At 68.0% G+C, this 53,138-nt stretch carries 45 protein-coding genes and 9 pseudogenes (1 of these 54 only partly in view); 23 read left to right on the top strand and 31 right to left on the bottom strand.

Annotated elements, in window-relative coordinates; all coding sequences use genetic code 11:
- The first annotated feature begins 1,782 nt into the window (after window positions 1–1,782).
- Complete coding sequence (locus tag ACFTXQ_RS07465) at window positions 1,783–2,097, top strand: hypothetical protein (RefSeq protein ID WP_382636740.1); 315 nt, start codon at window positions 1,783–1,785, stop codon at window positions 2,095–2,097.
- A 396-nt stretch (window positions 2,098–2,493) separates the two neighbouring features.
- Here ACFTXQ_RS07465 and ACFTXQ_RS07460 read toward each other — a convergent pair whose 3' ends face one another.
- The gene (locus ACFTXQ_RS07460) at window positions 2,494–3,081 is read right to left on the bottom strand and encodes a hypothetical protein (protein WP_382636739.1); all 588 of its coding nucleotides are present in this window, start codon (window positions 3,079–3,081) and stop codon (window positions 2,494–2,496) included.
- 440 nt (window positions 3,082–3,521) lie between these two features.
- Entirely contained in the window at window positions 3,522–3,923 is a 402-nt protein-coding gene (locus ACFTXQ_RS07455; RefSeq protein ID WP_382636737.1) for a hypothetical protein, read from the bottom strand.
- Between the two features lie 293 nt (window positions 3,924–4,216).
- Between ACFTXQ_RS07455 and ACFTXQ_RS07450 the strand changes: the two are divergent.
- A pseudogene (locus tag ACFTXQ_RS07450) lies at window positions 4,217–5,323 on the top strand (multiprotein-bridging factor 1 family protein).
- Between the two features lie 57 nt (window positions 5,324–5,380).
- Here ACFTXQ_RS07450 and ACFTXQ_RS07445 read toward each other — a convergent pair.
- From ACFTXQ_RS07445 to ACFTXQ_RS07435, 3 genes are all read right to left on the bottom strand, one after another.
- Window positions 5,381–5,503, bottom strand: coding sequence for a hypothetical protein (locus ACFTXQ_RS07445; protein ID WP_382636735.1), 123 nt, complete (start codon window positions 5,501–5,503; stop codon window positions 5,381–5,383).
- A gap of 74 nt (window positions 5,504–5,577) precedes the next feature.
- The gene (locus ACFTXQ_RS07440; RefSeq protein WP_382636734.1) at window positions 5,578–5,991 is read right to left on the bottom strand and encodes a DUF6415 family natural product biosynthesis protein; all 414 of its coding nucleotides are present in this window, start codon (window positions 5,989–5,991) and stop codon (window positions 5,578–5,580) included.
- A gap of 140 nt (window positions 5,992–6,131) precedes the next feature.
- On the bottom strand, window positions 6,132–6,605 hold the full coding sequence (locus ACFTXQ_RS07435; RefSeq protein ID WP_382636733.1) for a PH domain-containing protein: 474 nt from the start codon (window positions 6,603–6,605) through the stop codon (window positions 6,132–6,134).
- 824 nt (window positions 6,606–7,429) lie between these two features.
- Between ACFTXQ_RS07435 and ACFTXQ_RS07430 the strand changes: the two genes are divergently transcribed.
- On the top strand, window positions 7,430–8,137 hold the full coding sequence (locus ACFTXQ_RS07430; protein ID WP_382636731.1) for a hypothetical protein: 708 nt from the start codon (window positions 7,430–7,432) through the stop codon (window positions 8,135–8,137).
- Between the two features lie 1,681 nt (window positions 8,138–9,818).
- Here the strand turns inward: ACFTXQ_RS07430 and ACFTXQ_RS07425 are convergent.
- The 4 genes and pseudogenes from ACFTXQ_RS07425 to ACFTXQ_RS07410 all read right to left on the bottom strand — a co-directional run bounded on the left by ACFTXQ_RS07425 (window position 9,819) and on the right by ACFTXQ_RS07410 (window position 12,797).
- The gene (locus ACFTXQ_RS07425; RefSeq protein ID WP_382636730.1) at window positions 9,819–10,295 is read right to left on the bottom strand and encodes a CbrC family protein; all 477 of its coding nucleotides are present in this window, start codon (window positions 10,293–10,295) and stop codon (window positions 9,819–9,821) included.
- Between the two features lie 267 nt (window positions 10,296–10,562).
- Entirely contained in the window at window positions 10,563–11,168 is a 606-nt protein-coding gene (locus ACFTXQ_RS07420; protein ID WP_382636729.1) for a hypothetical protein, read from the bottom strand.
- Window positions 11,169–11,424: 256 nt separating this feature from the next.
- A pseudogene (gene tpg / locus ACFTXQ_RS07415) lies at window positions 11,425–11,984 on the bottom strand (telomere-protecting terminal protein Tpg).
- 411 nt (window positions 11,985–12,395) lie between these two features.
- Window positions 12,396–12,797: a hypothetical protein gene (locus tag ACFTXQ_RS07410; protein ID WP_382636727.1), complete on the bottom strand. Its 402-nt coding sequence runs from the start codon at window positions 12,795–12,797 to the stop codon at window positions 12,396–12,398.
- Window positions 12,798–13,545: 748 nt separating this feature from the next.
- Here ACFTXQ_RS07410 and ACFTXQ_RS07405 point away from each other — a divergent pair.
- From ACFTXQ_RS07405 to ACFTXQ_RS07395, 3 genes are all read left to right on the top strand, one after another.
- On the top strand, window positions 13,546–13,995 hold the full coding sequence (locus tag ACFTXQ_RS07405; protein WP_382636726.1) for a hypothetical protein: 450 nt from the start codon (window positions 13,546–13,548) through the stop codon (window positions 13,993–13,995).
- A 224-nt stretch (window positions 13,996–14,219) separates the two neighbouring features.
- Complete coding sequence (locus tag ACFTXQ_RS07400; protein WP_382636724.1) at window positions 14,220–14,429, top strand: hypothetical protein; 210 nt, start codon at window positions 14,220–14,222, stop codon at window positions 14,427–14,429.
- A 1,382-nt stretch (window positions 14,430–15,811) separates the two neighbouring features.
- The gene (locus ACFTXQ_RS07395) at window positions 15,812–17,014 is read left to right on the top strand and encodes an ATP-binding protein (protein WP_382636723.1); all 1,203 of its coding nucleotides are present in this window, start codon (window positions 15,812–15,814) and stop codon (window positions 17,012–17,014) included.
- Between the two features lie 1,243 nt (window positions 17,015–18,257).
- On the opposite strand, the gene ACFTXQ_RS07390 is transcribed toward ACFTXQ_RS07395, so the two are convergent.
- Window positions 18,258–18,968 carry a transferase gene (locus ACFTXQ_RS07390; RefSeq protein ID WP_382636721.1) on the bottom strand — a complete coding sequence of 237 codons (711 nt, stop codon included), beginning with the start codon at window positions 18,966–18,968 and terminating at the stop codon, window positions 18,258–18,260.
- An 83-nt stretch (window positions 18,969–19,051) separates the two neighbouring features.
- Between ACFTXQ_RS07390 and ACFTXQ_RS07385 the strand changes: the two are divergent.
- Window positions 19,052–19,929, top strand: a pseudogene (locus tag ACFTXQ_RS07385) (glycosyltransferase family 2 protein).
- Window positions 19,930–19,985: 56 nt separating this feature from the next.
- A pseudogene (locus ACFTXQ_RS07380) lies at window positions 19,986–20,842 on the top strand (IS5 family transposase).
- A 16-nt stretch (window positions 20,843–20,858) separates the two neighbouring features.
- Here the strand turns inward: ACFTXQ_RS07380 and ACFTXQ_RS07375 are convergent.
- The 3 genes from ACFTXQ_RS07375 to ACFTXQ_RS07365 form a co-directional block, all read right to left on the bottom strand.
- Window positions 20,859–21,371 carry a hypothetical protein gene (locus ACFTXQ_RS07375; RefSeq protein ID WP_382636720.1) on the bottom strand — a complete coding sequence of 171 codons (513 nt, stop codon included), beginning with the start codon at window positions 21,369–21,371 and terminating at the stop codon, window positions 20,859–20,861.
- Between the two features lie 106 nt (window positions 21,372–21,477).
- The gene (locus ACFTXQ_RS07370; protein ID WP_382636719.1) at window positions 21,478–23,454 is read right to left on the bottom strand and encodes a histone-like nucleoid-structuring protein Lsr2; all 1,977 of its coding nucleotides are present in this window, start codon (window positions 23,452–23,454) and stop codon (window positions 21,478–21,480) included.
- 241 nt (window positions 23,455–23,695) lie between these two features.
- Window positions 23,696–24,214 carry a hypothetical protein gene (locus ACFTXQ_RS07365; protein WP_382636717.1) on the bottom strand — a complete coding sequence of 173 codons (519 nt, stop codon included), beginning with the start codon at window positions 24,212–24,214 and terminating at the stop codon, window positions 23,696–23,698.
- 169 nt (window positions 24,215–24,383) lie between these two features.
- Here ACFTXQ_RS07365 and istA point away from each other — a divergent pair, with 169 nt between their 5' ends.
- Both istA and istB read left to right on the top strand, forming a co-directional pair.
- A complete protein-coding gene (gene istA, locus ACFTXQ_RS07360) occupies window positions 24,384–25,784 on the top strand; it encodes an IS21 family transposase (RefSeq protein ID WP_382636770.1) in 1,401 nt (466 codons plus the stop codon).
- Complete coding sequence (istB, locus tag ACFTXQ_RS07355; protein WP_382636715.1) at window positions 25,781–26,551, top strand: IS21-like element helper ATPase IstB; 771 nt, start codon at window positions 25,781–25,783, stop codon at window positions 26,549–26,551. Before istA ends, istB begins: the two co-directional genes overlap by 4 nt.
- Window positions 26,552–26,594: 43 nt before the next feature.
- On the opposite strand, the gene ACFTXQ_RS07350 is transcribed toward istB, so the two are convergent.
- From ACFTXQ_RS07350 to ACFTXQ_RS07315, 8 genes and pseudogenes are all read right to left on the bottom strand, one after another.
- Window positions 26,595–27,086, bottom strand: a complete 492-nt coding sequence (locus ACFTXQ_RS07350; protein WP_382636714.1) for a hypothetical protein — start codon at window positions 27,084–27,086, stop codon at window positions 26,595–26,597.
- A 106-nt stretch (window positions 27,087–27,192) separates the two neighbouring features.
- Window positions 27,193–27,621, bottom strand: a complete 429-nt coding sequence (locus tag ACFTXQ_RS07345; RefSeq protein WP_382636712.1) for a transposase — start codon at window positions 27,619–27,621, stop codon at window positions 27,193–27,195.
- Window positions 27,622–28,084: 463 nt separating this feature from the next.
- Window positions 28,085–28,826 (bottom strand): annotated as a pseudogene (locus ACFTXQ_RS07340) (alpha/beta hydrolase).
- A 313-nt stretch (window positions 28,827–29,139) separates the two neighbouring features.
- Entirely contained in the window at window positions 29,140–29,559 is a 420-nt protein-coding gene (locus ACFTXQ_RS07335; protein ID WP_382636710.1) for a hypothetical protein, read from the bottom strand.
- Between the two features lie 9 nt (window positions 29,560–29,568).
- The gene (locus ACFTXQ_RS07330) at window positions 29,569–30,351 is read right to left on the bottom strand and encodes a transposase (protein WP_382636708.1); all 783 of its coding nucleotides are present in this window, start codon (window positions 30,349–30,351) and stop codon (window positions 29,569–29,571) included.
- Entirely contained in the window at window positions 30,284–31,138 is an 855-nt protein-coding gene (locus tag ACFTXQ_RS07325; RefSeq protein ID WP_382636707.1) for an ISL3 family transposase, read from the bottom strand. Before ACFTXQ_RS07325 ends, ACFTXQ_RS07330 begins: the two co-directional genes overlap by 68 nt.
- A gap of 283 nt (window positions 31,139–31,421) precedes the next feature.
- Window positions 31,422–32,193: pseudogene (locus tag ACFTXQ_RS07320) on the bottom strand (transposase family protein).
- Between the two features lie 40 nt (window positions 32,194–32,233).
- Window positions 32,234–33,084 (bottom strand): annotated as a pseudogene (locus tag ACFTXQ_RS07315) (IS5 family transposase).
- A 125-nt stretch (window positions 33,085–33,209) separates the two neighbouring features.
- On the opposite strand from ACFTXQ_RS07315, the pseudogene ACFTXQ_RS07310 reads away from it, so the two are divergent.
- A pseudogene (locus ACFTXQ_RS07310) lies at window positions 33,210–33,539 on the top strand (hypothetical protein); the annotation flags it as partial.
- Between the two features lie 219 nt (window positions 33,540–33,758).
- Complete coding sequence (locus tag ACFTXQ_RS07305) at window positions 33,759–34,250, top strand: helix-turn-helix domain containing protein (protein WP_382636705.1); 492 nt, start codon at window positions 33,759–33,761, stop codon at window positions 34,248–34,250.
- A 292-nt stretch (window positions 34,251–34,542) separates the two neighbouring features.
- Here ACFTXQ_RS07305 and ACFTXQ_RS07300 read toward each other — a convergent pair whose 3' ends face one another.
- Window positions 34,543–34,959, bottom strand: a complete 417-nt coding sequence (locus ACFTXQ_RS07300) for a hypothetical protein (RefSeq protein WP_382636703.1) — start codon at window positions 34,957–34,959, stop codon at window positions 34,543–34,545.
- 289 nt (window positions 34,960–35,248) lie between these two features.
- Between ACFTXQ_RS07300 and ACFTXQ_RS07295 the strand changes: the two genes are divergently transcribed.
- The 3 genes from ACFTXQ_RS07295 (at window position 35,249) to ACFTXQ_RS07285 (ending at window position 38,094) form a co-directional block, all read left to right on the top strand.
- Entirely contained in the window at window positions 35,249–35,548 is a 300-nt protein-coding gene (locus ACFTXQ_RS07295; protein ID WP_382636701.1) for a hypothetical protein, read from the top strand.
- Between the two features lie 312 nt (window positions 35,549–35,860).
- On the top strand, window positions 35,861–36,301 hold the full coding sequence (locus tag ACFTXQ_RS07290; RefSeq protein WP_382636700.1) for a hypothetical protein: 441 nt from the start codon (window positions 35,861–35,863) through the stop codon (window positions 36,299–36,301).
- 1,055 nt (window positions 36,302–37,356) lie between these two features.
- Complete coding sequence (locus ACFTXQ_RS07285; protein ID WP_382636699.1) at window positions 37,357–38,094, top strand: dienelactone hydrolase family protein; 738 nt, start codon at window positions 37,357–37,359, stop codon at window positions 38,092–38,094.
- 646 nt (window positions 38,095–38,740) lie between these two features.
- Here ACFTXQ_RS07285 and ACFTXQ_RS07280 read toward each other — a convergent pair.
- The 3 genes from ACFTXQ_RS07280 to ACFTXQ_RS07270 form a co-directional block, all read right to left on the bottom strand.
- A complete protein-coding gene (locus tag ACFTXQ_RS07280) occupies window positions 38,741–39,262 on the bottom strand; it encodes a DUF3995 domain-containing protein (RefSeq protein ID WP_382636768.1) in 522 nt (173 codons plus the stop codon).
- A 212-nt stretch (window positions 39,263–39,474) separates the two neighbouring features.
- Window positions 39,475–39,807 carry a hypothetical protein gene (locus tag ACFTXQ_RS07275; RefSeq protein WP_382636698.1) on the bottom strand — a complete coding sequence of 111 codons (333 nt, stop codon included), beginning with the start codon at window positions 39,805–39,807 and terminating at the stop codon, window positions 39,475–39,477.
- Window positions 39,808–40,867: 1,060 nt separating this feature from the next.
- Window positions 40,868–41,026 carry a hypothetical protein gene (locus tag ACFTXQ_RS07270; RefSeq protein WP_382636696.1) on the bottom strand — a complete coding sequence of 53 codons (159 nt, stop codon included), beginning with the start codon at window positions 41,024–41,026 and terminating at the stop codon, window positions 40,868–40,870.
- A gap of 1,423 nt (window positions 41,027–42,449) precedes the next feature.
- Here ACFTXQ_RS07270 and ACFTXQ_RS07265 point away from each other — a divergent pair.
- From ACFTXQ_RS07265 to ACFTXQ_RS07245, 5 genes and pseudogenes are all read left to right on the top strand, one after another.
- Window positions 42,450–42,728, top strand: coding sequence for a hypothetical protein (locus ACFTXQ_RS07265; protein ID WP_382636694.1), 279 nt, complete (start codon window positions 42,450–42,452; stop codon window positions 42,726–42,728).
- Window positions 42,688–42,930, top strand: a pseudogene (locus tag ACFTXQ_RS07260) (hypothetical protein); the annotation flags it as partial. The gene ACFTXQ_RS07265 and the pseudogene ACFTXQ_RS07260, both read left to right, overlap by 41 nt.
- A gap of 522 nt (window positions 42,931–43,452) precedes the next feature.
- Window positions 43,453–44,700 carry a sensor histidine kinase gene (locus ACFTXQ_RS07255; protein WP_382636693.1) on the top strand — a complete coding sequence of 416 codons (1,248 nt, stop codon included), beginning with the start codon at window positions 43,453–43,455 and terminating at the stop codon, window positions 44,698–44,700.
- A complete protein-coding gene (locus tag ACFTXQ_RS07250) occupies window positions 44,688–45,341 on the top strand; it encodes a response regulator (protein ID WP_382636691.1) in 654 nt (217 codons plus the stop codon). Before ACFTXQ_RS07255 ends, ACFTXQ_RS07250 begins: the two co-directional genes overlap by 13 nt.
- Before the next feature lie 885 nt (window positions 45,342–46,226).
- A complete protein-coding gene (locus ACFTXQ_RS07245; protein ID WP_382636689.1) occupies window positions 46,227–47,015 on the top strand; it encodes a DUF3626 domain-containing protein in 789 nt (262 codons plus the stop codon).
- A 396-nt stretch (window positions 47,016–47,411) separates the two neighbouring features.
- Here the strand turns inward: ACFTXQ_RS07245 and ACFTXQ_RS07240 are convergent, their stop codons facing one another.
- The 4 genes from ACFTXQ_RS07240 to ACFTXQ_RS07225 form a co-directional block, all read right to left on the bottom strand.
- Window positions 47,412–48,116: a hypothetical protein gene (locus ACFTXQ_RS07240; protein ID WP_382636688.1), complete on the bottom strand. Its 705-nt coding sequence runs from the start codon at window positions 48,114–48,116 to the stop codon at window positions 47,412–47,414.
- Between the two features lie 870 nt (window positions 48,117–48,986).
- The gene (locus ACFTXQ_RS07235) at window positions 48,987–49,112 is read right to left on the bottom strand and encodes a hypothetical protein (protein ID WP_382636687.1); all 126 of its coding nucleotides are present in this window, start codon (window positions 49,110–49,112) and stop codon (window positions 48,987–48,989) included.
- Between the two features lie 45 nt (window positions 49,113–49,157).
- Complete coding sequence (locus tag ACFTXQ_RS07230) at window positions 49,158–49,280, bottom strand: hypothetical protein (RefSeq protein ID WP_382636685.1); 123 nt, start codon at window positions 49,278–49,280, stop codon at window positions 49,158–49,160.
- Complete coding sequence (locus ACFTXQ_RS07225; protein WP_382636683.1) at window positions 49,261–49,533, bottom strand: hypothetical protein; 273 nt, start codon at window positions 49,531–49,533, stop codon at window positions 49,261–49,263. The genes ACFTXQ_RS07230 and ACFTXQ_RS07225 overlap by 20 nt, the downstream gene beginning before the upstream one ends.
- A 279-nt stretch (window positions 49,534–49,812) precedes the next feature.
- Here ACFTXQ_RS07225 and ACFTXQ_RS07220 point away from each other — a divergent pair, with 279 nt between their 5' ends.
- From ACFTXQ_RS07220 to ACFTXQ_RS07210, 3 genes are all read left to right on the top strand, one after another.
- Window positions 49,813–50,415: an HD domain-containing protein gene (locus tag ACFTXQ_RS07220; RefSeq protein ID WP_382636681.1), complete on the top strand. Its 603-nt coding sequence runs from the start codon at window positions 49,813–49,815 to the stop codon at window positions 50,413–50,415.
- Between the two features lie 316 nt (window positions 50,416–50,731).
- On the top strand, window positions 50,732–51,097 hold the full coding sequence (locus ACFTXQ_RS07215) for a peptidase inhibitor (protein WP_382636679.1): 366 nt from the start codon (window positions 50,732–50,734) through the stop codon (window positions 51,095–51,097).
- Window positions 51,098–51,259: 162 nt separating this feature from the next.
- Window positions 51,260–51,598 carry a hypothetical protein gene (locus ACFTXQ_RS07210; RefSeq protein WP_382636677.1) on the top strand — a complete coding sequence of 113 codons (339 nt, stop codon included), beginning with the start codon at window positions 51,260–51,262 and terminating at the stop codon, window positions 51,596–51,598.
- Window positions 51,599–51,996: 398 nt separating this feature from the next.
- Here ACFTXQ_RS07210 and ACFTXQ_RS07205 read toward each other — a convergent pair whose 3' ends face one another.
- Together ACFTXQ_RS07205 and ACFTXQ_RS07200 are read right to left on the bottom strand one after the other, a co-directional pair.
- Complete coding sequence (locus tag ACFTXQ_RS07205; RefSeq protein ID WP_382636766.1) at window positions 51,997–52,491, bottom strand: DinB family protein; 495 nt, start codon at window positions 52,489–52,491, stop codon at window positions 51,997–51,999.
- 39 nt (window positions 52,492–52,530) lie between these two features.
- Window positions 52,531–53,138 carry the 3' portion of a PP2C family protein-serine/threonine phosphatase gene (locus ACFTXQ_RS07200; RefSeq protein WP_382636764.1) on the bottom strand. 646 nt of this gene lie beyond the right edge of the window, so 608 of the gene's 1,254 nt are visible here — the last part of the coding sequence; its start codon lies off the right edge, out of view; the stop codon is at window positions 52,531–52,533.

Genomic DNA, 53,138 nt, shown 5'->3' with positions numbered 1-53,138 from the left:
CCCACAGCGCTGCGCGCTGTGCCAACGAACCGCCTCGCTTCGCTCGACGGAGCTGCGCTTCGCGCAGCCATGGTCGGCCCTGCCGGGCCGGGGTCCTGCGCTTCGCTCCGGACGGGTTCGGGTTCCGCTTCGCTCCACCCGAACGGCCCGCTTCGCGGGCCTGAGTGACCCCGTTTCACGGGGTCCGGGCCTTCGGCCCGTTGAGTGTCCGCTTCGCTCCCACCCCAGGCCCTTCCGGCTTTGCCTCCAGAGCCAGCCCGCTCCGCGGGCGGCCAGCAGCAGTGAGGGCTCGGGCTTGCCTTTACCTCTCCGCGGCCGTAGCCCCGCTATCGCGGGCAGTCACCACAAGGGCGGTCAGGCAGGACGAGTCTGTTCAGCTCGGCCCCTCGGGGCCCTGTCTCTTCAGTGCGGCCGTCAGGTGCCGCATGGACTTGGGAGCACACCCAATCAGCACCACGGAGTCGCCATCGCGGCACTCGGCCACCTGCCAGCCCCACTGGACCAACCGGGAATCCGTGCGCTCTCTTGGCCGGACACGAACCACTTCCAACCGATCCACCGGGATCGGGCTTCGATGGAGCTCCGCGAACTCCGTCGGCGTGACATGAAGCGTGCAACGCGAGGCCCACAGGAAGACCAAAGACGCACTCCGACAGTACGGACGCTCGCCCAGAACACAGGCAGTGAAGCTCACCTCCGCCCCCGCCGCGAAGCCCCCGGCTTCCCTCTTAGCTCTCCGACGCTCATGACCCCACGTCAGCAGACCTCCAACACCGAACTCCAGCAGCACACCCAGCACAGCCCGCCCCCTCAGTCCAGTCTCTTCACCCGCAATCGAAACAGACGAAACGCAACACCACACTCCTCCCCGAGGAGGAGTACGGAACCGAGGCAACCTCACCTGGGTCCAGCAGCGAACAACAACGGCCGGGCCAGCAGTCCACGTGGCCGCAGGCCCTGTGGGATCCGCCGTGAACCATCACCAAAGGGCTGCGGGCGTTGACTGATTCAAAATGGAGCTCGGCTTGGTACGGGAATGGATGGCAGGGTGCGCTCATACGCCGACAGTGTCGCGGACCAGTGAGACTGCGCGCTGAGGCGTGTCAGCTGCCCAGCGATTGCCCGTACGCGCCAAATGGACTCCGGCGCCTGCGGGTTCGGCGGGACCGCGAGAATGGGCGGATGAACGAACGTCGTGCCCTGGGCACCGGCCCGCGCCCCGGTCAGCGTCAGCTCGGCATAGGCACGGACACAGCCCCGTACTGACCTCACGTCACCGGCCCCGGCCGGCTGGCTGGCTGTCTTCTTGAGGCGGCCCGGCGGTACTGCCCCCGAAAACCGGGCACCGGGCCTCACCCACGCACGCCATATCGGCACAGGCTGCACCCGCCCCTAACCCCACCTGAACAGATCCTCGGCGGCGGTCAACGCGGGTAAATGATCCAAGAGTGGTGGCACTTCCGGCACTTGCAGTGCAGAGCAGACCCCCCTTCCCCACGCTTGATGGCAATGTCGGAACTTCCGCAAGATGAACAGTTCATGGGAACCATTCTCCCTGGTCAGCACACTCGACAAGCACCTGTGCGACCTGTCAGGGCAGCCAGCGGCCACACAAGCCTGCCTGAGCGGCCATCAGAGACTCTTGCGAAAGGGGGGGCCGCAAGGCGCTCACAGGGGCTAGAACGGGGATGCTGCGGGCTGCTGATGGTCAGCCGAGGGCCAGTGGTTGCGGTGATGATGACGCCGCTGATACTTGTTCCTCCCTGCCCATAACGCCGCCGGATGCTCACAACGACAACGACGGCCGGCGGGCGAGCAAACGAGCAAGGGGGGGTTGGGATGCGCCTCACGGCGAGCGTGCGCCAGCAGCTGCTGGATCAAAACGACGGGTTCAAGACCACGACTAAATACAGCGGCAAAAACCACACCGAATATACCGAGTACACGATCTCGGACGGAAAATTGCATATTCGCAAGTCGGGCAAGTCGTCATGGGCAGACAGTCGCTACTCAGATAGTTACGTGGCCGACAACGACCAAACCCACAGGTTCCTGTACGAATATCAGGGAATGTTGAACACCGACGGAATTAAGTAGCTAGAACCCGGCGACCTCCCGGCGCTGCCACATCCCGAGACCGCAGGCGCCGCCCTTAGCGCCGATCAGGGCGTAGCGCGGCCGGGGGCGTGGGTGGCTGCGGGGCTCGCAGGGAGCCGTGCAGCGGCTGCATAGCCCGCCTCGGGCCTGCCCGGCCCGAGGCGGGCTTCTCTTCCTTTGCCCCGCAGGGGCGGGCCCCGGCGCGAAGCGCCTTCAAAGGGGCCCGGGAGCGAAGCGACCTGCCCAAAGGGCAGCTCTCTTTGCCCGCCCGTGCCCGAAGGACACATAGGGGGCGGGCCAGCCCGCAGGGCTGTCCATTAACCCGGCATTAGTCACACAAGAGGGGCGGCACATGGCCGCCCCTCAGTTCACCTATCCGGCCTATCGGCCCGCCTCTCACAGCTCCCACCCCGGGGCCACACCGCCCGTCAGCACGGCGGCCGTGTCACCCCACTTGCAACCAGCGCTCGCGCACGACGCCCAACCGCGACTGGCCAGGACCACCCCGCCCCCGCACACCGGACACGTGTGCTCCGGCGCAGGCCGGACCCTCCATCCATAGCGCGCGGCCAACTCCTCGGCCGAGTACCCGAAACAGGTCCGGGTAACGTCGTCGAGCGTCGCGGCGGGATTCTCCAGCGTGGTCAGAACCGCGCACACCGCGAGCGCCACCGCCCGCGCCTGCCCCTCGGACAGGACCAGGCCCTTCAGGACCAGGTCCGCGCCCCGGTCCACCGCCGCGAAGGCACCATCCAGGCCGTACGCGACCGCCTCAGGCTCGGTCACGGTGTATCCGAGCAGACCGTCCCGGGAGACAATCCAAGCCTCCTCAGGGTCCAGCTCAAGGTCCCGCACATCGAGCAGGTGCCCACACGCCAGACACCGGAACAGACGGTCCGGCTGCGCACGGTACGAGGACGGGGCATCGGCCGGACACTGCGAGCAGCAGATCAGCGTCACGTGGGCGGGCATGGTCATGGTCATGGGGCGGCCTTCCGCTAGGGCTTCTGGGGCGTTGCCCAGGAGGCCGCGCGGTGCCCCGCGCTTTTTGGCCCGGTGCGCGCCGAAGGCGCAGGGCCACAAACTTTTTGCCGGAAAAGGCGCCGCAGGCTGCCCGGCAAAAAGCGGTCCGCGTCAGCGGACCGAAATTGCCGGTGAACGCGCCGAAGGCGCCCGGCAATTTCGCCCGCAGGGCCCGCCAGGGCCCGGAGGGCGGCGCGGGGCACCGTGTGGCACCCTGGGCCACGCCCCAGAAAAAAGGCCCGAACCCGCACCAAAAGACTTCGCTGCGCCTCGTCCCACACGGAAATGCGGGCCGCCATTGAGGCGGCCCGCGCGGGGAGTTCGTCAGCACTGTCGGGCCGGGCGAGGCATCGGTTCGGGCTGCGCCCACTTACAGAACCCTGCCGAACCAAGGGCCGGGGTCAGCGCACCGCGTGCAGGCGGTAGACGCGTACCGTCCCTTCCGCGGCGCACACCGCGCCGCCCCGCAGGATCATCGTCCGGGTGGCACCGTGCCGGTAGCGCAGGTCCACGATGTCGACGAGGCGGCCGCCCGCCGGGATCTGGTCGCCGACCCGCAGTTCGGTCGGCGGGCAGTCCACCGCCCTGCGCCCCGGCGGGACCCGCACGGCTTCCGGCTCCCGCGCAACGGGCCGCTTGCCCGCCGGCTCACAGGCCACGGTGCGCGCGATCCACTGGAACCCGCCCGCGTCCGCGAGGCGCACCACGAGCGGGGAGGGGTAGATGCCGACCACTTCGCCGCGCGCCTGCCGTTCCCCGTCGAACACCGCCTCGCCGACGTGGAACCGGCGGCGGCCGGTCACCGATGCCCCGCGCTCGCGCAGCGCCGCATGAGCACCTGCATGTCGGTGACGACCGTCCCGCGCAGCGGGCCTCTCGCCGTATCGCGGCGCTGCGCGTAGTCCTGGCATTGCGCGCAGTCGGGCGGGGCTGTCAGGAGGGCCGAGGGGGAACAGCTTCAGGGCTGCTCGGCGGGCGTGGGTGTGGTCGGTGGTTGCTGCCATGGGGCACCCCGTTTGCGGGTCGGGCGGGTGTCTATACCTTCGGCCCGTCAAATGCCGCCGGGCAGGGGCGAGTCCAGGGGCAGAATTGATGCATGGACGTCGGGGAGTTGATCCGCGAGTTGCGCACCGCGCACGGTTGGTCCCAGGCCCGCCTCGCCGACGAGGTCAACCGTGCCGAGGGGACGGCCCTGACGCGTGAGTACGTGGCCCGGTGGGAGCGCGGGAGATGCGCGCCGCGGGGGTTCTGTCTCGCGGCGCTCTCCCGGGTGCTCGACGTCCCGCTGTCCGTGCTGGAGGACCCCATGCTGCGACGTGAGTTCCTGACCGATGTGGCCGGTACGGCCATAGCCCCCGGTGGTCGCCTCCGACCTCCTCGCGAAAGGGTTCGCCGCCCGGCTGTCCGGCGGGCCGTCTGCGGAGGCGTGGGAGGCCAAGATGACGGCGTACGGGACGGACTACATGTCCATGGGCGCGGCCGACATCCAGCGCCGCGTCTCCGGCGAACCCGTCCTCGTACAGCAGCAGCTCGACCAGCCACGCCTGTGGTCAGTGGCAGCGCGGCTGATGACCCTGTACGCCAAGACATTTCCGGGATCCGACGGGGCCGGCGCCGTGCGCTGGTACCGGATGGCGGCGAGCGCGGCCGATGAGTCCGGGGATCCGGCCGCCCGGGTGTGGGTGCGGGGCCGGGCCGCCGCCATCGCCCTCGGGTACGAGGGGGCCTCCCTCGGGGTTGCCGACGTCCTCGCCGACCAGGCCCTGGCCCTCGACGAGCAGCCGTCCCTCGGGCTGCTCAACGCGATCTACGGCAAAGCCCACGCCGCGGCCCTCCGCGGCGACCGGGCCACCGCGTTCGCGCTCGACGACCGGGGGCGGCGGGTCTTCGACTCAGCCGGCTCGTACGAGCAGACCTCGGACTACGCGGTCCCGTGGTGGCGGCTGAACGTCTTCCGGTCCCTGCTCCTCGCCCGCCTCGGCGAGGAGAAAGCCGCCATCGGCGCGCAGGACCAGGCCCTCGCCGAGCTCCCCGCGAGTCTGCCGCGCTTCGCCACCCACCTGGAGCTCCACCGTGGGCTGATGCTGGCCCGGTCCGGCGACAGGGCGGGGGTGTCGCGCACGCCACCGCCGCGATGGACGCTCTGCCGCCCGAAAAGCACAGCCTGACCCTGCGCATGCTCGTCAACGAGATCCGGACCTGACCAACAGCCCCCGGCACACCCGAGGGTGCGCCGGGTCCACTCGTATCCGATGAGCCCCTACGCGCTCGCCACCCTGCCGCGCGTGAGCTGCGCGCAGCGCAGGCCGCCGCCCGCGTGCCAGTCCAGCACCGGGGCGACGTCGTCCCCGAGCTCGGGGCACCCGGGCAGTACCCGGAACATGCAGGTTGAGCCTGAAGAGTGTTCAAAAACCCACTCTGGTTCGGTCAGGCGGCGTGCACCCTTTCTGCGCCCGCCTACGCGAGGACGGATTCATCCGCCGGGGGGGGGATGGCCGGTGCCCGGTCCCGGACACAGCGAAGCGGGGCCGCCACCAGTCGGTGGCCAGGGTGAGGCCGGCCAGGGCCATGCGGCGTAGCTGTATCCGGGTGCCTATGTAGTCGCCGGGCACTTCCACGTCGAGGAGACGCGGACCGTTGCGACGGGCTCGGTGATCGTTTCCCGCCGGAGCGCTCCAGGATGGTGGCCAGGAGCTGCATGAGGTGGCCGCGCATCCGTAGGGCGAGGCCCTGTATCTCTTCCTCGTCCGGCACGTAGCCCGGGGCGAGGACGCGGTCGAGGTCGTCGAAGCGGCTGTTTGGAACCTGAGTCCGGCTGGAGCGCCTCAAGGGCGCGTAAGACGGTCCTCTCGCGGGCGTGGGCGGGTTCACCGGTCATCGCGCTCCCTCCGGGTGATCGACGTCGCGCAGGACGGTGCACCAGATGGAGGTGCCGTCCTTGGCGGCGGCTGCCCGCCCGGAGCCGGGCCGCCTCGCGGGCCGCCGACCACCGTGCATCCGACGGGGTGCAGTCACACGCAGCTGGGGCAGTCGGTGACGTGGCTGGCATGCACGACCTTGATCAGGGCGAAGTCTGCCTCGACCACTCGACTGGAGTACGAGGCGAGGGCGCCGAGTCCTACCCGCTCACCGTTCTTGAGGACCAGTCCTGGAGCCTGCGCCGGGGCCAGGCCGGGGCCGCCTCCGGTGCTGACCTCGCCGATCGCACACCACGGAACGACTTTCGATCGTCCCAGGCCGCGTTCGGTGAGACCCGTGGAGTCGATCCTCACTCCCATGACACAGCTGCGGAACACGATCCAGAGACCACCCGCGCCAATGACGGGATAAAGCACCAGGCCAAAAGGATCTTCGGCGACTGAACCACTGATCAGCGTCCCAGCGGCCAACAGCGCAAACACACACCCCACCATGAACAGGACTACCTGCTGCCCCGGCCTGTTGAGGATCCGGGTGGGTAACGGGCTTGTTGACGTGGGCTCCATGACCACGACCCTAAGCCGCAGCCGTACACCGCGTAGCTCAGATCGCCGGATCAGCGATGGAGCCCACCGACGTGTGGCTGTGCAGGTGGGTTTCGGCTCTGGTCCAGTTCTTGGGCTCTGTCGGAAATTTGGGGTATTTGGGCGCATCTGTCGTGGGCGACGGAAACCGTTGCCCCCAGGCGGCGGCGTGGTGGGCAACGCGTTCTTCGACCCAGGTCCGCGCCCATTGGTATGGCAGCCTCCCGGTAGGAGCGCGGCCAGCACAGGTGTTGTTACCGGCCGGGTCCATTCCGGCCAGTGCACCGCCCAGTACGTTGCCGCTCGTCGTCCGGCCGGGAGCAGACGGCCCACGGCCGCTGCGGCTTCCCCCGGCAGCCCGGGAGCGGATGCTGCCACGTCGGCGCCATGGCGCATGGCTGCGCGGGCAGCGCCGTACCGATGGGCGATGTGGGCTGTGGCGTAGCGCGGAAATCCGAGGAGTTCGTCGGAGCCGCCACCGGACAGCAGCACGTCCACGCCGCGCGCCGGAGACACCCAGCGTGAGTGCCTTGGTCGTTGACCTGAGGGCAGGGCGAGCGCTTGGTGGTGGAGGCCGTCCACGCCTGCGGACAAACGCGCGCTGAGTCGAGTCGGCGTGACGGCGCAGCTCTCACCCGACAGCCGCCCAGCCCCGCAAGTCGTATGTGCGGCCTGAAGGGTCGCCAGCCACACACGAGCTCCTGTGCGAAGACCGAAGTCCGTGTACGTACAAAGGAGCGGCAGTAGGGTAAGCAGGGCACACGCTGGCGGTTGGTGAACACGTCAACAGAGGGAGCGCAGAGACCGTGAACAGCCTGTACACCCCGGCAGCCGATACCGAGCAGCGCCCGGGATGGTCTTGGCTCGATGAGTACCTGTGGGCCTCCTGCGACATCATCGCTGACTTGGCCGAAGGGCGGCTTGAACAACGTCCGCTCGTCGCCACGATCGCCCGATTAGAGCCCAGGGAGCGCGCGCTCGCCGTCGGTCCCGCGCAGCGTCTGACGTGGCGTGCTGTGGGCAATGGCAGCTACACGCACCAAAGCGTTGTTGCCTTCGGCCGGCCGGCATTCGTGCTGGGCAGCATGGCCGGCGCGGCCCTCGGCAATGCAGCCCGCCGCCGTGCCGCGGCGCAGGACGCGCAACCGCGCTGGGTTGTGGATGGAACAGGCGAGATTACCGTCACCACACGCAAGGTCTACTTCGGTCACCCGAGGGCGCCTCTCGACCTCGCCTGGGGCGGCCTAGATACTATTGACCTCGTTGCACCCGAGGTCTTCCAGACCAGCTTCTGCAACAGCCACAACGGACGGCAGACGACGGTCCAGCTCTACAGTCCCTGGGCGTCACTGCTGTTCGTCCTGGCCGCCGTCACGGCCTTTCCCGCCCACCCACGGCTGCTGGGACGCGGATGGCTTCCGCCGAACTTCGAGAAGCGATGTACCGACATCGGTCGACCGTGCCGCCCGGCAGCCAGCCTCCTGCTGGACCGCGGCCGCCAAATCGGCTACTGAAGCGCAGCGCCTACACACAATCAAGGCGAAGGCGACGGGGTGCCGGGCTAGCCCAGGGCTCGGTCTCAGTCCGGAAAGAGGGGGACGCCCCGTCCCGAAGAGGATCGGGCGCCAGGGTGCGAAGCGGACCTCCTCGGCGTGGAAACCGATCACGCGGCGGAAGATTTCGGCACCGAATTTGTGGGCGGCCCAGGTGTTTAGCACCCAGCCTGGGCATCGAACGCTGCAGCGACGCTGGCCCGAAGTAAGCGTCGAGACAGTGCCGGCCGTGCGCAGTTCGTCGGACACGCGCCAGAAACCGGCCGCGTGAATGCGGCGTGGCGCGCGGGAGTCGTCGAGGACCAGCACACCTTCGGCATCGTGCGGCCCCGCCGCGGCAGACCTGGACCGGGAGGATCCGCCACGCGCGCAGCAGCGGGAGGACCCGCCAGTCGGTGTAGGACAGGGAGCCGCGGAATCACGTCGTGCCGCTCACTACCCGGGCCTTCCAAGCTGTGGGCTGGGGCCCGATAGCCGGGGTGCAACCTGGTGCGCGCCTTTGTGCAGTCGGAATGGGCCCGTGGCCGCCGATGGTTGCCAGGGGCCAGGGTGGGGTATTCGAAGAAGGTGTCAGAACAGGCCTGTGATGGTGGTGGTCCAGCCCCCTGTACCGACGAGGAGTGGTTTGCGGGTGGTGGTGGCGGCGCCTGGGTAGGAGAGCAGGCAGCCGGTTGGGCGTGTGGTGGTTTGCTGGGTGCCTGAGGCGTCTTCGTACGCGACGGTGTAGTTCGGATCGGCGGGTGTGGTGGCCCACAGGTTGCCTTGTGTGTCGCTGGCCTTGGGCTGGAACTCCTTGTAGGGGATCAGGGTGCCGTTGTCGTTGGCGGTCTTGTCGACGACGGCGCCCTGGGCGTTGTCGTTGGTGGTGATCAGGGGGGCGGGTGGCCGGCTCCTAGCCGTCGGTTCCGTAGACCGTTCGGGTCCCGAGGCTGTACGTGCCGTCAGCGCCGATCCGGACTGGGTGGATGTACGCCCTTGGTGGGACCTTGCCTATATCTCTGCGACCTCGCGCCTCAATAGGTGCTGAGGCTGGAGTCCGAGAGACTCGCCATCCAGATCCTCCCAAACCTCTTCCCAAATCGGCCAACCGCGGGGAATGTGTCTTTTCTTCAGCAGGCCCGCGAGGAAGCCAGTAAATCCGCCGTCGATTACCTCAATCTCGGGATACTGCCGGTAAATCACCGCAAACATCCCAGTTCCCCTGAGTCCCCGATGGGACGAGCAGGCAAACATCTCCGTCCCAGTCGTGATAGACCCAAGGGATTACTGTATCCCTATTGTCGATAATTTGCTGTGGAACTTCATACAAGAATTGCAGCCCATCCATCCCGCCGCTCTTCGACGAATTCAACCAGTGCCCTCTCCTCATTGGAGTGCGGGACAAAGAGGTGATCAAAAAGGATGGCACCCCCGTAATAGTCCACGAATGCACGGAAGCCTGAAGGGGCCGACGCGCCGGCGACGGCATCCAGCTCGCGCCAGGAGCTTTTTTCAGCGGGTCGACCCCTCCGCGTGCCACCCATAAGCTGATGCAGGAACGAAGGGATTGGGTCGGCGCTTGGGTTCTCACTCATACTTCTCCGTCAAACACACGGCACTTTCCTTGTATGGAAAATTTCGACAGGGGAGTTCAGATACTGGACTATGTGAAGTCGGAGTAGGCGAGATGGACCGCACAGACCCGGCACTGGAAGAGGTACGCGGTCGGCTGACCGTCCTTGTCCAGGTCGGCGAGGTACTGCTCGACCTGCTCCGGCTGCCAGCCGAGGTCACTGACCTCCGAGCGCAAAAACTCGACCGCATCCGGGTGGGCCTCAAGTTCTCGGGCCCCGGCGCGGCCGAGGAAGGCGGCACCGTCGCCGCCCTGCAGCACCTCCATCGGCGCGTCGTCCCCTGCGGCGCCTCCGCTGAAGTGAGCCTCGTACCTCGCTGCCGCATTTCCGTCCGCGATGCACCACGGACAGATTCGACCGGCAGGTTCCTCGACCGCATAGACAGGTCCTACGTAGAGGTAGCCGCGGTCCCTCCCGCAGCACGCGCACGCCGCATCAGCGGCCGCCACCGATCCGGTGGCCAAAGGATCGGGATGGTACGGGAACTCCGGAAGCGGCTCAGTCACGACCACCGACCGTAACAAGCATCCCGAGCCCAATACCGGCCGGGTCACTGTGCCGAAGCACCATGGATGTCACCGCCGCGGACTGCTGACCTGGGACTGCCCGTGACGCGAAGCAGGACAGTTGTCACCAACGAGGCAGTCCTGTTGTCCCCGGCGCCCACGTTGCTGGTTTGTTGTCACTGTCTGCGCCCCCAGGACCCCGTTCAGACGTAGGCCCTCCCGGGCGGCCGGACAAGGCAACATGCCGCCAACGCGATGGATTCGGTGTCATCGGTTGGCGGGTTCGAACCTGAGTCGTTTACCAACCGGCAGAAGGTAACCCTCCCCGCGCTCCTCGGGGGCGTGGCCGTTGAGCTGCTCCGCATAGGTTTCACCGGAGAGCTCGAAGCCGATCAGTCCGAGCCGGAACGGAACCTCCTGGAAGATGTCGGCGCCGACGGCAGCGAGCCACTCGTCGAGGGTGCGCCGCCATTCGAGGGATACCGTTCCGCCGTCGTGGCCGAACGGGAATCCGCCGATCTTCGCGTCCATGCGCGACAAGGCGCCGACAGGTAGGTAGAACACGAGCCAGTCTCTGCCGTCGTCCTCGCGGATGACCAGGCAGCCGCAGACGACCCGGCGGCCACTCGGGAGTGTGACTGTCCCCCGCAGATGACCGAACTCGGCCAGCGAGGACACGGTGCAGGCAACCTCATCCTGTTCGCCGGGCTCGCGATCGCGTCTGCCGTAACAGCCGTCGATGGCAGCGGCCCGCCACAGGGCCGAGAGTCCGAGCTCGAGGAGCCCATCGTTTCTGTCACCGATCTCGATGGCCAGTTCGTAGAACCCGCCGGACCAGTTCTCGTCATCGGTGAACGATGCGGGACCGTGCATGGGCTGAACTCCTCCAGCTCGTTCGAACGGGCGGCCCGTGCCGAAACGCTACGCGCACGGCACGGGCCGCCTCACATCATCACAGAGCAGCAGGACCGAAGGCCCACTCCGAACAGTCCGAACCAGCAGTCCGACTCCTGCAAGGGGCTCGTCATGGCCGTGACGACAGCCTGCCTCTGTGACAACCATCGTGCTTCGGCTCAGTCACACCACCCCGGCCCAGAGGCTAAGGGCAAGCTCAGAGGTCGGATGCGATTTAGTCGATGTGGGTGAGTGCCACGCGGAGGCCGGCGGCCTGGCTGCCGCTGTCCTTGAAGTACATCTGCGGCAGTCCTTCGGCGGTCCTCCGGGCGGCACTGCGGGCCGCCTCAGGGCCTGCAGCTCGGTCTCGGAGGCGCCGGTGTCCGGGCGGCGAGTATCCGGCTCGCGTATTGGGGTGGGAGGTGCTGGGTGATGCGGCGCATCCGTTCGTCGTCGCTCGTTCCGGGGGCGGCGGTGAACCCGAACCGCGCCCGTGTGTCCCGCTTTCCCCCGCCGCCTGTCCCGTGCGCGCTTGCGTACCAGGGGCTGCCAGCGGCGCCGTACCTCTGCTGCGATGCACTCGGCCAGGGCCGCCTTCGGCTGCTTGATCTGGTCCTTCACATACCGCTCGACGGTGCGCTGCGAGACGCCGAGGAGGCGTGCGACGGCCTTGGTGGGCTTCTCCTGCTTGACCAGGTAGCGGATCTGAGCGCCGGCGGACTTGGGTATGGGGCGGGTGAACGCCTGCTGTCCGGCGCGCTCCAGGCTCTGCGACGATGCCCACGGGTCCTCGATTGCGCCCGCTCCAGCGACCACTTCATCTCGGCCCCGACACCCGCACCGGACCGCGCCGCAGCCGGTCCAGCTCCGAGACCCGCTGATTGGCCGGCGCTATCAGCGGCGAGTCCAACGCCGTCCGCTGACCGGTGTTCAGCAGCCTGTACAAGGTGTCCCACGCCGCTGGTTCGGCCTCCCCGCGCCGACGCCACCAACCTGGCCAGCGTCGTCAACCCCGGCAGCAGACCGACGTCCCTCCGCAGCGCGGCAGGACCTCCGCGGTCCGTCGGCTCGCCGTACAAGCCCCGGCCCCCATCATCGCGAAGGCACTCGGCTACCACGACAAGTCGGCCACCCGCCCGGTCACCGTAGCCGGAGGAACATGGAGCCGATACGCCCCAGGCGACCACCAGCGATGAAGCGCGGTACTCACACCGTGTCCACTGAGCCTCGTTTGTCCTCAACGTGGACGACGTGAAGCTCGGTGCCGTCCCGGTGGCGCTTGGAACGTCCGACCAGCCCTACAGCGATCTGCGACTGATCCTGAGGCTCATCGAGGCCGACATAGGTAAGGACGTCGTTGTGGTGCCCTGTGACGACCCATCCCTCGACGTCGTTGAGGTCGATCACCCCAAAGTCTCCTGCCGAAGATCCGGCATGCGCCGGGCCGAACGTTTTCAGGAGGTCGGTTGCCTGCTCAGCAAGCTCCCCGTCCGGAGAGGTCAGCACGACACAAGTGCCATGCTCGAAGAGCACCCACGACTTGCGAGGGTCGGCGAGAAGCCGCTGCCAGACGTCTATCAACATCTCGGTGTTCACACCGATCATCATGCATGCTGCAGAGCACCGACACAGGGTGGCGATCGGCCGACAGTTACGGCGAATACGCGACTCCTGAACATACGGGGCCTACCTGTCCCGAGGCCGCCCCGTCCGCTGGCACGACACCCAACACGCCCTCGCCGCCGGCTACCGCAAGACCCTCCACAGCGGCGACGTCCACCAGCTCTGGGTCACCACCGCCCCCGGCCGCCCCCGCACCCCCCGCCGGCCTCCCCGCCGCCCGCCGCCCGCCGCACCCTCGAAGCCGCACACCGCCGCCTGGTCACCCTCGCCCTCAGCCCCCTCCTCCTCGAACAGTTCTGCCCCGCCGACCCCGCCGGCCCATGACGGCCACCGGTCACCCGTAGCCGTATGACCTGCGCAAATCACGCCACCGGTGAGGACCGTGCGCACAGCGTCGCGTCCATGAGGTACGTGGCGAGCATCGCCCCCGACCGCCTTCGAGACCACCCTTCGACTGATCCACGAGCCTGGGGGCATGACGGTGCGGTGGTGCGCCCGGTCTGGATCGTCACCGCCTCCTGGCCGTGGCGGTCGCCCTCGTTCTCGTCGCCACGGCGGTGGTCACCACGAGGCGCCTCCGGACCGGTACATCGCTCTCGCAGGGCCTCGAGTGGCTACGTAGGTGAGAACGAGGTTCTGGGAACGCCCTCCAGGCAGGCTCGCGGTCGATGTGCTGCGTGCGGTGGAATGGGGGCGCTTGGCGTCGCTGGCGTCGATAGATCGGGGGTGCGTGGTGGGGACGATCCTCAAGGGCATGAGCCGCGTTCGGTGGCACGAGCTGACGCACGCATATGGATCAGCAGAAGAGGTCCCGGGCCGGCTGTCACGGGTGGCGTGGGGCGATGCACCAACCAGCGCTTCAGCATTGAGTGATCTTGGGCTCTGGCTTGGTGAGCTGTCCGTCTTCGACGCGACTGCCGAGGCGGTTCCGTTCCTGTGGGATCTCTCGGTCACTGACTCTGTCGCCAGCCGCTCCGGTGTGATCCAGCTGCTCATGACGATCCTCGAACAGGCCAATCCTCCTCGGCTCGACGTTCAATACGCGGCCCACCAAGCCGTACTCGACGGCAGAGGCCTGGCAGACAGGCTGGCCCGTGACGAAGATCCCGCCGTGCAGGCAGCGGCTCAGGACTTGATGGCCGCAATCGACAACCACGTATGTGAGGCCTGCCGTCCCGCCTGAACACAGGCTCGTTGTTGCTGCCCCGGCGACCAACCACCGCACCGGGGAAGGCGGCGCCAACGCCCTTCGTCAGCTGACGCCCTGCTGTCCGGCTGTGGACCCGGGCGGTGGACAGACACCTCGCGGCGCCAAGCGGTCAAGCCGAGGTCCTGAGAGGCCGGTGTAGCCTTCTGGCTGTTCGATTTCAGGCAGGGGGTGGACATGCGATGGAAGTAGCGCGGGTCATGGAGTCGCTGGCAGAGCAGGGTGTGACGGTGCTGTTCAAGGTCGACGCCGAGCGCATGCGAGATGCGACGAAGCCCTGGACGTTCGTCGCGAGCGGGGCTCCGTTGCGGGATGATCTTCTGGTTCGCACGGACGCCGTCTCTCTGGAGGCGTGCCTGGAGGCCTGCCTTCCGCGGCTGCGTGAGCGGGGCTTGGTGATTCCCGATTGACGGCACGGTGCCGGGCGGGCAACGAGCCGTGATCGAGCTTCCCGAAGGGTCATGACGTTCCATTGCCTCGTCCCGGCCGGCATTCCCGGCGTCCTCGATGCTGTGCGTCTCCTGAGACGAGTTTCCGAATACGAGCGTGAAGCCGTCGAGCACAGGGCTGACGAACACGCGCGCGCACCCGTCATGACCGCCGCCGCTCCAGTTGTGGTGATCGTGGTTCCAGGCGGCGGCGCCTGTCCGTACGGTGACCGGCTCCCCGGCACCCAGGTCGAAGGCCTCCAGGACCGCGCCCTGGTCTGTTGTGGGCACCGCGTACCAGGAACCGCACAGATGCATACCCTCCGGAAGCTCGTCGAGCTGCTTGATCCGAGTCGCCGGCGCACCGCAGCCCGGTCGAGCTCGTCCAGCGCAGTCGGCCCCCCGATGGCCGTCCAAGGCGCCGGCCCTCAGCCGCGGGCCCAGAGCAGGCACCCGGCGAAGGCGCCCCAACTCCGGACCTGCCGCCCCACCGATCGCCTCGAATGCCCAGACTGCCCGCTGCCTGACCGCCGTGCCCGCATCACCCAGCAACGGCACCATCCGGTCCGCGAAAGCCCGCGCGGCCTCGCCCAGGCGCTGGAAGGCGAAGAGCGCGTCGGCACGGACTTTCGGATGCGGGTGGGTGAGCAAGGGAAAGGTAGACCACCCGATCGTGCACCCGAAGCCGTCCGAGGCAGTAGCCGGCCCTACGCGCGACCTCGGGCGAATCCGCTGACGCGATCGCCCCGGCCAGGGGCATGAGTGCGGGCTGCCCGATCCGGCACAGCACGTCCGAAGAGACCGTCCACTCCACCGGCGACCGCTCGTCGCAGAGCACCTCTAGCACCGGCCCCACAACCTCGGCGCCACGCTCAACCAACGTGTCCCGCGCCGCCCGCGTCGCCTCCCACGAACCCGTGAGCTCCCCGACCAACCGCTCCCTGTCCATGACGCGGACCATATCCAGCACCACCACCGACACGGCCTCCGATGGCCAAGCCTCCACAGGTCAGAAACCACAACGCCGGACACCGCCAACCTGGCGCAGCGCGCTGGCCGAACCCCTCGACGAACACGTCCGGAAAATACGCAGGGAAAGGCCCGTCTGCTTCGCCGAAAACGCCCCCTCCGGAGCCTTCAGCAAGGCCTTCGCGCCGCTCCACTCTCTGCGGCGGCCACCCAGAACGGCGGCTTCGGCAAACCCATGGACGCCGCCACCTGAGACGTCGTAACACATGCTCTGACCTGAGCATTTACATCAAAGTACCTAGGATGGGCACGCACGACGGAGCGGAAGTAGCGACGGCTGCTGCGACGGCCTCCGCTCACAAACACGTCTCAGGACGGCCCAGGGAGGGTGCTTCATGACCAAGTCCGGCAACCCCAGTCAGCCCGCGAACGTGAACGAGTACACCGCCAGCCACATCCAGGTACTCGAAGGCCACGAGGCCGTGCGCAAGCGCCCCGGCATGTACATCGGCTCGACCGGCGAACGCGGCCTGCACCACTTGGCGTACGAGGTCGTCTCGTACGCCGTCGACGAGCACCTGGCCGGCCACGCCGACGCCATCGACGTCACGATCACCGCGGACGGCGGCATCCGCGTCGCAGACAACGGACGGGGGCTGCCCGTCGAGCTGGAGGAGCCAAGCGGCAAGTCGGCCGTCGAACTCGAGCTGACGGAACTGTCCTTCGGCTCCAAGCCCCACACCGCCTACGGGGTCTCCGGCGGCCTCAGTGGCCTGGGTCTGTGCGTGGTCAACGCGCTGTCGAGCCGTCTGACGGTCGAGGTCCACCGAGGCGGCCACCGCTGGACCCAGGAGTACGAGAAGGGCACCTCGGTCACTCCCTTGACGAGGAAGGAGGAGACGAGCAAGCACGGCACCACGATCGCGTTCCTGCCCGACGCCGACATCTTCGAGACCACCCGGTTTTCGTTCGCCGCGCTGTCGGAGCGCTTCCAGGAACTGGCCTTCCTCAACGGGGGCCTGACCGTCTCACTCACCGACGAGCGGCCGGAGCGGCCAGTCCGCTACCACCATGTGGACGGCCTTCGGGCCTACGTCGCCCGCCTCAACCCGTACCCCGCGAGTCTCGTCCACTCCCCCGCCATCGCCTTCGAGGCGGAGAACGAGGACGAGACGATCTTCGTGCAGGTCGCCATGCAGTGGAATACCTGGACCCCCGGAGAGCTCCGCTCCTTCGCGAACAGCACCCGCACCCACGAAGGCGGCGCCCACGAAGAGGGCTTCCATACCGCACTCACGAACCTCGTCAACGACTACGCCCGCCGGCAAGGCCAGCTGACCGCGAGCGACGAGGACATCACGGCCGGAGCCGTCCACGAAGGCCTGACCGCAGTCGTCTCCGTAAAACTCGCCCATCCCCTCTTCGAGGGCGCCACCAGAACCAGACTCAGCAACCCCGAAGCAGACGCCTACGTCCAGGAAGTCGTCCGCGAACACCTCACCGACTGGCTGGACCACAACCCGAACGAAGCCACCTCCATCATCCGCCACATCCTCAACGCCCCTAGGCGGCGAGGATGGCTACGCCGGAGCAAATAACGGAACGAACATCAAGCTACGGGCCCTCACCAAAAAGCTCGGCTACAGGCGAGTATACGAAACCGATCTAACCCCACAAGTGCACAGCGACGCCGAACAGATACTCTTTAACGCAATAGATGAAGCGGAATATGCACCCCAGGGAATAAGCATCATCGCGCCCACCTGCGGACCTGAGCGTCAGAATTGCAAAGCAAGGGCAAACGATTACCCTGGGGTCCAGCTATGGGATAAGAAGAGATAATCCCGAAGGAAATCCGTTCGAATTCACATAGGGCAAATAGAGGGTGCGGCCAAAACATGACGTCACATCCGCGGCGCTTAGGACAGGGAAGAGATGGAACTCTGGGACCAAGAGATCGAACCGTATACACAGAACCTGGAGCGCTTGGAGTCCGCAAAACTGGCAAACCTTGCATTTGATGCCATCGAGGCAGCAATTCCGTTGCTCAGCCTGCCACTCAGCGAGTTCTTCCCTCCCAGCCACGCCGCCCTAATTGCATCCACCCTGCGGTTTCGCCACGATCACCCGGCAGACTGGCAGCTGGATCGCGAGTTCGCTGCACATTTCCTTTCGGAATATGACGGACTACCGACCGTAGCACTCAGGCCGGCCGTGGGGCCCTTCTTTATGACATTGGTGCGACTTTTCGAGACTCCCCCTCATTCAACGTCTGCCGATGACGTCATGGAGATTCTCTCATCAAGCTACGAGTCCGTTCTGATGTCGCACCTCACAGGCCGAGTCACTCCTGAAGACGAACGGAATAGCAGTCCGTGCATGCGGCCATTGATCAGCAGATCAAAATAATTGAATCGGCACTGAAGTAGCATGCCGAGCCGGTTGCGTCCCAGCGGAGTTCTGGGGGGCATCCGGGCCGGCCCCGGACACACGACAGCGCGGGCCCGCCATCGGGTGGTGCTGGCCCCGCGCTGCGGGAGCGCTGGAGGTCGGCCAACCGCTGGCACCTGCTGCGGAACCTCGCCGCCGCAGTGGAGAACCTGCCAGCAGCACCGCGCCTGCCTATGCAAACGCGCCGACGAGGAGACCGCCCCTGGAGATACTCGCCGGACCCTGCCAGGAATGGACGACCCGTCCATCTCTGAACCTGAACCGGCAGGTGCTCCGCTGGCGGGCACCCAACCCGCCCTGTCCGCAGCCCGGCCGTCAGCGCGTCTAAAGGTCGCTGGTCGCAGAGCCTGCTCCCCGCGCACGCGTGGATGGAGCTCCCCGGGGGCCGGCTCACCCGCCGGAGTCCGGCCTTTGCTGGCGGCGCGAGTGGATCCTGGTCTCCGCCGTGTGCGGGGCCGTTACGACGGCGTCGGTGGGGACCGTGCGGGCGGCCAGAGTGGCGCCGCTGTTGATTCGGGTGTGGCGGCCCACGGCTACGCCCGGGCCGAGGCTGATGGTGTTGCCCGTCTGGGTGTCGTCACCGATCACCGCGCCGAATTGCGGGGTGCCGCAGCGATAGAGGCCGGTTTCGGTGGGGCCGAGGACCTCGCGGTCCGGGGTGTGCATGGTGCGGGACATGTTGATCGCGGCCACCGTGACCCCGGCCGACAGGTGGGCCCATGCGCCGACGATCGTACGGTTGATGCCGATGCGGTGGCCGAGGACGGCGTCCTCGCCGATGAAGGCCGCCGTCACCTCGCAGTTGAACCCGACCGAGGCGCCGGCGCACACCACGCTGCCCTTGCGGACGGTGGAGAACTCGAAGACCTTCGCGCCCGCGCCGACGATGACGTCGTCCCCGACGATCGCCTGGGGGTGGACGAACGCCATCGGGTGGATGCGGCCGGCCTCGCCGAGCTGCGCGAGGGTCTGGCGGTGGAGTTCGGGCCAGTGGGTCAGGAAGTCGGCGAGGTCGTACGAGGCCAGGCTGCCGTACGGGGTCGCGGAGAGGGGCCCGCGCGTGGGGGCCGAGATGTAGGCGCCGAGGAGGGGCGGTGTCATGGCTGGGGGCCTTTCGCGTGGCGTGGGCGCGGCACCGGCGGCGGTACGCTCGCCGTTCGCTTGGTGCTGGGAGGAATGACGTGATGCGTGGGACCCGACCCCGGGTAGGTGTGGCCGTGCTGACGATGGGCGACCGGATGCCCGAGCTGCGGGCCCTGCTGGACTCGGTCGCCAAGCAGGACGAGCCCGCCGCCCGGATCGTCGTGGTCGGCAACGGGTGTGAGCTGCCCGGCTTGCCGGACGGTGTCACCGGGGTGGAACTCCCCGAGAACCTGGGTGTGTCCGGAGGCGGAACGTCGCCTGGCGGCGGCTGCGGGAGTTCGGGGACGTCGACGTGCTGGTGGACCTGGATGACGACGGGCTGCTCGTCGATGTCGATGCCGTCCGACGGATCGCCGACCTCTACGAGGGCTCGGAGCGGTTGGGCATCGTCAGCTTCCGCGTCGCCGACGAGACCGGGGAGACCCAGCGCCGCCACATCCCCGCCTGCGGGCCAAGGACCCGATGCGGCGCGGGGTCGTCGCGACGTTCCTCGGCGGTGGCCACGCCCTGTCGATGCCGATGCTGGAGCAGACGGGGGGGGCTGGCCAGACGCGTTCTTCTTCACCCATGAAGAGACCGACCTCGCCTGGCGGGCGCTCGACGCCGGGGGGACGTTCTGTACGAGCCGCAGCTCGTGCTGCAGCACCCCCGGACCTCTCCCGCCCGGCACGCGGTCTACTACCGGATGACCGCCCGCAACCGGGTCTTGCTCGCCAAGCGCCACCTGCCCGCACCCCTCGTCCCCGTCTACCTCGGCGTGTGGATCGTGCTGACCGTGGCCCGTACGCGGTCGGCGGCCGGGCTGCGGGCCTGGTTCGGCGGGTTCGCCGAGGGTGTGCGGAGCGGCGGGCCCTGCAGGCCCATGCGGTGGCGCACCGTCGTACGCATGGCCCGGCTGGGCCGACCGCCGGTTATCTAGGTCTAGCCGGGCGGGTCTAGGGTCCGTCTTCAAAGTGGATCATCTGATGAGAGATCATGTCGTGTGTGGTGCGTCGGCATGAGCTTTCGGATGTGGAGTGGGAGGTGCTGTCCTGGCTCCTCCCGCCTGTTGGTTTTGGGCGGCCTCGGATGGATGACCGGGTGGTGTTGAACGGGATCGTGTGGAAGCTGCGGACCGGGTCGGCCTGGCGGGACGTGCCGGAGCGCTACGGCTCGTGGCATGCGTTGTACACGCGCTTCCGCAGGTGGGCCCTGGACGGGACGTTCGGTCGCGTGCTGCGGGCGGTCCAGGCGGAGAAGGACGCGGCCGGCGACATCGACTGGCGGGTGTCGGTCGACTCCCCGATCGTGCGCGCCCACCAGCACGCCGCAGGCGGCAAAAGGGGGCTGGTGATCGGGACGAAGCGGGTGATCATGCCCTCGGCCGATCCCGTGGTGGACTGAGCACCAAAATCCACCTCGCCTGCGACGGACGCGGCCGCCCACTCGGATTCGTTCTCACTGGCGGCCACACCAACGACTGCACTCGGTTCGAGCAGGTCATGACCGAGATCCACGTCCCTCGCACCGGTCCCGGCCGTCCCCGCACCACACCGGACCACGTGATCGCCGACAAGGGGTACAGCTCTCGCAAGATCCGCACCTACCTGCGCAGACGCGGCATCCCCCACACGATCCCCGACCGCAGGGACCAAGCCGCTGGCCGCCGGCGGCGTGGACCCGCCGGCGGCCGACCGCCCGGCTTCGATGGGGCCGTCTACCGCCTCCGCAACGTCGTCGAACGCTGCTTCAACCGCCTCGAGCAATGGCGTGGCCTGGCCACCCGCTGCGACAAGACCCGCGAGTCCTTGCAGGCCGCCGTCACCATCGCCTCAATCCTGCTCTGGATCTGAACCTTGAAGACGATCTCTACTCCCGGATCCCCAGGTCTTCCCTCATCAGTGTCCGCATCGCTACCAGCCGGGGCTCCGCCTGCTTTACCTCGACGAGTAGGTGCTCTGCACTCTCGCCGTCACGCGCGAGGCCGCGGTCAATGCGCTTGGCCGCCGCGTCGACCTCAGCGAGCACCTTGTTGAGTTCTCGCGAGGCCTCCATGATCCGCAAGGGGACGATCATTTGGGCTGCCGCGTAGCGGTCGCGGTACTCCCTGCGGGAATCCTCAAGACGGGTGCGGCCCTCCTCGGCATAGTCGCCGTCACGGATGCGGTTCAGGGCGTCCTTGAGGAGCATGTGGAACTGCTCGGAGGCACGGTTCATGGCCGTGTATGCCTCTCGCCGCTCCTCGAAGGACCTTCTCCGGTCGGCGTTTTCGGCCTCGGCGGCGCGTTCGCGGGCGTTGAAGCGTTGCGGGAGTACCGAGCCGAGAAGCGCTCCACCGAGGCCCGCCGCCGCAGTGATCGCGGTCGCTATCGCATCTGACATGCCCGGACCCTATCGCCATCCGCACTGACGCGGCTCCGTCCAGCCGTTCGCCGCAGGGATGGGGGCGGCGGTGTGTGCTACCCAGTATCCACTTTGAAGACGGACCCTAGTCATCGAGATCGAACAGGCCCTCCTGAGACGGTTGTTGTTCTGCCGCGCCGTCGTCCGGCTCACCTTCGGTGAGGCAGTCCGTCGCGTAGGCAAGCCAGGCCTCGCTCGTCACCCGGCCCCGCGCGCCCAGCTTGCGACCGCTCAGCTGGGCCCACTGCTGGACGCAATGCTCTTCGAGTAGTCCATCTACCCCCAGGGCATCCGACCGGCCCGCCTTGCTCAGCCGATAGGAAGCAATGATCCGATCGGGGACGCGCCCGTTCGCGCCAACCTTGATCCCCTGCTCTCGTGCCCAGTCACGCGCGCCTTGGGTCTCAGCGCCGGAGATGGTGGAGCGCTTCTGTCGCTTGGCTTGGTTGCGTAGGCATCCGCAGCTCTTGGTATTGCCCGACGTGACCTGGGCCTGGACAGCCGTGAAGCGTGTGTTGCCGCAGGCGCATCGGTAGTCGCGAATGATTTCCGTGGGTCGGTCGGGATTTCTGTACGGGTCATCCACGGGCGTCAGAAGACTGTCTTGGTGGGGCTTCGTCTCCTTGAGCCTGCGCGGGCGAGGAGACTCCGCTCGCTCGGTTCTGCGTCGTGGGGGCCGCAGTTCGCCCCATGCAGCGAGGATGTACGCGTCGGCCTGATCTTGGAATCGGGGCTGCTTGCCAGCGAGGTAGCCATCGAGCCCAGGAACGCTGCCCGGTATCCGGGCTTCGATCGCGGCTGCTACGGCACATGCCTGCTGATAAGGGGTCGAGCGCTCCGGCATCGGCACAGTCAGCGCCTCCGGAACCGTCAGCGCAGGAAGTTCTCCCAGCCTCACGTGGACCAGGAGATCCAACAAGCCAGCAGCGACGAGGACTTGGCTCTTCTCGGTCTCGTAGTGCCGTCGGTCTCTTCGCTTGGTGGAGTGATGGTAGGAGCCGTCGTACTCGATACCGATCCGGATCCCACCCTCTATTCGAAAGACGGCGTCAATCTCTACCGCCTTGTATCGCCAGTGCTCCGGTTTGTACTGCGGTGGGACGGTTATCTGGTGCGAAGCGAAGTCCGGCAGACCAGCAGGCAGCCGAGGGTCTTGCGGCCCGGGCCGAACGAGATCCATGAGCCCCGCAAGTTCCGCGACGAGCCGGACCTGTTCCTTCGAGATGCCAGATCGCGAGCAGGAGGGGCAGCCACCGCCCTGAACGCGATTGAGGATCGTTGCCGGCCATCGGTGCCCGTGGCGACACCGCCAGGGAAGCGTTGCGTACACGCCGCCGGAATCATCCCCGGCAAGCTGCTTCCTCGACACGTTGTGCTGGCTGGTGGGCAGCCGGCATGGGTCGACGTCTGGATCGTCGAGTTCGTCGGCGATCTCCGGGAACCACGTGCGCAATGAGTTCGTGTCGTCTATCAGGTATCCGGCACACACTCGGCAGCCGTCTCCCTGAAGGGCGCGCTCCTTGACCACCGCTTCGAAGTGGTGCTCGACCGTGTGCCAACTGCCCGTCTCAGGATCGACTGCCCATGTTCGGCAGACCCACGGGACTCGGTCATGTGCTGCATGGGTCATGTGGGTCTTCGGCACCTGACCTCGGTACTGGTCGGCCAGGGTCGGGATGTCGGTGAGCCGGATCAGCTGTCGGCAGGCCGGGCATCCTGCGCCAGCCTGAACTCTGTCCTTGGGCCACGCCGGCCACGGTTCGTGCCCCAGGCCCAGGGGGCACTGCCACAGGTAGGGGCTTTCGCCGCGTCTCTGGGCTGTTGCGGACACGTTCTCGGGTCGGACATGATTGTCCGGGTGCCATTGCACAGCCACGTCTGGGATATCCGCGACCATGGTTTCCCCGCGTCCGCCCGTGCGATTGGCCCACCGGTGCTTGGCCGTGATCTTGTGCTGGTCCCAGAAGGCGCTGACCTCGGCTTGCCGGGCCCGGGCCGCTTCGACCTCGACCTGTACGTGTTCACGACGAATGCGGTTTTGGTCGTTCCAGAAGCCGCGCATGTGCTGCAGGATCCGCAGCCGAGCCTCACGGCCGCCTCCGGCCGGATCTAGTGGATCCGGCCGGGGCGGCCACGCACCGGGCGAGATGTCAGGCGTTGCGAGAGCACTCTCAGCCGTACTGCTCGTGGAAGCGTCCAGGGGGCTGGCTAGGGACATGCGGCCACGTTACGAGATGGGTCTGACATCGAACCGCATTGGTGTGGCTACGGATTGTCCATTCCGGCCGCCCGGTTGAGCTGGGTCATGAGCTCACGGTTGGCGGTAAGGGCGGCGGAGAGGTCGTCCCCCTGGTCCTGGAGCTTGAGTTCCAGGTCGACCACCTGTTGTTCGAGGGTGTGATCCGGGCTTTGAGCTGTTCGGTGTCCTGGGGGCCGCCGATGCCGGACTCGCGCCAGACCTGCTCGCCCAGGACTTCGCTGAGCCGCATTTCGAGGCGGCGGGTGTGGGCGGCGCGGCGGGCGGTGCGCGCGTCGGCTGCGAGCAGGTCGGCCTGGAGGGTGGCCCGGCTGGCGGCCAGCCCGCGGCCGCCGGAGATGGCGGGCGGTTCAGCGGCCTGGGCGTGGATCTGGCCGAGCAGGTCGCGGTGGCGGTAGAGGAAGGTACGGTCGACGCCGGCGCGGCGGGCGATGGCGGTGACGCTGGTCTCGGAACCGTCCTTCGCGGCCTCGGCGAGGACGGCGAGCACGCGCTGGCAGCGCCGGCCGGTGTCGGCGCGGCGGCCCTCGATCATCGCCTGGACGGTGGGGTCAGGTGCGGTCATGCGGGTCGCTCCGGTCGGAGGTGTCGGCGTACACGTGAACGTGCCCAGTCATGTACGGATGAACGTGCCCAGGTGCTGACGTACTGAGGCTCGTTCGTGGGCAGCCTGCCGCTGGTCTGTTCGGGGCGGTGGAGGGCGGCTGACCGTGGTGTTGGATCCGCAACGGTGGATGGAACTTCGACGCTTTCGTGGGCTGCTTGAGTCCGGGGCTATGAGCCTGTCGGAGATCGCAAGAGAGACAGGACTCAACCGCCGCACGGTCCGCAAATACCTGTCCTCCGGAGCCCCGGCCGCACCACCTCGGCGGGCCGAGGTTCGCCACAGCCGCGGCCGCCGATGGATGGTGGACGAGGTCGCCCCGCTGATCGACGCCATGCTGCGGTCCGAGATCCTGATCAAAGGCGCCGTGGTTCACGAGCGGCTCGTGGCCGAGTACGGCTTCACCGGCACCTATCAGCGGGTGAAGCTCTACATGCAGGAAGCCCGCCCCCGCATCGCTCAGGAACTGGGCATCAGTCCCGGCGAGTTGGCTGGCCTTCACCGCAGGTTCGAAGTCGTGCCCGGCGCTCAGGCCCAGGTCGACTGGGGCGACGAGGGCCAGATCCTCGCCCACATGGGCATCCCAAAGGTCTACTCGTTCCACATGACCTTGTCCTACTCACGCGATCCGTTCTGCTGCTTCACCACCAGCCAGGACCTGGCAACCTTCTTCGACTGCCACCGGCAGGCCTTCGCCCATTTCGGCGGGGTGCCGATGTCGATCGTCTACGACCGCACCAAGACCGTCGTCCGCCGCCACGTCGCCCCAGGCGAGGCGGTGCCTCTGCACCCGGAATCGGTCGGGTTCGCCGGACACTACGACTTCGACATCGATGTGCTTGCCGCCTACCGGCCCACCGGGAAAGGCCGAGTCGAACGTCAGGTCCTGATCGTCCGCGACCACGTCCTGGCCGGACGTTCCTTCGCCTCCGTCGACGAACTCGACTCGGCCTTCAACGCGTGGGTGCCCCTGCGCCGGGCGAAGGTGCACGGCACCCACGGCGAGGTCATCGGCCATCGCGCGGTCCGCGACCACATGGCTCTGCGACCGTTGCCGACGACGCCCTACGTGATCACCCAGCGGCACCTTCGCTACGTCGGCAAGGACTGCCTTGTCGCCTTCGACGCGAACCTCTACTCGGTGCCGGCCCGCAAAGTCCGCCCCCGTCAACTGGTGGAAGTCAGAGCCACGAAGTCCCAGATCATCCTTCATTCCACCGTCCCAGACGCCAACGGCGACACTCTCCTCGCGACGCACCACAGGGCCGTCGGCCGCGGAGCCTGCGTCGTCGACGAGAAGCACTGGGACGGACTCCCCGACGGAAAGAACAGGCGAACCACCACCGGCGATGTCCCTCCTCAACGCCGCCAGCAGGGCGACCTGGGCGAGGAGGCCCTCTCGCTGATGGCTCTCCTGACCCGGGCTGCGGCCGTCCGAGTCGAGGTCGGCCGCCGACCCCTGTCGGTCTATGACGAACTGACCGGAACGCGTCCGTTCATCACCCACCCCACACCGGAGGAACCCAGTTGAGTGAGTTGGTCAGCACCCGCATCCGCACCACGGCCGCCAAGCTCGGCCTGCCCCACCTGGCCGAGAGCATGAAGCAGTACGCCGGCCGAGCGGACGAAGCCAAGATGGGCTACCTCGACTTCCTCGACCTCGTCCTGGCCGAAGAACTCGCCGTCCGTGACGACCGCCGCTTCCGCCAGGGCCTGCGGCTCTCCAAACTGCCGCACCACAAGACGCTCGACGAGTACGACTTCACGTTCCAGCCCGACCTCGACCCCCGCAAGATCAAAGATCTTGCAACCCTCGCCTTCGTCGAGGCCAAGGGCAACGCGGCCCCGCTGGGACCGCCCGGAGTCGGCAAGACACATATCGCTGTGGCGCTCTCGGTCGCTGCCTGCCGGGCCGGCTTCTCCGTCTACTTCACCACCCTCGACGACATGGTCCGCCAGCTCAGGGCCGCTGAAGCAGCCGGACGACTGAACAGCAAGCTCCGCACCTACCTCCGCCCCGGCGTCCTCGCCGTCGACGAAGTCGGCTACCAACCACTGGAACGAGCCGAGGCCACCCTGGTCTTCCAGGTGATCTCAAAGCGATACGAAAAGGGCTCGATCATCCTGACCTCGAACAAGACCTTCAGTGAATGGGCGCAGGTGTTCGGCGATGAAGTCCTCGCCACCGCCATCCTCGACCGCCTCCTGCACCATTGCGACGTCGTCTCCATCAACGGCCCCAGGTACCGACTCAAGAACCGCCTCGCTGCCATCGAGCGCGATGCCAACGTGGCCTGATCAGCCTTAATAGGCGTGTCGCCGTCGTTGTCCCGCCGGTTTCCTAGCAGGGCCGGCGGGCGGGCAGCCCCGCCTTGGCGCGCCAGTAGTCCGCATGGCGTGGGTCGGCCAGCCATCCGATCAAACGTTCAGCCCCTTCTCGGAAAGCCTGCGGCAGCAAGGCCAGATCAGCGACGGCAAGCCTGAAGGCATCAACATCGTGGCTGGCGTGATCGGTATCGCACCAGCAGGCCACGTTCACCGCCGCGTCGACCGCGAGCTCGCCCAAGTCTGTCCAGACCACCTGCAGCAGGAACTCCAGCTGGTCGCTCCCGTCGGCATGCTTGATGACGTCCAGGCCGAGGATGATCGGCGTCCCTGGCTGAGGTCCAGGGAAGACCACATGCTCCAGAGCCCATTCCCATTCCGCCCCGGCTTCGTCGAAGCGAGCTGCATCAACGGCATGGGCCCCGTCCTTCAGGGATTCCACGCCAGCAGGCGATAGGCCGGGGAACAGCGTGGTCAGGGGGACGTCGTCGAAGGCACCTCGCTTCATACGTCGATCATCGGGTCTCTCCGGCTCACAGGCTAGGAGTTTCTGCCCCGAGGTTCTCTCTTCTCCCCACAAGACGGCGCTTTGATGACCGTCAAGCTGAGCACGTTCATCCATACCTTGCTGAGCACCTAAATGAGTACCCGGACAGGAGGTCGGGCAGGGGCTGGCGGATGCGAGGCATGCCGAGGAAGGTCTGCCGCATCTGGCGCACGGCCTGAGCGGCGCGATGGATCTCGGCGCGTTCGGCCTCGGTGAGCTGGTCGACGTCCTCGGTGACGCGCTGGATCAGGCGGCGGATGCGGGTGATCTCCGCCTCGGACGGCATCGCCTCCGCGCGGGCCCCGTCCTCGGCCTCGGTCATCGCTCTCGGCCGCTCCCTCTGGCGGAGCAGGTTGCAGAGGTAGGAACGGAGATCGGGCAGGTAGGAGACGTCGGTCGAGAATTGGTCGCAGCCCACGCAGCGGAACCACAGCGGGCAGGCCCCGCCGCCAGCGGCGACGTTGGACGGCTCCGAGCGGAGAAAATCCCAGGTCACACCGATAATGTGACGTTACACCACACTCAGAGAAGCCCGGGAAAACGACCACGGCAAGGTGGGCTTCGCGTTGCTCGTGGGCAACGCGGTCGCGGACGACGTCGGCGTAGGACTGGGAACTTAAGCCGCGGACCACGAGCACGGGGATGCCCGCGAACTCGAGCCAGCCGGTCAGTGATGGGGCTCCTTGAAAATCCCCACGCTCTGCTCGTGGGTGACCCAGACCTGCTCGATGGATCTCCCCACCCGTACGGCACCTGACGGCCCTCCACTCAAGAAGCCGCGATGGCTGTGGGTCGTCAACCCCGGCCCGAGCGCCGCCCCGACCGGCCAGTACTGCCGCGATCGGGGCGGTGATGCATCTGCTGGCCGCCGCCCATCGAGGAGGGCCAGGACCTGTCCTCGATGAGCGGTATCCCGGCCGACACCGCCTAGCGTGTACTGCCGGCCTGGCGGTCTGGCCTCACTTCAGGTGTCGAGTGAAGAACTGGGCCGCGGCGTCCCCCGCGAACTGCGGGACGCCGGTGTGCCCGCCCATATTGGCGTGCAGCGTCTTCTCCTTGGAGCCGAAGGCGTCGAACAGGTCCAGCGCCGCCTGCCGGTCGTTCCCTTCGTCGTCCCACTGCAGCAGGACGTGCAGCGGAATGGTGACCTGGCGGGCCTCCTCGAACATGGCGCGAGGGACGAAACTCCCGGCGAACAGAACAGCGGCCGAGATGCGCGGCTCGACCACCGCCAGCCGGGTCCCGATGGAGATCAATCCCCCCGAGTACCCGACCGGACCGCCGATCTCGGGCAGCGACAGAAGGGCGTCCAGGGCGGCCTGCCATTCCGGGACCGCCTTGTCGACCAGGGGGGAGGATGAGAGCGTCGATGATCTCGTCGCTGACCGGCTCACCGGCCTCCATCGCCCGGCGCAGGTCGGCGAGGGCCTGCTCGGCGGCGGGCAGGCGGGGCCTGTCGCCGCTTCCGGGGAGCTCGATGGTGGCCGTGGCGAAGCCGTCCGCCGCAGAGTGCCGGGCTCGGGCCACCAACCGGGGGTACATCTTGCGCAGCCCGAGAGGAGGGGGGCTGAGCAGGATCAGCGGCGTCGGTGCGGATGCTGAGTCGGATCCGGGCGTCCACAGGACGCCGGGGATCTCACCGAGGGTGCATTCGCGCTCGATGACAGCGCCGTCGAGACGCTGTTCAGACGTGAAGTGCACGGTCGTGCCTTTCGGGAGTGCCATTGACGGCGCTCCCGGACGACCTATCGCCCGACCGTGACCCCGGAGGGGAGCACCCATGTGGATACGTTCACGGGTACCACCTCCTCGCTCTCCAGCACGGCCTCCGGAAACGTAGCAGTGCTCGCTGTGGTCCGCCAACGGTTTTTGCCGAGGCACCGTGGCCGGCCCTGACCTGGGACGGCGCGACGCTCGTTACAACTCCCCATTTCGTTGAACGCCGGAGCAACTGAGGAGAGGAGCATCCCTGGCCGTCTTCAAGGCTCTGACCGCAGTTCCGTGAAATCCCAGGTCAGGATGACTGCGGGGTGGGCCACGGCTGGCTATCAGGTGCCATGGCTGGGCGGCCGGCCAGTACGTAGTCGCCGTACTCGTCGCCTGCCATGGATTGGTTGACCCAGCGTTCGCGTACTGCTCCAGTTCGGGTCTCGGCAGCGTCCAAAGCATCGAGGGGGGCGTTCGTGGTTGCGAGGAGGAGGCCGAAGTCTTCTTCCTCGCCCTCAAACAGCGGTGGCAGAGAATCCAGGTCGCGAGTCAGTGGCTCGCAGTCGAGTGCGGCGTGCAGGTAGACCTCGTAGGCCCCACCGACCGGCCGGATCTCGACCCAGTGGATCCCCAGCCGCTCGGGGCTTCCGGACGGTCCGAGGAATTGCTCGACGGAACGGCCCCGGTTGAGGGCCCCAAGGATGAATGGTTCTGCCAGATAACGCACGGCGGAAGACTACGGCGTGATGAGGATGCGGGTCCGAAGGAGGCCGAAGGAGGCCCGTCCGTACATCGCCCTCTTGAGTGTCTTGACTCTGTTGACGTGGCCTTCGACGATGCCTGAGCTCCAGTGAAGGGTGAGTCCGGCAGTGACGGCGTCGAGGTCCTGCCGGAGGAAACCTGCAAAGCCGGTCACCGGCTTTGGCGCGTCTTGTTCAGCCTGGCGGATCCACTCGGTGAGTAGGAATCCGCGCCGGTTGCGGAGGAGCTCGGCGAAGGCGCCGGCGAGGTCGCAGGCTCGGGCGATGTCCGGGCAGGCGATCCTCACATCGAGCAGGCGGCGTTCGAGTTCGGGTGAAAGGGTGCCTTGCGGTCGCATGATCCAGCTGGTGACCTTGCGAGGGCTGGGTATGTCCGCGCGGATGGGTTCGGCATGGCCGGCGCGGAGGGCGGTGAGGTGCCTGCGGACGACCTGGCGGCTGCCGCGGTAGCCGCGTTCGCGGATCTCCAGGAAGAGGCGGCTGCCGCTGACCTGGCCGAGGCTTTCGGTGAAGCGGGTGTTCAGACACGGCTTGAACGGTTCGAGGACTCCGGCCGGCTGGCGTTCGTTCGCCGAGGCCAGGAGCTGGTCGAGGTCGGTGTCGCGGAAGCGCCGGACGGTCTTGCGGTCGAGGTGGAGACGGCGGGCGATGGCACTGATGGTCCAGCCTGCGGCGACAAGCTTCTGGACGTCAGCGTGGCGGTGCCGGGTCCGGTCGATGATCGGCGTCCGCGGTAGTTCGTGGAGAGGGAGCTGCATCAGCGGCGGGGTCTCGGGTGCGGCTGGTCACCTCGTCGACGCGTTTGCGCAGGCAGGCGCGGTGCTGGTGGCAGGTCTTCTCCACTGCGGCGGCGAGGTTCTGGAGCAGGTGCCACCGGTCGGCGACTTCCACGGCGTGGGGCGCCGCTTCCTTGATCGCGCGGGTGTAGGCCGAGGCGCGGTCCCGGCAGATGATCTCGGCGCCTGGATGCTCGCGCAGCCAGGCTGCGAAGGTTTCGGAGGTACGGTCGGGCAGAACATCCACGACTCGACCGGCCTCCACGTCGACGAGGATGGTGCCGTAGGTGCGGCCCCTGCGGAAGGCGAACTCGTCGACGCCAAGAACTCTCGGGGCGCGCTCCGGCACCGGCGGAGGATCCAGCAGCTCCAACAGTTGCGTGCGTCCGGCGGTGAGGTGCATGTGGCGGCAGAGGCGTTCGCCGGCTCGCCCACCGAGCTCGACCGCGACTTGGCGGAGCCAGGTCCTCAGGCCGAGGCTGGAGCGGCGATACCGCTCGCTCAGCCCGCTGACCTGCTCGACGAACGTCCGGCGTTGACACCCGGACCGGTCGCAGAAGAACCGTCGGACCCGCAGTCTGACCAGCAGCTTCTGCCCAGACAACGGCCGCTCGGCGAGACATCGCTCGTAGCAGGAATGCACCCGCCGAGCTCGGGCACGGCACACCGGACACCTGGGCGGCGGACCGCACGCGGCCGCTACCACCACTAACACGTCAGCCGTGAACTCCACGGCTTCCAGCCGTACATCGACGTTCGGAAACAGCACATCATCCAGCGAGCAGACCCCCACCAGCGAGACATGCCCTGCCGGAACGTTCCCTCACTCGGCTCCGGACCTGGGATTTCACGGAACTGCGGTCAGAGCCAAAATCCGGGCTCTGACCGCGCTTCCGTGATGACTACGCCTGGATGACGAGTACGGGGCGGCGCAGGAGTTGATGGAGGTGCCCACAGGTCTCGGACGGTTCGGCGCGGTACCTCTGGCTGGCCTAAAGGTTGTTGCAGAAGGTCCGTCCCGGGCAGGCCTGAGTGGCTGTTGACCTGGTGTTTCACCGGGCCTGGGTGAGGTTGTGCATGGTGGCGACGGCTTGGACGGCGTGGCGGAGGCCGTCGCTCTTCTGGCGGCAGTCGCGGAGGATCTTCCAGTTTCTTCATGCGGGCGAAGGTGTGCTCGACGCGGGCCCGCACCCGGCGGTGTTCGGCGTTGTCCTCCTCCTGGCCCCGCAGGAGGGGACGTCCGGCCCTTCTGCGGTGCGGGACGATCAGCCCGGTGCCCAGGTAGGCGCCGTCCGCGAGGACCGTCATTCCGGCCGCCGCGGCGGGCAGGTCGGAGTCGCGCCAGACGTGGGCATCGGCCATGTTTCCCGGTGTCGGCCGGGCGCTCGCGATGATCAGGCGGCTGTCGGCGTCGACGATGACCTGCACGTTCGCCGAGAACCGGTAGTTGCGGGAGGAGGCGCCGACGTTGCGGTCTCGGACCGGGATGAGGGTGCCGTCCACGATCCACAACCTGTCCACGTCGGCGACCGGCCTGGGTGCCGGCTCCAGCGCGAGCAGCGGGCCGAGCCGCTGGATGACCCGGCAGACGGTGGCCGGGGAGATCCCGAAGAGTGGGGCGAGCTGCCGCATCGTGAGGTTCGTGCGGTAGTACACCGCCACCAGCAGCACCCGGTCCGCCAGCGGCAGACACCACGGCCGGCCACCACCGGGCCCGTTCCCGCCCCGCTCCCGCACCACCTTCACCAACTTCGCGAACCGGTCGGCCCGCAAGCCCGTGAACGTCTCCACCCACACCGGCTCAAACCGCAACACCCCACCCATACAGGAGGAATGCCCGGAACCGAGCCTCCTGCAACACCCTTTAGGTTCTGTCTCCAAATGACGCCCACATCAGGAGTGACGCGAGGGTGACGGCGGCTTTGTAGGACTCAGCGGTCTTGTCGTACCGGGTGGCGATGCCACGCCACTGCTTCAGGCGGTTGAAGCACCGTTCCACGACGTTGCGGTGCTTGTAGATCTCGCGGTCGAAGGCCGGCGGGCGGCCTCCGCGGCTGCCTCGTCGGGCCCGGTTGCGGACCTGATCGGCCCGCTCGGGAATCGTGTGGGCGATGCCCTTGCGGCGGAGCCAGGTGCGGATCGCCTTCGAGCTGTAGCCCTTGTCGGCCAAGACGTGATCGGGCCGGACCCGGGGCCGCCCGGGTCCGATCCGGGGCACCCGGATCGCCTCCATCACGGCGGTGAACCGGGTGCAGTCGTTGGTGTTGCCGCCCGTCACGACAAAGGCGAGCGGACGGCCCTGCCCGTCGCAGGCCAGATGGATTTTGCTGGTCAGACCGCCTCGTGACCGGCCGAGGGCCGGGTCGCGGAGCCCCCTTTTCGTGCCCCGGCCGCATGCTGGTGAGCCCGGACGACGGTGGAGTCGACCGACACCAGCCACTCGACGTCCCCCGCCGCGTCCGCCTTCGCCTGTGCAGCCCGCAGTATCCGGTCGAACGTTCCGTCCGCCGCCCACCTGCGGAAACGCGTGTGTAGCGTCGCCCACGGACCATAGCGCTCGGGCACGTCCCGCCAGGCCGTCCCGGTCCGGAACTTCCACACGATCCGGTTCAGGACCCTGCGGTCGTCCAGCCGCTTGCGTCCCCGCAACGACTCGGGCAGCAGCGGCCGCACGAACTCCCACTCGGCATCCGTCAGTTCATGGCGACGTATCACGACACGATGATCCACCAGCGGTGATCATTTGAAGACACTGCCTAGTGCGGATTACCCGTCAGATCGTGTGCGTGATAGGAATGTTCGCTTATTGATCATATTTATGACCGGGGGGACGGGGTCGCGTGGCTGTCACGGTGCCCGACTGGGCGGACACACTGCTGGACCTGATCGGTGTGGCCTGGCCAAACGTGGACGAGGACGCCTACCGGGAGATGGCCGACGCCCTCCGCGAGTTCGCAGAGGACCTGCTGGATGACGGCCAGCTCGCCAACAACCACGTCGAACGCCTGCTCTCGGCCAGCAAGGGCGAGTCCATCGAGGCCTTGAACCGGCACTGGAACACGGTCAAGAGCAAACACTTCAGGGACATCGCGGATGCCGCCCGCACCATTGCCGGCGCGATGGACATGGCGGCCGGCGCGGTCGAGGCCATGAAGTACGCGGCGGTCGCGGCCGCCCATCGGGCGGCCGCGACGAAGTGGCCGCGCATGCTCAAGGTGTCGCGGTGGGAGTTCGCCGGGAGGGCGATAGGCGGCAGGCTGCTGACCTCGTCTTCTTCAGCTATTTGATCAACACGGGCCGCCCCTGGGCGGGATCGGAGGGCGCCGGGAGTCTTGATCGTGTCCGCCGGGATGCGGCGGGCTCTGTTCGAGACGCGAGGTGGGTTGCCTATGTCACCGAGTGAGGACGAGGACCGTCGTCTGGCGGAGCGGTCCCGGCAGGTGGGCCTGTTTCGTTACGGCCTGATCCAGGACCTGATCGACACGAAGCTCACGACACGCCAGCGCGGGAAGCTCGCCCGCGAACTGGCCGCGAAGGAGCACACCGACCCGTTCGGCCGACAGGTCAAGGTGACCCGCGGCACCCTGGACCGCTGGGCCCGCCACTACCGCGCGGGCGGGTTTCCTGCGCTGGTGCCGGCCCCGCGGCAGGTGACCCCGCGGACGCCGGTGGAGGTGCTGGACCTGGCGGCCGCGCTGAGGAAGGAGAACCCCGCCCGGACGGCAGCGCAGATCCAGCGGATCCTGCGGACCACGCAGGGCTGGTCGCCGACCGACCGGACGCTGCAGCGGCACTTCGCTGGCGCCGGCCTGACCGGCGGTGGCAGCGGCGAGAAGAGCGTGTTCGGCCGGTTCGAGGCCACTCGCGGCAACGAGCTGTGAACCGGCGACGCCCTCCACGGACCGAGGATCGGTGGGCGCAAGACGTACTTCTTCGCGTTCATCGATGACCACAGCCGGGCGATCGTGGGCCACCGGTTCGGGTTCGCCGAGGACACCGTCCGCCTGGCCGCCGCTCTGCGGCCGGCGCTGTCTGCCAGCACCGCCATGGGCCCTTTATGCAGGGATCAACCGGAGCCGGCTGGTGCTGACAGTGGGCGCCTCCCCATGGCTGCGGCGAGACGCGGACGACGCGGGACGTGATGTGCGCCCTGCGCCGCCGTGCCTCGCCCCGTCAGTCCAGGAAGTACGGGAGCACAGCGAGGCCGACGCCGCCGACGAGCAGAGGCAGCCCGAAGAGGGTGAGGAAGCCGGAGGTGAGTGCGGTGCTCTTGGCCGACAGTTCGAAGGAGTGTTGCCCGGGGCTCGGTGCCTGAACCCCTCCTCCAGCCTGCGCCGCGGCCGGCTCCCGATGCAGAGCAGCCGCGTTACCCCGATGGAACGCCAGCCGCGCCAGCACATCCGCCATGACCGTGAACCGCTCCCGCCCCACTGGGCCGAAACGATCCTCCTCACGCGCTGCGGCAAGCCACCGGCGCACCGTCCGCTCCGACACCCCCAGCGTCCCAGCGACCATCCGCACGTGGCTCGGCGTCAGCTCATCCCGGCCCTCCAGCGCCAGCAGGCGCCGTACCGCCACCGGACGCAACACACCGGCATCCACCCCGGCCCGATTCGGCCCCACCCCGCCACTCCCCCACACCCGACAGGGGCACCACCCCCACTAAACGATCAAGGAAGACCCTACCCCTCTTGGAACCCCCACCCCGCTGACCAGCCAATCCCACCTGGTGACCAACAGATCCTCACTACCTGTCCAACCTCAACACCACGCCAACAACCCGGCGCTGAACCCACCCAGCCCCCAAGACCGGACACCCAACCGAGAATCCTCCCGGACGCACAAGAGAGAACTCCCACTCCGGCGCCTGGACGCCCTCGTGGCCGAGCACCACGCCGCCGAGCAGGAGTGGCTGCGCGACCAGACCGGCCGCGAGGACCTGGCCCGGCTCCGCGGACCGGAACGACGGGCCGCACAGGCGAGGATCCGGGCCGGCCGGCACCACCACCGCGCCACCGGCACCGGCCCAGACGTGCCCTCGCGCTCGTCCCCGCACTCGGGGCCAAGGTTGGGCAGCGGGAGCTGCTGCGTGAGTGACACCACCCCGTACCGGACCCCGCTCCGAACGCCGGACAGACCCTCTGCGGCCCGGGTAGCCACCTTCCGCGAGCTGCCCTGATTCGCCGCCGCGCCGACCGGCCTGGCATCAGCCTGCGCCACGGTCGGCGTGGGACACCCGTGGGTCCGGTGCGCTCGTGCGGTCGTCAACGCGGCGGGCACGGCGCTGTATGGATGAGAGGTTCACTGTGCGGGATGAAACCTCAACCCGTTCGACGCTGTGCAGGATGACGAGACTTTCCGCCACTTCCTCCGGATACATTCCAGGTGCCCTCTCCGCAGCAGGGAAATCAATCCAAGTCCCTGCTGCGGCCAGTTGAGGCGTACCGGTGCAGAGGTCCTGTGCCGCTTTCCATCATGGGGGAAAGAAAAAATGAAGATGAAGCGACGTATCGCTACATTGTTTGCGACGACTACGCTGTTGGTTGGGGGAACGGTCACAGCAGGCGCTGGCACAGCAGCAGCGGATCCTGTCTTTACCTTCAAGCAAGCCGCTGTGGACAGCGTCGGGGGCTTTACCGTTGCCGTGTACAACAACGGCCGGTACGCAGGGGTGGCCCAGTGGCAGGCTGACCCCATCTCCGGCCAACCCGGTGATGCCATGCGGGCAGGGGATGTCCTGTCGGATGGCTGGTACGTCGAGGCGATCCTTGAGAGCCCCTATCGTTTCGCCACGACCAAGGGCCATACCGCCACCTACTTCACCCCCTGGGTGGGCGGAGATCTCGCGGAAGGCAGGAGTGTGAGAATGCGGGTCGCCATAAGCAACGGAACCAGCACCTACCTCTCTCCTTACTACACCGGTCATGCGTAGGCGTCACGTGCAACCCAACAGGTAACCCGAACTGCCCGAACTCGGCGCGCCGCCGCGGAGCCCGCCGCCCGCCAGGCCCACCTGGGCGCAGCTCTGGTCACCGTCGAAGCGGGGCGCTGCCGGGACATCACCCGGCAGCGCCCCAGTTCACTCCGAGGCGCTGCCACCCGGGTGCCGCACCACCCCGGCCCTACAACGGCCATGACCGCTCCGGCGTGGTGTCGGCGGACCTACCGTCTTCCTATCTGGAAGTGTTCATGCCTCGCCGGTCACCGGGCGAGATCAGGGCTCAGCTCCCACGCCGGGCCAACCGAGTCAGGCATCGTCGTGCCCCCGCGATCCGAGGGTTGTCCGCATCTGCGAGCAGGCAGATCGCACGCTTCGAGCGCATTCATGGGCTCCCAGCCAGCGAGGTCGCACACGCGTTTCGCCGATGGAGTTCCACTGCCCGGAGGCCACGAAGGGACGTCACTCCCTTCTACGGATACGACGACACCGACCTGCGGAGCGGCTACTACCACGTCCGCACTCTGCTGGAGCTCACACTGCGGCTTCTCCGCACGAAGGCACGACGCGAACTGCGTGCAGTCATCGCACCCGTGGATGACCAGATTCTCCGGCGCACGGTCAACAACCCCTTCGAGGCACCCGACCTTCCCTGGTGGAAGCGCCGAATCGAGCTCTAACCCCCGTGGCCGACCTGCCCTACCGCTGCCGGTTGCTGCTACTTCTCCCGACAGTCCGAGGCCTCTTGAGGGCGAACCAATGCCAGGAATCAGCGACACCGCTCTCCGCTCGCACCTACGCAGCCAGTGATCGTCACGAAATGTGGGCCACAGCCTTGAATCTCCCCACCCGGCGCTCACCGGTTCCCCAGCCCTGCTCACCTTGATCCCCCACCTCGGCGCGCGGACCTGCAAAGCGGTGTGACCGAGATACGCGCCAGAGGGGTAACGGGATGATCTTGAAGCCCTGAGCCCGCCGGCACCCGCGGTGTTCTGCCAGCGGAAGAACACCGGACGAACCCGGGCTCGATAGACCTACAGTGCAGTCTCATGACGACGATCACGACGCGCACGGTCGAGTATCCGGCGGACGGTTTGACGATGACCGGGCACCTCGCTCTCCCGGCCGGTGTCGACCGCCGGCCCGCGGTGCTGCTCGGACCGGAGGGCATGGGGCTCAGCGATGTCGAGCGCCGCCGGGCCGACGCTCTCGCCGAGCTGGGATACGTAGCGCTGGCTTTCGACCTTCACGGCGGGCGCTATTTGGGCGACCCCGAGGAGATGCTGACCCGTTGCATACCGCTGCTCGCCGATCCCGACCGGATGCGGGGCATCGGCCATGCTGCGCTCGACGTGCTGCGCACCGAACCGCGGACCGACCCCGACCGGATCGCCGCCGTCGGCTACGGCACCGGGGGCGCTGTCGGGCTGGAACTCGGGCGCGGCGGCGTCAACCTGCGCGCGATCGGGACGGTCAACGCACTGACCACGGGCCGCCCGGGCGAGGCGGCGCGCATTCGCTGCCCGGTGTGGGCCGGGGTCGGGTCGGAGGACCCGATCATGCCGCCCGCGCAATGGAACGCGTTCACCGCCGAGATGCAGGCCGCGGGCGTCGATTGGCGCCTCACGGTCTACGGCGGCGCCTTGCACGCCTTCCACCACCCGCCGGTCGACCACCCCACGGTCCCCGGCGTCGGCTACCACCCACAGCACGCACAGCGAGCATGGCGCGACGTCGTCGACCTGCTCGCGGAGTGCCTGCCTGTGACGGAGGCTCTGGGCGCATGATGCAGGCAGACAGCCTTGCGCCAGGCCTGGTCCGCGTCGGGCACTGACAGCTCCCTCCCCTCAAGTCCCCACAGCAGAACCACATCCGGGCGGATGCTCGAACGTGGAGGAGCGTACGCAACTGCCGCAGCACATACCGGATTTGCTGCGACGCAGCCCCTGCCGTGATCGTCACGACCTGCGGCGGTCCGTTCCGGCGGCCAGGACGAAGTGCACGCATGCACTGCGCCTTCATTTTGCTGACCACGTACGAAATCGCACCAAGATCAACTCGTTGCTCCTGTGGCGTATACCGGCTGGACCCCGCGGACGGGCGTCACTCGGGAGGGGCCGCCCGACAGCCAACCAGGTCCCGGGGCGGAGCGGGCTGTCCAGTGTGGCCGAAGGCCGACGCGGAGCGCCGCCACAGGCGCCCTTGACCGGCCTGCACCGCACACTGCACGGTCGGGCTGCCCCGGCGCCACCATTGCCGACAACAACCGAGTGGGGAACGAAAAGCAGCACTGGCCGATTTCACGGCTGTGACCGCGCTTCCGTGATGACTACGCCTGGATGACGAGTACGGGGCGGCGCAGGAGTTGATGGAGGTGCCCACAGGTCTCGGGCGGCTCGGCGTGGTACCTCTGGCGCTGGGCTAGCGGGCTGATCACCTTGGCGTGACCCGGGCAGTCGCGCCCCACAGGAGGCCCCAAACCAGGAAGTAGGGCGACCAGAGCAGCAGATCCACGCGGGAGAGGTGGTGCGCGATCTCGGTGTCGGACGGGTCCACCTGGAGGTTGCCCGTAAGCACCATGACGTCGCCGACGAAGCCGAAGCCCAGCGCACCGGAGGCGCGCAGCACCATAAGGGCGCTAATAATCCACATCGGCACGATCAGCAACCGGCGTGGCAGCACATGCCCCCAGGGCTGCACCGTAGCGAGCGCCGCCAAGGCGCCCGAGACGACCAAGCCGACCGATATCCCGTGTCCCGTGATCCTTCCGGAGGTTTGCGCGACAAGATCCTCACGGTCCGACCGAGGCAGGGGGGCGCTGGAGGTGAGCGCCGTGCCACCCAGAGCCCAATAGAGTTTGAGCGTTCCGTAGCCGGCGAGGGTCCAGACGCAAGTCGCGTAGGCGGCCCATCGGCGCACTGACAGGGCACGGCGCGTGGGGGGCCGGCCGTCCATCGCCTCTTTCATCCCGTGCCTCGAGCCGTCTTCGCCACGGCTATGGTGTCCTGTCCTCGTCGGCGAGTGAAGATCCAGGCCATGGCCAGCCACAGGCACAGGCCCGCGACACCCTGCACTGCGGCCTACACCGACCACCCGGTGGGACCGGAGCTGAAAAGGACCTCCTGTGCCACGTGGATTTGGCCGGCGGCTGCCGGGACGACCGTTCCTCATAGCCCGAGGAGCAGCAGCGGGCGCGGTACCAGGCCGCCCCATGGCCGTACGGCGGCGAGCGCGATGACGGCGGTGAGCAGGCCCAATGAAGCCGGCGTCCACTGCGTGAGCGCGACATCGGAACCATCGGTGTACTGCGAGGGTGTAACCGGCGGTCCGCCTGGAATGCCCAGGCGTCCTCGGGTCGCGTAGTAGCCCTTCTGCCCCGTGTAGACCAGTTGGCCGACGGTGGACACGTACGCAGGCCAGGCCCATTTCAGGGGTACCGCGGCCGGGCGGCACACCGGCCGCCACCGCCGGGCGACGTGCACCGCTGCGATCGCGTTCACGCGCCCAGCGCCTGGCTGAGATCAGGAGAGCTCGTCATACGTTAACGATCACGCCGCCCCCCACGTCAGGTCGCGTACTCGAGAATGATCCGTCTCCCCCTGCGCGGGGGGCCGGCGGACAACCCCCAACCGGGCTGACGACTGACGACCTCACCGTGTAGCCAGAGAGGAGAACCAGCGGCTCACGGCGGTGAGGTCCGGATTGCAGGATCGTTCCGCCAGGGGATCTCACTGTTGTGAAGGTGGAGGCGCTCGAAGATGTTCTCTTTCCACGTCTGAATCTCGTAATGGTCGCGGATGACGGCTTGATGATCGACGCGAATGGCTGCGGGCCGCCAGGAGCCTGTCCCGAGTGTCAGCATCCCGCCGCACGCGTCCACAGCCGGTACTGGCATCACAGCCGGGCTGCCCGTCGGCGGCCGCCGGCTGATCGTCCGTCTCCGCGTCCGCCGCTTCTTCTGCGATCAAAACCGGTGCCGACGTCGGACTTTTGTGGAACAGGTGGAGGGCCTGACCGAGCCACGACGCCGTAGTTCGACAGCGGCGCGGTCAGCGATGCGGGCGGTCGCTGTGGAACTCGGCGGCCGACCGGGCAACGCCTCTGCACAAGGCTGCGTCCCGGCGACGGCCGAGCAGATTCGCCGCTCCTGGCCGAGGGCGTGCCCGACTGTGTCCACTGCCGCCCCCGACACCGCCCGCGGAGTGCCGGAGTGACCGGCTGCACGGTGGAGGGATCAGCCCTGAGCTGCGCGTGGTCGTGTATCCGCCCGACGCCGAGGGCGGGCGCCGCGTCCGCTTCGACGGCGAGATACTCGGCCCAGCGACCTCCTTGAGCTCCTCCGCCGCACGGAACTCGACCCGGACACCGTCCACCTCGACTGATCGAGTGGGGCGGTGGCGGACCAGCCCCATGGGCACCCGGCCCCGATGCGGGGTGAGCCGGCGGCAACGCTCGCCGTAGAGCTGCGTCGCACCCGTTGGGCATCGCGCCTGGAGCGCGACGGCCCTCTCGTGGGGAGCCGGGCAGACTGTCGGCCCGAAATGGTCCCTGCCGGGGGCATCAGCCCCGCTCGTCTTGCTCCCAACGTGCCAGGATCTCGGCCACGCGCGGGTACCGCTCAAGCAACTCCGCATCCGTCAGGTCCATGCCGGCTGTTCCCAAGATCGCGGCGGTGCCGACGGGCAGCGTCCGTTCTCTGGTGCGGTACTCATCGGTCACGGGACCTCCAGCGTTCGGTCGGCTGAGGCACCTACGATCCGCCTGGCACATGCCTCCGTCAACCCCTGCGGAGGGGGCCGCTCCAGAAGGAGCACATAACGTTCACTCAAGCCCTGCGAGCCCGCTCCTGACACACCTACACTTCAGCGGTCCGCCAGTCGGCCAGCCCGCCGCCCAAGCCGAGACCCAGGCCCCCCGGCACAGCCCTGCCTCGACCAGAACGAGCGTCACCCGCTCCACGCGGCGACCCTACGGATGCGGTACCGCCGAGGCCGCCCGCGCGCCCTACGCCCTACCTACGACCGGATCCCTGTCCGCGTACGCATGAGTGCTCAATGAGGTACGGGATGAACAATCACGTATGAGCCGACACGCGGGCCGGGTGTATGTCTCGCGTGCCGGCCGCGCCCGACGGGGTTGCCCGTGTCGTGACGCCGTCTTGATCGTTCTGGCTGAGATTTTTCGAACGTGCGATCTAATCGGAGTGGTGCCCTCCGCACCACCCGGGAGCCCCTCATGACCACCCCCGAGACCCTCGCCAGACCCCAGCCGGCCACCTGGGCGCCGAGCCAGACCGGGCCCTGTGCAAAGTGGCTTGTTGACTGCACTAACGGTGCTCACGCCCCGTCGCAGTGATTCGGGGTCGGGCGGCAGTCAGACCCCGGGAAGCGGATCGGCGCGTCGGAACGCCGAGAAGTGATGGGAGGGGCGAACTACGCCTGGCTATGGGACAGTTCGTGATGCCGTGTCACTGGCTGATGGGAGACGGGCACGATATGGCTGGCGAGTTGGAGGGCGACTGGCTGACGGGGCGCCAGGTGAGCACTTTGTGGCCGGGCGTTGGTGCTCGCTCGGTGTATGTAAATGCGCTGGCCCATTGAGTGCGCGTCCGTACGGACAGCTGGATGACCACTACCGGGTCCGCCGGTAAGAGGTGGTATCACGCCGACGACGTGCGCCGAGTGGCCCCGCAGATAGCAGCCCGGCCACCCCTGAAGGCGCCGTCCCCGCTGCCGTGCTGTCTACTGCTGATCGTTCTGGCAGCGGGACCAGTCGTCTGGCTGGTTCTAGCCATACGAGGCGGGCAGTAGAGGTCAAGCGTGTGGCTGCGGCTCGCCAGCCGCTGGATGCTGCGGTGTCAACTGCAGCATCTCTGGCTCGTTGGGCAGGGCGCCGCCGAGCCTCGAGTGGAGGCCAGTCAGATGCCTGCACGCGAGGGTACGGCGTCCGCACGCTCGTAGCCGAGCACGCGGGGCCAGGACTTGTCCAAACGTGAAGGTCTTCGGCCGGCGCTTCGATGACGGCGCCGATCTCGCGGTCGGTGCAGAGAAGCCACGTCCCCACATGCCGCTACGGGGTCGGCGCGTCGCCCTTGTGCGCGGCATGCAAAGTCGCCCGGCAGGCGCAGTACGGGGGCTGAGTCATGTCTGTCCTGCCGCCCGACCTCCCCCGGCTGCGGACTCCGGTCACCTACCTGAGCGCCGAACTCGACCGGGCCGAGAAGGCTCTGGCCGTCGCCCAGGAACGCGAGGCCCTCGCCGCGTCCAGGCGGCCGCCGAAGGAGCCGCCCGCGTGGCTGATCGAGCGCGGAATCGGCAACGGCCGGCTCCCGTCCGCGTGCACGCCGGAGAGACTGCTGGGACACCGGCAACCGCTTCGCCCCGGCCACCCCGGACCAGATCCGGCAGCTGCTGACCGATGACGTGCCCGCCTGCACCACTGCCGGCCCGACACAACCCTGGGAGTGCTGGAATGACCTGCACTCGGCAGGGTGGAGGGATGAGCAGTCTTACTGCCCTGGAGCAACGGAGGACGCGTTCCAGCCCTGCTGCGACCTGAGGCGGGAGCAGTGCCCGGACTGCCGCGGTTGCCTGATGTGCGTCGGGTGTTACTGGTGCGAGTGAGCGGCACGGCATAGGCCGGGGCTCAAACAGCCGGCTGACTTCAGCGAGCCGGTGCTCGACGGCAGTGCACCGGGCATCTCGAAGGGTGCCGGAGACGGCGAGGACGAGCGGACCCTCGCCGTCGTCCGGGTCGACAACAGTCTCGGGAACATCGTCGTCAATGACTTCCTCAAAGCTCCGACCGGTGAAGATGCCCTCCCACTCGATCAGAGCCTCCTCGACATCGAAGTTGCCGGAGGTCACGGACTCGAAGACCCCGTCCGAACCACCCTCCGCGACAGCAGCGGCAGCTTCGGCGTCCGGTGCCACGAAGGACTTGACGACGATGCTCACCGGGGCATCGTGCCTGTTCCACCGAGCCCAGTCTACGTGCCGGCGGCCGGCAGAAGCCGACCTACCGACCCGAGATGCTGTCCGCCCACAGGCCAAAATCAAGATCTTCTACAGCTGGTACTAGGTTCACCATGAGATCGGGTACGGGTTTCATGGCACCGTCCTCCTGCGGTGCCCTAGCGTCGTGCCATGACGATTCCAGCTGGACTGATACGCACGGTCCTCCGGGCGCAGCGGGACACGGGCTTTCTTGCCGCTGGTTTGCTGCCGCACCTGGCGCTGGTGCCCGTGTGGGCGTGGGCGGCGGCGACTACCGCCAGGACGGGGAATTGGCTCCTTACGGTTTCCGTGTCGGCCGCCCTGGTCCTGCTCGGCACCCCGGTACTGACGGCCGTTCAGCGGGCCCGCTACCGGGTGCTCATCGGTGTGGACGTCCCCCGGCTCACCCACACCGCGCCGGAACAATGGACGTGGGCGTCGACCGCCCGGTGGCTCGCGGCGACGCGGCCTTGGCGCAAGATCGGCTACCACCTCCTGCTGGGCCCGCTGCTCGCGCTGCTGGAGCTGCTGGTACTCGCGGTGGCAGCGGCGTGCCTGGCGGGCGTCTTCGCCTACGCCTGGGCGTGGGCGCTGCCAACCGGAATCCGCCAGGACTGGTTCGGCTACCTGACCCAGCTGCCGGCTTACACAGCGGCTGGACTCCTCCTCTTGTGCGCCCTGCCCTGGACCGCGCGGGCGGTAGCCCGGGCCGAGGCGCGGCTGACGTTGGGCCTGCTCGGGCCCAGCCGGGCGCAGCGGCTCCAGGAGCGGGTCGATCAGCTCGCCGTGAGCCGGACCGACTTGATCGAGGCCGTCGACGCGGAGCGCCGCCGAATCGAGCGCGATCTGCACGACGGCACCCAGCAGCGGTTGGTGTCTCTCGCGGTCAACCTGGGTCTGGCCATTGCCGCCTGCCCGGACCTGCCGAGTGATGCCCGCGAGGTGATCGCGAGAGCGCACCTGGAGGCGAAGGAGGCGATCGCCGAACTCAATGACCTGGTGCGGGGGCTGCACCCGGCGGTGCTCGAAGACCGGGGTCTGGACGCGGCGTTGTCCGGGCTGACTGCCCGCACGCCCCTGCCGGTGCGGCTGCGGGTCAATCTGGAGGAACGGGTGGCGCCCAACGTGGAGTCAGTCGCGTACTTCGTGATCTCCGAGGCGCTGACCAATGCAACGAAGCACGCCAACGCGATGCATGCAGAGGTGACAGTCCGTCAGGTGGGTGGGGTGCTGCGAGTGCGCGTTACCGACGACGGGCTGGGCGGTGCCGACGCCGCCGCCGGCACGGGGCTGACCGGGCTGGCCAAGCGGGTCGGCTCCCTCGACGGGGCCTTCCACGTCAGCAGCCCCGTTGGCGGGCCCACCACCATCACCGCGGAGCTGCCGTGCGCGCGGTGATCGCCGAGGATTCGGTGTTGTTGCGGGTCGGCCTGATCAAGGTGCTGGAGATGGGCGGGTTCCAGGTCGCCGCGGAAGCCGACGACGCGGAGGGGCTGTTGGCGGCAGTGGCGGAGCACCGGCCCGAACTCGCCTTGATCGACGTCCGGATGCCGCCCGGCTTCACCGACGAGGGGGTGCGGGCGGCGATGGAGATCCGTCGGCGCTGGCCGGGGACGCCGGTGGTGCTGCTTTCGCAGTACGTGGAGGAGCGGTACGCGGCTGACCTGCTGTCTGCGAACACCAGCGGTGTGGGCTACCTGCTCAAGCAGCGGGTTGCCGATGTCGGCGACTTCGTGGCGGCGGTGCGTCGGGTGGCGGCCGGGGGCACGGCCCTGGACCCGCAGGTCGTCGCCCAGTTGCTGCTGCTGCGGCGCGACAGCGACCCGCTCGCGCGGCTGACCCCCCGCGAACGGGAGGTGCTCGGCCTCATGGCCGAGGGGCGCTCCAATGCCGGCATCGCGCAGGCGCTGGTGGTCAGCGAGAGCGCCGTGGCGAAGCACATCAACAACATCTTCGCCAAGCTTGACCTGCCCGTGGTCGACGCGGACCACCGCCGCGTCCTGGCAGTGCTGCGGTTCCTCGGAGCGTCCCGGGCCTGACCGTCCCAGCCGCGGGGGCGGCCTCCGCGGGTGGATGACTCTCGTCGTAGCGTACTGACGCAACGCCGACGGCCCTGGCCTGTCGCCGGCACGGGCGGTCGGTCACACGTGGTGGCCGCGCCGCACGCGCGCCCTGGCTTCTGCTCGCTCCCCTGCCGACACTGCAGCCGGGCGGCCACGGCTTCCGCGGTCTGCGCCGGCGGCGTGAGGTCGCAGAAGCTGTTTTGGGCTGGAGCTGCCAAGAAGCGACGGACCGCGGCCCCGTAGGCCCAGCGCGCCGCGGACGCGGGGAGCCCGCGCTGGCCCACCAAGCCAATGTCGCGTCGAACCCGGCGGTGTTGAGTACCGGCCTGCGGCGGGCGCTCACCGCGTCCAGCCTCACCGGGGCACCGGGAGGGTGGCCCGGCCGCCCGTCGGGCGGTACATGGCCCGGTCGAGCGCGGTGGGAAGAGGCCGGCCATGGTGTCGACGAAGGCGGGGTTGGCTCCGGCGGCGGCCAGGAGCCGGAGCGCGGTGCTAGGTCCTGTCGGCTTGGGTGCGTGTCGCAGTGGTGTGGGTCGTGGTCGGCCGTGGTCATGCCGGGCGTTGCCGAGGGCGCTGGTGGGCGAAGACGCCCGGAGCGAGGGCGTAGGCGTGGTAGAGGGCCGGGAGGTAACCGGGGATGTCGATCTGGGGGCAGGTCTGTGATGCCCGCGAGAGGACAGTTCCCTTCCGGACCGCGGGCGGGAGGCACGAGCCGAAGAAATTCGCGTGTGGCGAGCGTTGACGTTCCGCCACACTGCATGGATGGCTGCTGACACTATCTGGTCACCTCACCGCTCAGCCCTGCGGCACGTGGCAGCTCGGTCGTTCGGAGCCCCTCTCGCCCCCGGGGCGGAGCTCACCATGAACTTTCACCCCGACCGCATGGTGGGCGATCGGCTCCTTCTTCTTCGGATGGCGGAGGACGGCGTCTACTACTCGCAGTTTGTAACCGGCACCAGCAACGGTGGCCTGACTGCGTATCCGGGTGGAGATCGGTGGCGCTGGGAGAGCCGCATCTTCGGCGGCGCGTACGATCACGCCTCAGCTCACGAGCGCCCGGTCTACGGGGCGCTCAACTATTGGAACTCGCCGGTCGGTGGGGCGCCTCGATTCGGCTCCTCACATTTCCGGCTCACCGCTGACGCCCTCGAACGCGCGACCTTCTGCTATCCAGACAGCTCGACGGAGCCCTCGGCCTTCGCTGTGGCGTCCCGCTTCGCCCTCCTCGGTCTGGCCGAGGCTGACGGGCTGGACGCCCTGGACGGACACATCGAGGCTCACGTGCACGGATCCGTCAGGTTCGACCGGGACGTCGAGGCATTGGTCTTGGACCCCAGCTACCGTGGCACGGACGTGGAGGAGGCGGCCCGCCGGCTCCCATGCCCGATCGAGTGGCATCCTGGCTTCCGGCTGACCGTGGAGCATCTGCGGCAGCACCCTGACTACCGGGGCCAGGAATACGTCGACCTGGGAACCAAGATCGCGCTCGACGGATGCCTGGACCCCTGGACGATCGGGAAAGCAGCCCGCACTGGCCATTACGACTCGCAGGCGCTCAAGAAGGTCTGGCACTGCTTGGCGCGATTTGGTGCCCCGTCCCCGGTTACGAGTGCAGTTTCTGGCCTGACCCCGGCTTGTTGCTCCCCGTAAACAGCCAGAGGGCGAACTCGGCCGTGATCTTCGGGGGGACTCGAAGGACCCGTGGCCGACTCGGATGCGTTCGCGAAACAGTCACTGTGACCGTTCGTGCAACGACGGTCCGTGAACAGCATGATCTCATCAGGCATGGCCGTGAACAGAACACGGCATCAGAAAGCCGATCCACCCCGGCTGCCCAGACCTCTCAACACTCGGACACATCACCCGGCGGGACCCGGCCAGCTCCGCCAGGGAACCGACGCCGGAGAAGACAGGCCCGCCGCCGCCACGAAACGGAAGACCAGTAGAACCTTGCGTGCGTCAAACGGCTCGCGCCACAACCACCCGTTAGCGAAGGAGGTGACTTCGCCGATTTCCGTCCGTCACGAGCAGGTCATTCACCGAGTCTCAGCTCAGGGGTTCGGCACGCCTTGGAATGTACCGGATGTCCCCAAGGGGCGCTGTGGGCTGTGCGCCGAACTTGTCCACGACGGTACCGCCGGCGGCGACGTGCACGACTTGGAGGGCGACGCGGGTGTCCTGTTCGCGCAGGTCGATCCGAACGCGGGGGGAGCCGCCCTCGGGCTTCATGTCCACGATTCGCTCGTCTGGGTATCCGGCGCGCTTGAGTGCGGCTCGCATCTCAGCGGCGTTCTCGCCCGTGCCCTCGAGGGCATGGGTGACATGCGCGGCGAACTTGTCCGCGTAGCAGGTCTCGGGCTTGGTGAGCGTGACCGGCTCCAGGAGGTTCCCGTCGGACAGGGGCGGCACGGGGTCGGCGGCGGGCGGGCCGGCGGGGTCGGGGCCGGCGGGCAGGGGGACTTGGCCGCCGGGAGTGCCGGTGGGCTTGTCGGAGGGGCCTTGGGGCACGGTGGGGACGTCACTGGGGCCAAGGACCTTGCCGGTCTTGGTGTCGTCCACCGGCGGGCAACCGTCGATGATCTTGAGGGACAGCTTCATGAAGTCCAGCTGCGCCTTGCCGGCGTCCCCACCCTCGGGGACGGAAGCGACATGGTCCGTGTCGGTCGCGGTCGCTGCGGGGGTGCTGGAGCAGGCCGTGAGAGTAAGTGCGCCCAGAACAAGGGCGGCTGCGGTGTGCGCTGTTCGGAGCATGACTTCATCCTGCCGCCGGCACCAGACACGGGTCATGAGTACGGATACTCACGCTGAAACGGAAGACCTGGCTAGCTGCTGTTCAAGTGCCTTGCTGCCGACCCAACCTGACGCCTCGCGAAGGCTTGCGCCGCCACCGAGAAGTCATGGCCCAGCAGTCCATGAGGTCGACGTCACCGACCGCATCACCGCGCGAACAACATCGTCTCCGCAAGGCGGTGGACGGTCGGCCGGCCCCGCCGCACTAGGCTCGGCTACCGCCCGTCTTGATCCATTTCGACGCGGCGCCGCACGCCACGAAGGGCGCGAAAAACATCGTCAGCATCCACAAACCCACGCTCACAGGTGAGTAGATGTAGTAGCTCCATCGTTCTGGCAGAAGCGATGGAGCGAGGCCAAGCACGATGAGCGCAACCCACGTGGCCAGCACCACGACTGCTGTGCGGACTACCGCCATCCCCCATCACCCTTCCACCATCTGCTTGCGACCCCGATCATCACCGAGTGACGCCTCCTTGGACCAGCCCCGCAGCGGGGCCCGTACCGAGGGGGAAGGAGCAGCCTGGTCAGCAGCGAGCCGCAGGTCGAGGGCCGGAGAAGAATGAGCCGCTCCCACCCCCGGCGCTTGGCCCTCCAATCGCCGCGAGCAGAGAGTGCATTGCCGGCACACGCCGATGCAGATCGGCAGCCTGCCGCCCGCCCGGCCTCCCCGGACAGAGCATCCGCTTCTCACTCGGACCTTGCAGCCCCGTGCCCTCGACACCTCGCAAACAGGGAAGGGGAGACGCTGCTGGCGGGCGCCACCCCGCCGAAGCCAAGCCCGCGGGAGTGACGCGGCGGCACGGCCGCGGCGCAGCGTAGGCAGGAACCTCAGGACAGGGGGCCTGCCAGCTGCGGCTTCAGCCGTACCTCAGTCACGTTTACGCCCTGCGGAGCGCCGAAGGCGTCGACCAGGATGCCCAGGTGGGGGTCGGTGACCCCCGAGCGGTCCGGCATGCGGTGGATCCGCGCCGCCGGGTAGCGCAGGGTCGTCAGCTTCTTCTACATCACCTCGTACGTGGCGGTGTTCGTGCCCGAGAACGCCTTGCTGATCCGCCGCGCGTGCCGCTGGGCGGCGCACTCCTCCTCAGCGGTCAGCGGCACCTCATCGACCAGGACGGGCATGGTGGAGTCCGGGGCCGGCCGTGGAAGCCGATACCCCGCCGCTGGGTCCGCTGGAGTCTTCTACGGCGCAGCTCTGCGAGATGAGGTCCGCGAGCTCGAAGAACCGCATCTCCGCATCGGCGTCGCTCGCCGCGACGATGCTGACCACGGTCGGCTGGGCAGCGGTGGCGTTCTGTGTGCCGAAGCCGGCCACGACGGCAACACCGCCGAGGGCGGCCGCCAGCAGAGACTTCGGGAGGGATATCGATCGCATGTCCGCAGCATGCAGGCCGCTGATCACCACTCACGTGAGTACCCGTACTCGATCCCCGTCTCAGCAGCCGGGTCGGGCCCGTCTGCTGACGTACGTGCAACGTTGCGATGCGATGTCACCAACGCGAAGACCGGCCGCGGACAGCTCACCCTCCTGCCGGCCCAGCCCCCGTCGGTCTTTCTCACCCCTGTCTTGAGGCTGTTGCTCATCGACCAACCTGTCCGGAAGTGACAGAACACCGTCATTGATCCCGCGAGCAACCGTTGTGACCATGGGTGCATGTCGCTGACCGTACCCGCCGCCCCTGATACTGCCGCCTGTGCCGCTGCTCTCGAAGTCGCCACCGCCTACTGCACCCCGGCCTTGCTGAAGCACTCGGTGCGGTCCTATGTGTGGGCCTCCGCGTACGCCGCGGACCGGGGCATCGAGCACGACGCCGAGCTGCTGTACGTGGCCGCGTTGCTCCACGACATCGGGCTGGTACCGGAGTTCGACAGCCACACCGTCGCCTTCGACGAGGCGGGCGGGCACGTGGCGTGGGTGTTCGGGGCCGGCGCGGGATGGCCCGTGGGGCGCCGGCGGCGGCTCTACGAGGTCATCGTGCGCCACATGTGGGACGCGGTGGACGTGCGCGAGGACCCGGAGGGCCACCTGCTGGAACGGTCCACCGCCGTGGACATCTCGGGGCGGAACGCGGACGACTTCACCCCCGGGTTCCGGAGCCAAGTCCTGGATGTCTACCCCCGCCTGGGCCTCGGGGACGAATTCCTGGCCTGCTTCCGCGACCAGGCGGCACGCAAACCTGAAAGCTCCCCCGCAGCGTCGATACGCGGCGGCCTCGCCGAACGCATCCTCGCCAACCCGCACCCGCTGGACAGCTGAACGGACCAGACCCCGCCCGGCCGTCGGTGCGGCCGGGCTGCCGACGGTGCTGGGCCACGCATGAGCTCTGCTGGCGGAACGGAGTCAACCGCTTCCCTTGCCGGCTCGATCGGCTGCCGAAACCGGCCGCGCGCCTTGGTCGTGGCGGCGTCTCAAGGCCAGCACACCCAAGACACTGCCAGGTGCCGTACCCGCAGGCCCCGTCCGTGCGGCGAGCCGCTTTCTCCCTGTCCCGCCGCACCCCCGGCGGCACACGTGGACGAAAATGATCACGGTGTACCCGGGCGTTCATGCCCGGAAAGAACGGAGATCCACTGTGCGTGCAACAAAGCGCCTCGCCGCCGGCCTGGCCTCTTTTGTCCTGTTCACGGGCGGCATGCTCGGGCTCGCCTCACCGGCCCAGGCCATGGGCGGATGCCCGCCCGACAAGCTCTGCCTGTACGGCTGGAGCGACTTCTACGACCTGTACTGGACGATGGCCAGCACCAACGCCTGCCTCGGGGGAATCGACTACCCACACGGCCCGAACTCCTACGTCAACAACCTTCCCGTCAAGGTCCGCATGTACCACTTCGAGGGGCCCGACTGGAAGCTGGACGGCACCATCTCACCCGGCGGAGCGAGCAGCAACGCCCAGTTCCCCAAGTGGCAAAAAGCCTGCACCGGCACCGCCACGCCGTAACCCACATCAGCACAGAGCAGCGCCCGGCAGGCACCAGTGCCAGGCGCTGCCCCGATTCCCCCGGCCGCCCCGCGGCGCGCGCATGGGGCCGCACCGGACGCGGTCGAGTTTTCCGGACAAAAGATCGTCAATTTGTTCTGTCTCTGTGAAGGGATCATTGGCATGGAGATTCTTCGGTATGTGTTCCTTGTCTTCCACCTCTTTGGGTTCGCCGCGCTCCTGGGAGGCGTCTTCTTCCAGCTGAGAGGGAAGGACCCGGTGACTGGCAGTTACATGCCGAGCAGTGCGGTCGTTCAGCTGGTCACCGGTGCGGGTCTCATCTGGACCCGAATATCCCTAGACCTGCCGGTGGTTGAGGCGAAGATGTGGGTGAAACTGGGGTTGGATGTCCTGGTGGCGGTGACGGCGCTGGTGGGTATGCGCAACAAGCAGCCGTGGGCCTTCTTTGCCGTGGGGGTGTTCACGGCGGCCGCAGCCATCGTGGCCGTCGTGTGGAAGTAGTTCCTCAGCGGGGCCGGGCGCGCATTCGGAGCGCGCACACGTCTCAGGGGCGGTGAGTGACGTGCTATCCGTTTGAGGAATGGAGCTGGTGGTGGCCTCTCCGGGTGGCTATGGCCGCGGCTGATGGACAACCCGTGCTGGGCTGGGTCGCACGCCGGGTGCCTGGCCCGCACTGCTGCCGGCCGCCCCGGTGTGGCGGCTGATATCCGCGCTGGGGGACAGTTATTCGCCCAGCTCTGCAGTGATCACCGGCGGGAACCCGGCGCAGCCTGAGCGGCCTCCGGGCCGCGGACCGTGGCGAAGGTCCAGCCGATCCAAGGGGTTTGGTGGTCCTGGGCGGTCAGGCCCCGCATGACGTGTAGACCAGGTGCGATCGCACCTGGTCTACCGGGTCCGCATTACCGGCCGGTCGAGCCGTCGATCTGCTCGCGCAGGATGTCCGCGTGGCCGGCGTGCCGGGCGGTCTCCTCGATCATGTGGACCAGCACCCAGCGCATCGACGGCGGCGGGGTCTCACGCAGCGAGCGGACGCCCGGGCGGTCCAGGTCGGTGCAGGCTAGGGCGACCTCGTTGACGCGGGCGATCGCCTCGCGATAGGCGTGCGCCAAGTCCGAGGCGGTGTCGTCGGCGGACACCGCAGCCTCATCGTCCCACTGCTCGCGGTCGGCGCCGGCGTACGCCCAGACGAACCAGTTGAGCTCGACTGCCGTCAGGTGCTTGAGCAGTTGGAGCAAGCTGGTCCCGGAAGGGACACCGGCCGTGCGGACCGCCGGCTCCGGGACACCGGCCGCCTTCGCGAGGACGGACTCGCGCAGGTAGTCCAGGAAAGTCAGCAAGGTGGTCTTCTCGTCGGCGTTCAGGCCGGGCGGCCGAAGATCCGGGCGTGGCTCCATAGTCGTCATCACGAAACCGTAGATGACCGGTTCAAACCGTCACTGGTCGGTCTTGCCCCTTGGTCTTCTCAGGCCGGTCCCCGCACCAGCGACCAGCCCTGGCGGGGGCGCTGCTGCGTCGCCGGTCGTTGGGCCGTGCCAGTCCAGGCACAGGACGGTGGCGTCGTCCTTCGGGGGTCGGCCTCCGTAGGCGTCGGTGACCGCGCCCACCAGAGTGCGTACGGTCTCGCGCGGATGCTCGGCCGCGGTCTTGCGCAGGAGGGCCGGCAGGTCCACGACGTCGGCTTCTCGTTCCTGCATGCCGTCGGTGTACAGCAGGAGGCGGTCCCCGGGGCGCAGATCGAGGTCCTGGACCTGGTAGGCGTCCTGCGCGGGAACACCGAAGGGCAGGTTCACGGCCACGGACAATGCGCTGACCGCGCCGTCGCGCAGCAGGTAGGGCCAGAGGTGGCCTGCGTTGACGAGCTGGGCGCTGGTTCCGTCCAGGGCGATGCGCAGGAGCTGTCCGGTGGCGATGCTGTTGTGGCCGTGGTCGAGGAGGGCCTGGTGGGTCTGGCGGGCCTGTTCTGCGAGGCCGGCACCGGCGCGGCGGGCGCCGCGGGAGGCGTTGACGAGGAGAGTGGCCATGAGGGAGGCGCTGACGTCGT

The sequence above is a fragment of the Streptomyces sp. NPDC057010 genome (assembly GCF_042673805.1).
Classification (GTDB): domain Bacteria; phylum Actinomycetota; class Actinomycetes; order Streptomycetales; family Streptomycetaceae; genus Streptomyces.
This window is presented reverse-complemented; position numbering and strand designations above follow the sequence as displayed.

What these genes read in the sequence shown, in the direction of transcription:
- ACFTXQ_RS07465 (WP_382636740.1), top strand. Translation starts at nt 1,783, where the DNA reads ATGCTCACAACGACAACGACGGCCGGCGGGCGAGCAAACGAGCAAGGG.
- ACFTXQ_RS07460 (WP_382636739.1), bottom strand. Translation starts at nt 3,081, where the DNA reads ATGACCATGACCATGCCCGCCCACGTGACGCTGATCTGCTGCTCGCAG.
- ACFTXQ_RS07445 (WP_382636735.1), bottom strand. Translation starts at nt 5,503, where the DNA reads ATGTTCCGGGTACTGCCCGGGTGCCCCGAGCTCGGGGACGACGTCGCC.
- ACFTXQ_RS07435 (WP_382636733.1), bottom strand. Translation starts at nt 6,605, where the DNA reads ATGGAGCCCACGTCAACAAGCCCGTTACCCACCCGGATCCTCAACAGG.
- ACFTXQ_RS07420 (WP_382636729.1), bottom strand. Translation starts at nt 11,168, where the DNA reads ATGCACGGTCCCGCATCGTTCACCGATGACGAGAACTGGTCCGGCGGG.
- ACFTXQ_RS07410 (WP_382636727.1), bottom strand. Translation starts at nt 12,797, where the DNA reads ATGATGATCGGTGTGAACACCGAGATGTTGATAGACGTCTGGCAGCGG.
- ACFTXQ_RS07400 (WP_382636724.1), top strand. Translation starts at nt 14,220, where the DNA reads ATGGAGTCGCTGGCAGAGCAGGGTGTGACGGTGCTGTTCAAGGTCGAC.
- ACFTXQ_RS07395 (WP_382636723.1), top strand. Translation starts at nt 15,812, where the DNA reads ATGACCAAGTCCGGCAACCCCAGTCAGCCCGCGAACGTGAACGAGTAC.
- ACFTXQ_RS07390 (WP_382636721.1), bottom strand. Translation starts at nt 18,968, where the DNA reads ATGACACCGCCCCTCCTCGGCGCCTACATCTCGGCCCCCACGCGCGGG.
- ACFTXQ_RS07375 (WP_382636720.1), bottom strand. Translation starts at nt 21,371, where the DNA reads ATGTCAGATGCGATAGCGACCGCGATCACTGCGGCGGCGGGCCTCGGT.
- ACFTXQ_RS07370 (WP_382636719.1), bottom strand. Translation starts at nt 23,454, where the DNA reads ATGCGCGGCTTCTGGAACGACCAAAACCGCATTCGTCGTGAACACGTA.
- ACFTXQ_RS07365 (WP_382636717.1), bottom strand. Translation starts at nt 24,214, where the DNA reads ATGACCGCACCTGACCCCACCGTCCAGGCGATGATCGAGGGCCGCCGC.
- istA (WP_382636770.1), top strand. Translation starts at nt 24,384, where the DNA reads ATGGAACTTCGACGCTTTCGTGGGCTGCTTGAGTCCGGGGCTATGAGC.
- ACFTXQ_RS07350 (WP_382636714.1), bottom strand. Translation starts at nt 27,086, where the DNA reads ATGAAGCGAGGTGCCTTCGACGACGTCCCCCTGACCACGCTGTTCCCC.
- ACFTXQ_RS07330 (WP_382636708.1), bottom strand. Translation starts at nt 30,351, where the DNA reads ATGCAGCTCCCTCTCCACGAACTACCGCGGACGCCGATCATCGACCGG.
- ACFTXQ_RS07305 (WP_382636705.1), top strand. Translation starts at nt 33,759, where the DNA reads ATGTCACCGAGTGAGGACGAGGACCGTCGTCTGGCGGAGCGGTCCCGG.
- ACFTXQ_RS07290 (WP_382636700.1), top strand. Translation starts at nt 35,861, where the DNA reads ATGAAGATGAAGCGACGTATCGCTACATTGTTTGCGACGACTACGCTG.
- ACFTXQ_RS07285 (WP_382636699.1), top strand. Translation starts at nt 37,357, where the DNA reads ATGACGACGATCACGACGCGCACGGTCGAGTATCCGGCGGACGGTTTG.
- ACFTXQ_RS07280 (WP_382636768.1), bottom strand. Translation starts at nt 39,262, where the DNA reads ATGGACGGCCGGCCCCCCACGCGCCGTGCCCTGTCAGTGCGCCGATGG.
- ACFTXQ_RS07265 (WP_382636694.1), top strand. Translation starts at nt 42,450, where the DNA reads ATGTCTGTCCTGCCGCCCGACCTCCCCCGGCTGCGGACTCCGGTCACC.
- ACFTXQ_RS07255 (WP_382636693.1), top strand. Translation starts at nt 43,453, where the DNA reads ATGACGATTCCAGCTGGACTGATACGCACGGTCCTCCGGGCGCAGCGG.
- ACFTXQ_RS07245 (WP_382636689.1), top strand. Translation starts at nt 46,227, where the DNA reads ATGAACTTTCACCCCGACCGCATGGTGGGCGATCGGCTCCTTCTTCTT.
- ACFTXQ_RS07240 (WP_382636688.1), bottom strand. Translation starts at nt 48,116, where the DNA reads ATGCTCCGAACAGCGCACACCGCAGCCGCCCTTGTTCTGGGCGCACTT.
- ACFTXQ_RS07235 (WP_382636687.1), bottom strand. Translation starts at nt 49,112, where the DNA reads ATGCCGGACCGCTCGGGGGTCACCGACCCCCACCTGGGCATCCTGGTC.
- ACFTXQ_RS07230 (WP_382636685.1), bottom strand. Translation starts at nt 49,280, where the DNA reads ATGCCCGTCCTGGTCGATGAGGTGCCGCTGACCGCTGAGGAGGAGTGC.
- ACFTXQ_RS07225 (WP_382636683.1), bottom strand. Translation starts at nt 49,533, where the DNA reads ATGCGATCGATATCCCTCCCGAAGTCTCTGCTGGCGGCCGCCCTCGGC.
- ACFTXQ_RS07220 (WP_382636681.1), top strand. Translation starts at nt 49,813, where the DNA reads ATGTCGCTGACCGTACCCGCCGCCCCTGATACTGCCGCCTGTGCCGCT.
- ACFTXQ_RS07210 (WP_382636677.1), top strand. Translation starts at nt 51,260, where the DNA reads ATGGAGATTCTTCGGTATGTGTTCCTTGTCTTCCACCTCTTTGGGTTC.
- ACFTXQ_RS07205 (WP_382636766.1), bottom strand. Translation starts at nt 52,491, where the DNA reads ATGGAGCCACGCCCGGATCTTCGGCCGCCCGGCCTGAACGCCGACGAG.